Source organism: Eikenella longinqua, assembly GCF_001648355.1.
Taxonomy (GTDB): Bacteria; Pseudomonadota; Gammaproteobacteria; order Burkholderiales; family Neisseriaceae; genus Eikenella; species Eikenella longinqua.
Map to the genome: position 1 here is coordinate 56,399 of NZ_LXSL01000017.1, position 42,526 is coordinate 98,924.

The window sequence follows — 42,526 nt, forward strand, 5'->3', positions numbered from 1 at the left end:
GTCGTCTTTCTTTTGCCTACTTTTCTTTGATGAAGCAAAGAAAAGTAGGTGCCCGCGCCGGCATAAGGCGCAAGGGTGAACAGGATAGGAATGGCAAAAGGCTACCTGAAATTGGTAATTACGCCACTTCCCCGCAAAAGTTTTGCTGCCGACTTTATTAACTGCGTTGAAGCTACGTTTTCAGGTAGCCCTTCTCCCTTTGGCGCTATAATCCCACATCCCAACCCGATTCCCCCACACCATGAACCCAAGCTGGCAACAAGGCTGGTGGCAGGGCGCCGAACGCTGCCCCTCGCCCAACTTCTCCCCCCGCCCCCCAGGCGAAGCCGTTTCGCTGGTGGTGCTGCACAACATCTCCCTGCCGCCCTTCCAATACGGCAGCGGCGCCATCCGCGACCTGTTCGCCAACCGCATCAACCCGCAGGCACACCCCTTCTTCCCGCAGCTGGTGGATTTGCGCGTGTCCAGCCACTTCCTGATTGAGCGCAGCGGGCGCGTGGTGCAATTTGTGTCCGGCCACGACGCCGCCCACCACGCCGGCGTGTCAAGCTACCAAGGCCGCAGCGGCTGCAACGCCTTCTCCCTCGGCATCGAGCTGGAAGGCTGCGACTTTGAACCCTTCACCGAAGCCCAATACCAAGCCCTCATTCCCCTGCTGCACAGCATGACGGCAAACTACCCCATCGCCGCCATCACCGGCCACCAGCACATCGCCCCCGGCCGCAAAAGCGACCCCGGCCATTTCTTCGACTGGCCGCGCCTCGCCGCCGCCGGCCTGCCGCTGGCGGAAGAAGTGTTGGGCAACCCAGCAAACGGCGCGGCATAAGCCCGCAGCGTTTGCCCATTACGCACCAAAGGCTACCTGAAAATTAAGCGAAGCCAAAACGCCACGCAACGGCGTTTCTGCATAGCCAAATTTTTCAGGTAGCCTTTTGATGTGGTGGCTAGGAGCGTGGCAAGTGTTACTAAATAAAGAATCCCGCCTATTACAGCGGTTGCTTCACTGAATTATTGACTAGCTTCTCGCTCATACTGACGCAGCAGATATTGCAACTCATGCCGGTTCGGGTTGCCATAGGCTCTATTCGCGCCATCTGCCTTAAATTGGATTGCAGCCACTCTTTGCTTGTTAATCAATACCAAAATGAAATTATCGCCACAATTATGCGGCTCGCACAAAGAAGCCTGATAATACAAAGTGTGGTTTACCACCACTTGCTGAACCGGCGTTCCTGTCCCTCGTGCATCTTTCAGCCACCAGTTATCATCTGTATTTCTTACCGCATTACTGACAGCTTGTCGCCAAACCGTTTTATAAGGCTGTCGACTAACCAGATTCCATAAAAATACATCCCGCCCATGCGCAAGGGTAGGGAAGCCGAATATCAACAACAAGCTACACAAAAAAGATTTTTTCATCATTTACTCCTAATTACTTAAAAATATTGCCGCTCTGTTTCTTGGCAAACTACTCTATATGCTATTTCCCCAATGGTATCCGGGGTGATGGGATCGTATTTCAGGTATTGAGAAGACCCAGAAGCTATTGTTCTCCCTCTTAGATAAAAAACCCGTGATACCTCAGCCATCTGTCTAGTTGGGCAACTGATTGCAAACTGTGCTATAGATTCGTTAAATTTTTGTCCTGTCCTAATGTGTGGCAAATTCCGACTTGTATAGCGTATTTTAAACCAAACAGTGTTGTTGGTAATGGTCTGGCTATCGTAATAGATTACGCCACCACCTTCAGTGGTATTCCCAATTAACACCCACCTATCATCCATCCGCTCCGCATTCGCCGTCATCCCAGCCAACACCAGCAGCACCCCCAACAATACCTTTTTCATCTTTCTTCTCCTTAACACAATCCAACACTCCGCCATCATACCCCAAGCCAACAAAAAAGGCTGCCGGAGCTGCCAAGGTTTACTTCGTTGAACCCATCGCTTCAGCCCGACTCACACAGAAAAGGCTACCTGAAACCATATTTTGGTTTTTCAGGTAGCCTTTTGATTTATGCGCCGTGCAATGCGCCTATTTCACCACCGCCGTCAGCTTGATTTCCACCTTCCAGCCCGCATCGGCCAGCGCGGCCTGCACGCAGGCGCGGGCGGGGGCTTTGCCGGGCGCCACCCAAGCATCCCAGGCGCGGTTCATGTCCGCGTAGTCGGCCATATCGGGCAGGTAGATCACGGCTTCGCAGATGTGGGCTTTATCGGAGCCGCAGTCGGCCAGAATGCGGTCGATTTGTGCCAGCACATCGGCGGTTTGCGCTTCGATGCCGGCTTCGGGGTTGCCCGGCACTTGGCCGGAGAGGAAAACAAAGCCGTTGGCCACCACGGCTTCGGAATAGCGCGCGGCGGGGAGGTGATGGCGGATGGTCATGGCAAATCCTTTCTTTGGCAATGGGAAACGGGGGAAGGCTACCTGAAAATTTCAGGTAGCCTCTTCGGCAGGCTCTGCCAAGGCCGCGCACACGGCTTCGGTAATCCGCTCGCTGGCGCCTTGGTGGGCTTGGATAAAGCCGGCGGCCTGGGCAGAAAAACGTTCGCGTTCGGCGGGGTGCGCCAGCCAGCGCTGCACGGCGGCATACCATTCGGCGGGCGTGGCCACCTGAAGCGCGGCGCCGGCGGCCAATGCGCCCGCGCAGGCGGCGGCGAAATTGTAGGTGGAATAGCCAAACAGGGTGGGCTTGCCGCAGGCAATGGGCTCGATGATGTTTTGGCAGCCGGTGTCCACCAGGCTACCGCCCACGAAGGCCATATCGGCGGCCAGATAGTAGGCAAAGAGTTCGCCCATGCTGTCGCCCAGCCACACTTGGGTGCCAGGGTGCACCGGCTGCCCGTCGCTGCGGCGCTGCGTGCGCAGGCCGAGCGCGGCGGCGGCTTCGGCCACGGCGTCGAACCGCTCGGGATGGCGCGGCACGACCACCAAGAGCGCGTCGCCCCGATACTGCCGCCATTCTTGCAGCAGCAGCAGGGCTTCGTCTTGCTGGTTGTGGAAGCGGGTGCTGGCGCACACCACCACGGGGCGGCTGCCGATGCGCTGTTTAAACTCGGCGGCCAGGTGGCGCATAGCTTCGGGCGGGGCGATGTCGTATTTGGTGTTGCCGCACACCAGCACGTTTGCCGCGCCGATGCCGCGCAGGCGTTCTGCGTCGGCTTCGGTTTGGGCGAGCACGCGGCGGAAGCTTTGCAGGGCGGGGGCAAACAGGGAGGGCCAGCGGCGGTAGCCCTGCGCGGATTGCTCGGAGAGGCGGGCGTTGGCGAGGAACACGGGCAGGCGCGCGGCGCGGCAGGCGGCGAGCAGGTTTGGCCAGATTTCGGTTTCCATGATAATGCCGAAGCGCGGGCGGTGCTGGGCGAGGAAGGCGGCCGTCCAAGCCGGGTGGTCGTAGGGCAGGTAGCGGCATTGGGCATCGGGAAACAGGCTTTCGGCGGCGGCGCGGCCGGTGGGCGTCATTTGCGTGAGCAGCAGTGGGGCATCGGGAAAGCGGCGGCGCAAGGCCTGCACCAGCGGCACGGCGGCGCAGGTTTCGCCCACGGACACGGCGTGCACCCAGATGGCATCCTGCACGGGGTGCGGCGGCGGCTCGCCGAAGCGTTCGCCCTGGTGCAGCAGGTAGGCGGGGGCGCGGCGGCTGCGTTTGGCGAGCAGGTGGCGGCCGAGGAGGCGGCCGAGGAGGCGGGTGAGCAGGCGGTAGAGGGCTGGGAGCATGGGATGGGTGGGATTTTTCAGGTAGCCTTTGGATGGCGGAGAGGCTACCTGAAAAATGCCGTTTCGGCAAAGCCAGGTTTGAGTTGTATCGTTATGGGATTGCCTGTTTTTCAGGTAGCCTTATTGCGGGGAGGAGACTGCCTGAAAATCGGGCGCAGAGGTGTGGCGAGGCGGCGGTGTGAGGTCATTAGGTGTTTCCCGGTATCGGTAGCACTGCGGCTTGCTTTCATTTCCGTGCTGTTCGCAGAAACCGTATTTATTACACTCAACACCTAAGTTTTTTTCGCCATACAGCCAGCAATATAAATCGCATCCGGAAAGTGCGTGGATATTTATTCCTCGCCAAGAAAAATCATCTAGCGGTTTGCTCACTTCCGGGTGAGGTTCGCTGGAAATAAATTGTTTTTCGTCCACTCCTATAAATCTCGGCATATTCTCAAGCTGCGCATAAATATTTCCTTCCAAATTTGCCGGGCGACCATGCAAGGTTTTATCAAACTCTACCCGCTGCCAGCGGCCATTGATGGCCTGATATTGTCGATAGGCGAAAGTTTCGTTCCAGTCGTAACAAAGGCCTGGCCGAACAATGAGGTTCCATACACCTTGTTTATCCCGATCCAAAATTAACAGCTGCCATTTATCCGACTATTCCGGCGGAATATCCAGCCCTTTGGCATCAATCACGCGGATACTCTGCTTATTTAGACTTTCACGGTTTTCCCAATTGGCAGAACGTTCGGTAAGAATCACCGTACCGTCGCTCAGCCGCACTTCTTCCTGCCAAGTGCGTGGCGGATCCAGGCTGAAGAGGACGTATTTGGCGGCAAGGATAAACAGCCAGACGAAAAAGGGTGCGCCGATCAAGAAAAACAGTGCTTTCTTCATGATGTTCTCCATATTTGGGGAGAGAGGCTACCTGAAAAATGCAAACCTACGGGTTGCCACTACTTGTTTTCAGGTAGCCTTCCGCGCATTGGCAAAGGCTACCTGAAAAATCTTGAGACATACGCTAAACCCTTGCGGCGGCTTGGCCAAACGGCCGGCTAATCGAAGCGGATGCTGTAGCGCACTTCGCCGCTCACGGAATCGGTCCCCACGCGGCTGATGGCCTGCAGGGTGCTGTTGATCTGCCAAATCAGCTTCACGGCCTGGTTGGCGCTGGTGATGCTGTATTCGTAGCCCAGATAAAGCTCGTTGGTGATGCGTTTGCCGAAGGTGATGACTTGCTCGGCTGGGTTGAGCTCGCCGGTTTGGGTGTTGCGGGTGCGGCGGGTGGTCATGCCGAAGTCGTCAAGGAGGCCGATTTTGTCGTTGATGTTGCCGGCCAGGAAGGCGCCGGCGGCGGCGGCCACGGCGGCTTCGTCGCTTTCGTTGCCGCTGCTGGCACGGCCGAGGATGAGCCAGGAGAGCTTGTCTTTGTCGCTCATCGGCTCGCTGGCCACCAGGCTCACGCGCGGGTTATCCAAGCTGCCGAGCACTTCCACGCCGGCGCCCACGGGGGAATATTTGCGGGTGGCGCGCAGGTTGAGGTTGGGCGAGGCGAGGGGGCCCACGAAGGAAATCTGGCCTTTGTCGATCACGAGGTCTTGGCCGTAGGCTTTGTATTGGCCGCGCACGATGTTTACCGTGCCCACGGCGCGCACGTTTTCTTTGGGGCGGGCGCTAAGGTGGAGCTTGCCGCCGAGCAATACGTCGAGCCCTTGGCCGCTGAAGCGGAAGCTGTCGTTCAAGTCGAGGGAGAGGTCCATTTCCACCGGGGTGGTGGCGCCGGCGGCGGCAGGTTTTTCTTCGCCAAGCACCACCACGTCGTCGTCGAGCCCGGGCATGCTGGATTTTTGGAAGCCGAAGTGGCCGCTGTCTACTTTGAGCTCGCCGGTGAGCGCCATGCCGCGCCCGGGGTTGTAGAGCAGGCGGCTGCCGCCGCTGAGGGTGAGCTTGCGGTTGGGGGTATCGAGGATGGGGTAGCGGGCGAATTGGGCGGAAACGTCTACATCGGGCGTGGTGCCAGTGAGGTTGACGCGGCCTTTGAGCTCGACGTTGCCGTCTTTGCGGGTGAATTTGAGTGAATCCACCAGCCAGTCGCGGCCTTGGAAGCGGGAGGTGAGGCTGCCGTTATCCAGAATCACGCCGGTGTTGCGGTCGCGGTAATAAAGGTTTTTGCCGGTGGCGGTGCCGTTGAGGCGGGGCTCGCCCACGCTGCCGGACACGGTGGTGTCCACGGCCAGCTCGCCTTTGGCGCTCATGCCGCCGGGCAGGAGGTTGCGGATGGCGTCGAGGTCGGGGATGTTGAGTTTCAGGTAGCCGCTGATCGGGGCTTGGCTGATGGCGTTGCCAAACTGCTGGCTAACGGCCACGGAGGCGTCGAGCGTGCCGTAGCGGGTTTTGCCGGTGAGGCGGTTGTCGATGCGGCCGCTGTGGAAGCGGGTGTCGAGCACGAGCTTGTCTAAGCCGAGCGATTGCTGGCGGTAGGGGATGACGATGTCGCCGGATTGCTGGGAAAGTTTCAGGTAGCCTTGGGCGTCGCGGCTGTAGCGCAAGTCCCAATCGCCGGCAATCACGAGGGGGAATTGCACGGTTTTGTCGTTTCGGGCGAGGCCGAGCAGGTTGTCGAGCTCTTGCAGGTGCAAGCGGTCGGCGCTGCCTTTGCTGCTGATGCCGGTTTGCTTTTCCCACACGAAGTTTTGCAGGTTGAGGCTGCCGCCCATGGCGGCCCAGCGGGCGTTGTCGAGGCGCACGCGCTTGGCGCCGGCTTCAAGCTGGATGGGATTGAGTAGCTTGAGGTTGAAGGCGCCGCCGATGTCGAGCTGGCCGATGCGACCGTTCCATTGCTGCTCGTCGTTGAGCCCGCCGTTGGCGGCGAGGTTGAGGCGGAAGGGCTTGCCGCTGAGGCTGAGGCTGCTGCTGCCGTTGATGCTGTGGCTTTTGCCGCTGCCGTTGGCGCTGAGGTTGAGGCTGTCGATTTGGGTGCTACCGATGTGGATTTGCCGGCCGTCGAGCTTGATGTTGAGCGGCTGGCTGAGGTCGGGCGAGCCTTTGAGGTCGAAATCGAGGCGGGCGATGCGCACGGCGTTTTGCACGGCGAGGCTGTCGGCGTGGCCGTGCAGGTCGGCGGTGAGCTTGGCAGGCTCGCCGGCGAGGAAGCCTTGGGCTTTCAGGTAGCCGGTGAGGCCGAAGCCGAAGAGGTTGAGGTTGGGGGCGTCGATGTCGAGATTGAGGCGGTCGCCGGCTTTGCCGAAGCTGCCGTCGGCGCGGATGCGGTTGCGGCCGAGCAGGAGGTTGACATTGGCTTTGGGCAGGTGTTCTTGCTCGTAGCGCAAGTCGGCACGGCCGGAGAGGGGGGCGCCGGAGAGGTGGCTGTGCTGCCAATCGAGCAGGAGCTGGAGGCTGGGGCTGCTTGCCAGCGTGCCGTCGAGCTCGACGCTGCCGTTGATGCTGCCCTGCGGCAATTCGGCGAGCACGGCGGCGGGGTTGAAGCGCTCGGTGCGGATATGAGCGCTGAGTTTGCGCTCTTGAAACAGCTCGAGCGCGGCTTCGCCTTGGAGCTCGCCGCCGTTGGCGGGGCTGATTTTGACTTCGCGCAGGGAGAGGGTGCGCTGGCGGTTGGTTTTATCGGTGAGCAGCTGGAAGGTGCCGCTGGTGCCGGTTTGGCCGGCTTTGAGCTGCCAATCGGCCTGCGGGCTGCCGAGGCTACCTGAAAGTTTGATGTTGCCGTCTAGGCTGAGGGCGAGCTGCTGCTTGAGGATGTCTTGCAGTTTGAATTGCTGCACGGCGGCATCGACGGCCATGTTTTGTGTGGCGCTGTCGATGTTGCCGTTGAAGGTGAGGCGGCCGCCGGCGGCAAGCTCAGTGGCCATGTCTTCAAGGTGCAGCTTGCCGCCGGTATCTACGGTGAGCTTGCCTTTGAGCGCGGCCACGGGGATGCCGTCGGCGTTGATGGGGGCGGGGGCGTGGTTGCGCAGCTCGAGCTGGCCGTCGAGGGTGTCGGCCTGCTCGGCGGGGTTGAGCGCGAGGTTGAACACCAAGTCGGCAGCGGGCAGGGAGGCTTCAAACAGCGCGGGGTTGATCTGCCGGCCTTCGATGTTGAGGTGGGCGATTTTGCGGTTGAGCAGCGGCTCGAAGGGGCGCAGCCGGCCGGTGAGGCCGAAATGGATGTCTCCGCTGTCGAGCTGGGCTTGCAGATCGGGCTCTTGCAGGCTGCCGTTGACGGCGAAGGCGCTGTCGGCGGCTGTGCCGTCGAGCTCGCCGCTGCCGAGGATTTGGCCGCCGAGCTTAAACGGGGAGGCGGTGTCAAGGCTGAGGCTGCCTTGGAATTCGTGCCACGGCACGCGCAGGGAGGTGAGGTTCAGCTTGTGGCTTTGGTAGTCGAAGGTGTAGGCCAGCGCGGCGGATTCCACCACGGCATCGCCTTTCTGGCCAAGGCTGATGCGCCCCACTTCCAGGCGGTCGAGCTGCACGGCCAGCGGCAGATCCACGCTTTCAGGTAGCCTCATCGGAGGCCGGTCTTCTTTGGGTGGGGTGGGCTTGCTGATGATGCGGATGTCGCCGGCGGCCAGGCGGTTGACATGCAGGCGGCGCTGCCACAATTCTTTGGGCTGCCATTGCAGGCTGATGCTGCTGATGTCCACATCCGCGCCTTCGGAGGCTACCTGAATTTCTTCGCCCTGAAAGCCGCGCCACAGCGTGCCACGCAATGTTTTCACGCGGATGTCCACGCCAAACCAGGAGGGGATTTGCGTTACGCCGAAGCGCAGGCCGGATTCGGTGCCGGCCAGCCACAGCACGGAGAGCAGCAACAGCGTGAGCAGCAGCAGGAAGGCGGCCAGCAGCCGGCGCAGCCAACGGCGGCGGCGTTTGGGCGGCGGGGCGCTGCCGGCGGCGGGGTCTTCCGCCTGGGGCGGCAGCTCGTGCGAATCGATGGGGAGAGCGGTGTCGTTCATTTAGAATCGGGTTCCCAGGCTGATGTGCCAGCGCAGTTTGCGGTCGTGGTGGCCGTAGGCGAAATCGAAGGAGAAGGGGGCGATGGGGCTGAACCAGCGCACGCCCACGCCGCTGCCGTGCCGCCAGTTGATATCGGTGAAATTGTGGCTCACCGAGCCCATATCGTGAAACAGCGCCAGCGAGAAGTTTTTGCTCACCGGTTTTTGATATTCGAAGCTGGCCACGGCCAGGGTGCGGTTGGGCAGCACGGAGCCGTTGGGGCCGGGCAAGCCGATGCTGTCTTGCTCGTAGCCGCGTACGCTGTTGGCGCCGCCGCTGCGGAACAGCAGCACGGAGGGCACGTCCATATCCTGCTCGGAACGGGTGTAGCCCAGCTCGCCGCGCAGGATGAAGGTGCCGATGTTTTTGTGTTCTTCGGGCGTGAAATAGTAGCCGGCTCGGCCGTGTATGCGCTGCACGGAGGTGGAAGAGCCGAGCGTGCCGAGGGTGGCGCCCACTTTGCCTTCCAAATAGTAGCCGTTGGCCGGGCGCAGCAGGGTTTCGATGTTTTGGCGGCGCCAAGCGGCGGTGAGCATCAGCGCGTTGCTGCGGCCGAAATCGGGGCCGTCCACGATGTGGCGCGATTCGGTGATGTATTCCAGCCCGAAACGCGCTTCAATGCCGTCGCGGTCGCGCACGCGCCAGATGCCAGATTGGATGGTGTCTTTCACCAGCTTCTGCGTGGTAGAGCTGTCGTAGGCCAGGCTGCCGGTCCAATACCAGCCGTTGCGGTTGCGCGGCTGGCTCAAGCCCACGCTGGCGCTTTTTTCGTATTGGTTCACGTCCACCGCGCCGGCAAACACATAGCCTTTGTTGGCCACGTTGTAGTGCTCGTAGCCCAGGCGGATGCCAGGGCCGTCTTCCGAATCGTAGCGCAGGCCGATGTCGAACTTCTGGCGCGGCACTTCGCTCACAGACACCAAAAGCGGCACGCGGTCGTTCACCATTTTGGCGAAATCGGCCTCCACCTGGGCGCGGCTGTAGTGGCTGTCTTGCTCCAGCGCTTGCTGGTAGTCGAGGATTTTGTCGAAATCGTAGGGGTCGCCGGGCTGGAACTGCGCCATGCCGGTCACCACCGAGGCGGGGTAGCGCTCGGTGCCGCTCACTTCGATGTCGCCGAAATACACCGGCTGTTTGCTGTCCACGCTCACGGAGAGCACGGCCTGGCTGGTTTGCGGGTTGATGGTGGCGCTGCTGTCAGTGAGGGTGGCGAGCGGGTATTTGTAGCGGCGCACGGCGGAGAGCACGGCGTCTTTGCTGCTGCTCCATTCGCTGTTGATAAAGGGGTTGCCGATGGGCAGCGCCCAGTTGGCCATGGCGCGTTTGTAGTAGCCGCCCAGCTCGCCGTCTTCCAGCACTTTGCCCACAATGGACACGCCCACGTCGCTCACCTGCGTGCGCGGCCCGGGCTTCACGGTGATGCGCCAGCCGCGGCCGGCGGGGGCTACCTGAATATCGGCGCGGAAATAGCCCTGCGAACGCACGATTTGTTTGATTTCGTCGGGCGCTTCTTCGGCCAGAAACTGCATTTGCTCTTGGTCCACATCGGCATCGGGCTCGGTTTGGCGGTTGATGATGGAGAGGTGCTCGCGCAGCAGGGCGGCCAGCTCAGCGGGTGCGTTGATTGTTACGGGGAAGGGGAGTTTTTCCGGCTCGGCGTTGCTGCCTTGTTTCTCCGGCTGCTTGGCGGCGCCGTCCGGCTTGGCGGCAGCGGCCTTCTCCGGCGCGCCGTCGGCAAAGGCGGGCAGGCTCAGCAGCAGGGCGGAGGCGAGAGCGAGGGAGGGCAAACTTTTCTTCATGGGCGGCAATCAAGGAAAACTATGCGCCGACGGCGGCAAACGGCGGTCATATTAGCATTTTTGCCCTAGCTTTTGAAATGCCGGCAGGCTACCTGAAAGTGCTGCCTTGGCAAAGTTAAGGCCGGGTGTTTACGCTGCCGCCGCATAAGCGGCAAGGCCATGAAAACGAGGCGGGCGCAGAAAACCGCGCTCCCACAGCAGCCAAACCCATCAGGCTGCCGCGCATGAGGCTACCTGAAAAATCATCGTGCGCGGCAATATCCTCCCCCGCAGGTTTTCAGGTAGCCTGCCGGGCGCAATAAACGGCTGTTTGGCAAAGGCTAAGTAAATATTTGTGCCGATACGTTCGTTTCTGTTAGACTGGCTGCCTTTCTTTTTTCAAGCAATCACACAACACTACGCTTAAGGATTTGTTATGCAAGAGAATAATGCAAAGAAAGGGCCGCTGGCCGCGCTCATGCGCCTGGGGCTGGTTACGCAGATTGTCATCGGCATACTGCTCGGCATCCTGCTGGCGGCGGCGGTGCGCCACTCGTCGGCGGCCGGCCCGGTGGTGGAGCTGGGCGCGATTTTGGGCAGCCTGTTTGTGGGCGCGCTCAAGGCCGTGGCGCCGATTTTGGTGTTTGCGCTGGTGGTGGCCGCCATTTCGCAGCACCGCAGCGGCAACCCTACCAATATCCGCCCGATTTTGGTGCTGTATCTGGTTGGCACTTTTGCCGCCGCGCTGGTGGCGGTGAGCGCCAGCTTCCTGTTTCCCTCGCAGCTTCTGCTCAGCGGCGTGGAAGCGGCCAGCAATGAGGCGCCTGCCGGCATCGGCGAAGTGATGCGCCACCTGCTGATGAATTTGGTGTCGAACCCGATTCAGGCGCTGGCCAATGCCAACTACATCGGCATCCTGGCTTGGGCGCTGGTGTTGGGCACGGCCTTCCGCCACGCCAGCGAGCGCACGCGCGAAATGGTAAACGATGTGGCGCAGGCGCTGTCGCAGGTGGTGCGCTGGGTAATCCGCTTTGCGCCGGTGGGCATTTTCGGCCTGGTGCTGGTTACCATCATCAAAGAAGGTTTCGACAAGCTGGAGTTCTACCTGCACCTCTTGGCCGTGCTGCTGGGCTCGATGCTGTTTGTGGCGCTGGTAGTAAACCCGATTCTGGTGTTCATGCACACCCGCCGCAACCCGTTCCCGCTGGTGTTCACCTGCCTGCGCGAAAGCGGCGTTACCGCCTTCTTTACCCGCTCTTCCGCCGCCAATATCCCGGTAAACATGGCTTTGGCGAAGAAACTCGGCCTGCATGAAGACACTTATTCCGTATCCATCCCGCTGGGCGCCAGCATCAATATGGCCGGCGCGGCCATCACCATCACGGTGCTCACCATGGCGGCGGTGCACACGCTGGGCATTCCGGTGGATTTCTGGACGGCGCTGCTCTTGAGCGTGATCGCCTCCGTGGGTGCCTGCGGGGCTTCCGGCGTGGCCGGCGGCTCGCTGCTGCTGATTCCGATGGCATGCAGCCTGTTTAATATTTCCAACGACATCGCCATGCAGGTGGTGGGCGTGGGCTTCATCATCGGCGTGATCCAGGATTCGGCCGAAACCGCGCTCAATTCTTCCACCGACGTGCTGTTTACCGCTGCGGTGGACCAATCGCACAAACGCCCGGCAGATTGAAGCGGATAGTTTGATTTTGGTATAGCAACGCAACAGGCTACCTGAAAATTTTCAGGTAGCCTGTTTGATGATGGCTGTTTGTTGCCGGGGATGGCAGCGTTGGCCGCTTTGCCGTACTGCTTGTACTGTCTGCGGCTCACCGCCCTATCCCGATTCAAATTGAATCCGCTAAAAACCAAACCGAAAGGCTGCCGCGCCGCTTCATTTTTCAGGTAGCCCCACGGCCGGCAAAGGCTACCTGAAAATCAGGCTACCTGAAAAATCGGCAACGGATTTTTCAGGTAGCCTTTTCCTGCTTCACGCCCGCTTAGAATTTATAGGTGTATTGCAAACCCAAAATGTGCGAGCGGCTTTTGAATTTGGCCGAGCCGGTGGTGCGGCTGGACACGCAGGCCTGCGAGCCGGCGCCGGCAGCCGTGCCGCCGCACCAGCCGTTTACGTTGGCCGAGGTGTTTTTCACGTGCACATAGCTGTAAGCCAGGCTCACGCTGTGCTGCGGCGTGAGGTCGTATTTGCCGCCGAGCGAGAGCCAGATGCGGTCGGCGTCGGGCAGCGTGCTCATGCGCGTGTCGGCGCCGCGCGCCGGCGATTGGTCGTAGGCCACGCCGAAGCGCAGTTGCAACGGGTCGGTGATTTGGTAAGACGCGCCGAGCGACAGTTTATAGGTGTCGCGCCATTGCGGTGTGAGGATGGTTTGGTTGCTGCGGGCCGGCGCGGCGGGGTTTTGCGGGTTGGCTACCACTTTCTGGTTTTCAAAATTCAGCTCGGCGCGGTTGAAGCGCGAGTGGCGCGTCCAAGTGGCGTCGCCGTAGAGCGACCAGCGCGGCGAAAGCTTATACATGCCGTGCAGCGACAGCGATTCGGGGGTGATGATTTTCACGCTCGCCCCTTCGGAGGCAGCATAGCCGTTGGCGCGGATGGCGTTGGCCAGCGCGCCGCCCATCGGCGTTTGGAAGGCCGTGCCCACCAGTTTCCATTCGGCATCGCCGCTTAAAGTGTGATTCACTTTGGAGCGGTAGTTCACGCCCAGGCGCAGCGAATCGTTCACGTCCCACAGCCAGGCCAGGTTGTAGCCGAAGCCCCAATCGCTGCCTTCTACGCTGGCATAGCCGTCGGCAAAGCCGTTGCGGCGCAGCGGCGGGAACGCGCCGAAGTTGGCATATTGGCGCAGGTTGGCCGAGGTGTGCTGCGCCACCAAGCCCACGGCCACGGAATGCTGGTCGTTGATTTTATAGGCCACGGTGGGCTGCACGGCGAGGGTTTTCAGGCTCAGCTCGTTCAGGTTGTAGCGCAGCACGGAACCGTGCTGGTATTCGGTGCCCGAGCCGAAGGGCACATACACGCCCAAGCCCAGCGCCACGTCGTCGCTCAGGCGGTGCGACAGGTAGAAATGCGGCGCCAGCACCACATCCTGCGGGCGGATATTGCCGGAAGCGGCGCCCTGCACGCGCTCGGTGCCGCCGGGATAGTAGGCTTCGGCGTTTTCATATTTCACGCTCGGCGCCACGAGATTGACATTGATGCTGGCCTGCGTGCCTTCCAGCTTGGTGAGGCCGGCGGGGTTGTGGAACAGGGTGGAGGGGTCGATGGCTTCGGCGGAAGAGGAGTTGGCCGTGGCCTGGCTGCTCACCGACTGCGTGCCGAAATGGTAGCCGGAAGCCCAGGCGGGCAGGCTGAAGGAGGCGGCCACAAGCAGGGCGAGACGGGCGAGGCGGAGAGTGTTCATCATGATTCTGCAACCAAATAAAGCCGGTTTGGCAGCCGGCGCAATATTCAATCAAGGATTCGTAACGCTTGGCTTCGCGGAAGCTTGGTTTTTCAGGTAGCCTGCATTGAATATGCGGCAACAGGCTACCTGAAAAGTTACACCATAACGTTGAGCAGCTATTCTACCGGAAGATTTGTCTAAAAATGAACTTTGGCGGCGTTTGGGCAGCAGATTGCAATGTTAGGATTGGTAAATTTCCAACAGTTAGCCGGTTTGCGCGCGGCGATTGGCACAGTTTTGAAAGATTATGCCGATTTATTGCTGATTGAATATGTAAAGTTGCTTGGAAATAATTGCCGGTTTTCAGGTAGCCTGCGCCTGGGCAAAACTGCCGCCTGCCGCGCGAGCAGCCCGGCAAACCTGCGCGCCCTTGTGGCAAATGCAAACATCCCCTTGGCAAAACCAAGGGGATATTTAAATTTGGTTGCGGGGGCAGGATTTGAACCTACGACCTTCGGGTTATGAGCCCGACGAGCTACCATGCTGCTCCACCCCGCGTCAGGGAAGGCGGAATATACGCGCTTGGCGGAGGCTTGTCAAGTTTTCAGGTAGCCTGTTTGCATGGGGCTACCTGAAATTTTCTGCCAAAGCAAACGGTTGGCCGCAAAATTATTTGTCGTCTTTCTCGGGAATCGGCCGCCACAGCACCAGCTGCTTGCCGATGTGCTGCACCAATTCGGCGCCGGTGGCGGCGCACAGCGCTTCGGCGATGGCAATTCGCTCCTGCCTGTCGTCGCCGGCCACCTGCACTTTAATCAGCCCGCGCGCGGTGAGGCGGGTGTCGGTTTCTTTGATCACGGCTTCGGTCAGCCCTTGCTTGCCGATGAGGACGGTGGGGCGCAGTTGGTGTGCTTGTTGTTTGAAACGGCGGATATCTTCGGTGCTCAGTGATGAGGGCATGGTGTTTGTCTGTGTTGGGTTGTTGGATGGGGCGGAACAGGCTACCTGAAAACGATGTCTTGCGAAGCAAGGCTGAGTTTCTGCGAAGCTAAAGCGCAGCTTCAACGGAGTTAAACCGAGCGGAGCAAATTTTCAGGTAGCCTGTATGGAGAAACGCTTAACCGGCCACGCTGTCGAAACGGCGGGCGGCTTCGTCCCAGTTCACCACATGCCAGAAGGCTTTGATGTAGTCGGGGCGGCGGTTTTGGTATTTCAGGTAGTAGGCGTGTTCCCACACGTCCAGCCCGATAATCGGGAAGCCGGAGGCGCCGGCCACGGCCTGGCCCATCAACGGGGAATCTTGGTTGGCGGTGGACACGACTTTGAGTTTGCCGTTTTCATACACCAGCCAGGCCCAGCCTGAGCCGAAGCGGCTGGCGGCGGCTTTTTCAAACTCGGCCTGGAAGGCTTCCACGCTGCCGAAATCGCATTCGATGGCGGCTTTAAGCGGGCCTTGCAGGGTGGTGCCGGTTTTCAGGATTTGCCAAAACAGGCTGTGGTTGGCGTGGCCGCCGGCGTTGTTGCGCAGGGGAGTGCGCACGTTTTCGGGCAGCTCGGCGAGGCGTGCAATCAGCTCTTCGGCGGGAAGATTGGCCCACTCGGGCAGGTTGGCGAGCACGGCGTTGGCGTTGTTTACATAGGCCTGGTGGTGTTTGCTGTGGTGGATTTCCATGGTTTGCGCGTCGAAATGCGGCTCGAGCGCGTCGTAGGCATAAGGTAGGGCGGGCAGTTGGTAAGACATGATGGTTTCCTTTTTCAGATGTGGTTTTCGAGCGGGCAATGATAAGTTTTATCCATTGGCAATTCAAGGGGTTTTTTGCTATCGCTCCGGTTGGGATAATTTTGGCTGCGCCGTAGCCTGTGCTTTTTTCAGGTAGCCTTTGGGGCGCGGCCGGGCGGCCATATCGTCTCCCGCCCACTTCCTTGTATGGAAAAGAAATACCGTCGGCGTTATAATGCACGGTTTCCAAAATATTTTCCGCGCTCTGCGGCACAAACCGACATGAAACCTATCCGCAACATCGCCATCATCGCCCACGTGGACCACGGCAAAACCACACTCGTAGACCAACTCCTGCGCCAATCCGGCACCTTCCGCGCCAACCAGCATGTGGACGAGCGCGTGATGGACAGCAACGACCTCGAAAAAGAACGCGGCATCACCATCCTCGCCAAAAACACCGCCATCGAATATGAAGGCTTCCACATCAACATCGTGGACACCCCCGGCCATGCCGACTTCGGCGGCGAAGTGGAGCGCGTGCTCGGCATGGTGGACTGCGTGCTGCTTTTGGTGGACGCGCAGGAAGGCCCGATGCCGCAAACCCGCTTCGTCACCAAAAAAGCGCTGGCACTCGGCCTGAAGCCCATCGTGGTGATCAACAAAATCGACAAGCCCACCGCGCGCGCCAGCTGGGTGATCGACCAAACTTTTGATTTATTTGACAACCTCGGCGCCAACGAAGAGCAGCTCGATTTCCCCATCGTATATGCCTCCGGCCTCTCCGGATTCGCCAAGCTGCACGAAGAAGACGAAAGCAGCGATATGCGCCCGCTGTTTGAAACCATCCTCAAATACACCCCCGCGCCTTCAGGTAGCCCCGACGCGCCCCTGCAGCTGCAAATTTCCCAGCTCGACTACGACAACTACACCGGCCGGCTGGGCATCGGCCGCATCCTCAACGGCAAAATTCGCCCCGGCCAAACCGTGGCCGTGATGAACCACGACAAACAAATCGCCCAGGGCCGCATCAACCAGCTGCTCGGTTTCAGCGGGCTGGAGCGCGTGCCGCAGCAGGAAGCCGAAGCCGGCGACATCGTGCTGATTTCCGGCATCGACGAAATCGGCATCGGTGTCACCATCTGCGATAAAGACAACCCCGTCGGCCTGCCCATGCTCAGCGTGGACGAACCCACTCTGACGATGGACTTTATGGTGAACACCAGCCCGCTGGCCGGCACGGAAGGCAAATTCGTTACCAGCCGCCAAATCCGCGACCGCCTGCAACGCGAGCTGCTCACCAACGTTGCCCTCCGCGTGGAAGACACCGCCGATGCCGACGTGTTCCGCGTGTCCGGCCGCGGCGAGCTGCATCTCACCATTCTGTTGGAAAACATGCGCCGCGAAGGCTACGAGCTGGCCGTGGGCAAACCGCGCGTGGTGTACCGCGACATCAACGGCCAAAAATGCGAGCCGTATGAAAACCTCACCGTGGACGTGCCCGACGACAACCAAGGCGCGGTGATGGAAGAGCTTGGCCGCCGCCGCGGCGAGCTCACCAATATGGAAAGCGACGGCCACGGCCGCACCCGCCTCGAATACCACATCCCCGCCCGCGGCCTCATCGGCTTCCAAGGCGAATTCATGACCCTCACCCGCGGCGTCGGCCTGATGAGCCACGTGTTCGACGACTACGCCCCGGTGAAGCCCGATATGCCCGGCCGCCACAACGGCGTGCTCGTTTCCCAAGAGCAAGGCGAAGCCGTGGCTTATGCCCTGTGGAACTTGGAAGAACGCGGCCGCATGTTCGTGTCGCCCAACGACAAAATCTACGAAGGCATGATTATCGGCATCCACAGCCGCGACAACGATTTGGTGGTGAATCCGCTCAAAGGCAAAAAGCTCACCAACGTGCGCGCCAGCGGCACCGACGAAGCCGTGCGCCTCACCACGCCGATTAAGCTCACGCTGGAAAGCGCAGTGGAATTTATCGACGACGATGAGCTGGTGGAAATCACCCCCAAATCCATCCGCCTGCGCAAACGCTACCTGAGCGAACTGGAACGTCGCCGCCATTTTAAAAAGCTGGATTAAGGCCGATAAAAGCGGCTGCACACGCCAAGCCGGCAAAAGGCTACCTGAAAAAACCGCCGCATTATTTTTCAGGTAGCCTTTCCAATCGGCAGCCGGCAATCCCGCATATTTCCAACTAGCCCTTCTCCACGAAAGACGACAGCCCATGACCTTCGCCTACTGGACCATCCTCATCGCCGCCCTCATGCCCTTGTTCTGCGCCGCCTACGCCAAAAAAGCCGGCGGCTTCCACTTCGCCCGCGATAACGGCGACCCGCGCGCCTTCCTCGCCCACACCACCGGCCTGGCCGCCCGCGCCAATGCCGCCCAGCAAAACTGCTTCGAAGCCTTCGCCCCCTTTGCCGCCGCCGTAATCATTGCCCACGCCACCGGCAACGCCGCACAGGCCACCCTCAATTTCTGGGCCGCCGCCTTCATCCTCTGCCGCATCGCCTCCATTTATTGCTACCTCGCCAATAAAGCCCGCCAGCGCTCCCTGGCTTGGATGGGCGGCTTTGCCTGCATCCTCGCCCTGTTTATTGCTGCGGCGTGATTCCTGCTCCGCCATCCAATCCCACACAGGCTACCTGAAATCATCACACGATTTTCAGGTAGCCTTTCGCCATTCCTCCAAACCAAGCCTATGCCCGCCGCAGAATCGGCTATAATGCCGCCGTTTCCAACCCTACCCACAGGCGGGCATCATGAGCGATTTCCGGCAGGATTTCCTGCGTTTCGCGCTGGAGCAGGATGTGTTGCGCTTCGGCGAATTTGTTACCAAAGCGGGGCGGCTCTCGCCCTATTTCTTCAACGCCGGGCTGTTTAACGACGGCGCTTCCACCCTCGCGCTGGCGCGCTTCTATGCGCAGGCCATCATTGAGAGCGGCATCGAGTTTGACATGCTGTTCGGCCCAGCCTACAAAGGCATCGTGCTGGCTTCGGCCACCGCCATGATGCTGGCCGAACGCGGGCGCAACGTGCCCTTTGCCTATAACCGCAAAGAAGCCAAAGACCACGGCGAAGGCGGCACGCTGGTGGGCGCGCCGCTGGCCGGGCGGGTGTTGATTATCGACGACGTGATGTCGGCCGGTACTTCGGTGCGCGAGTCGCTGCGCCTGATTGAAGCGGCGGGCGCGGTGCCGGCCGGCGTGGCGATTGCGCTCGACCGCATGGAAAAAGGCACGGGCGAACTCTCTGCCGTGCAGGAAGTGCGCCAGCAATACGGCCTGCCGGTGGTGCCGATTGCCAGCCTGCGCGATTTGCTCGCGCTTTTGGCAGACGATGCGCAGTTTAGGCAGCATCTGGCGCCGGTGCAGGCTTATCGCGACCGCTACGGGGTGTCGGATTAAGCAAGGGCTACCTGAAAACGCAATCTTCAGCGTTGCCAAAATGATGTTTGGTGAAACTGAACCTCGGGCGCTTCCACTTTTCAGGTAGCCTCATCCCCAGCCCACTCACGCACAACAAACGCGCGGCAAAAAAGCAGGCTTTCCAGCCTGCTTTTATTGTGTCTTCCAGATTTGTGCCCCTCGGCTTGCGGCCGGGGAGGCTACCTGAAAACTATTCTTCCACGCTCAGCTTGCCGCTCGGTTCGGCGCGGTACTGGTGTTGCTGTTTTTTGCCTTTGTGTTTCAATACGGCGCGGTCGAGCTTGTCGGCCAAAAGGTCGATGGCGGCATACATGTCTTTGTCGGTTTGGTCGAGATGCAGGTCTTTGCCGGCCATGTGCCAATCCACTTCGGCTTTCTGCTCCAGTTTGTCTACCGAAAGGGTAACGGTGGCGGAAATCACATTGTCGCTGTGGCGCACGATGCGGTCGAGTTTGGTGCTGATGTAGTCTTTCAGGGCATCGGTAACTTCGATGTTGATTCCGTTGATTTTCAGGTTCATAACAAACTCCTTGCTAGGTGGGATTGGCCTGCTCAACGCGTTGCCGCTAACTGCCGGCTTTCTGCTTGCGTTGGTGGGCAGGCGGGAAATTGAGCTCTTCGCGGTATTTGGCCACGGTGCGCCTGGCCAGCACGATGCCTTGCAATGAGAGGCGGTCGGCCATGGCGCGGTCGGAGAGCGGTTTGGTCTTGTCTTCGGCCGCAATCAGGCTTTCGATCACCGCTTTTACCGCGCCGGGGCTGATGCCGTCGCTGTCTTCGCTGCCGCTATAAGCGGCGGCCTGGCTGAAAAAGTAGCGTAATGGAAATATGCCTTGCGGGCAAGCCAAATATTTTTGGTTCACGGCGCGCGACACGGTGCTTTCGGCTAGGCCGAGGTGGGCGGCGGTGTCTTTAATGGTGAGCGGCACGAGGCCGATGGCGCCGAAGGAGAAGAAATCGGCCTGTTTTTCCAAAATAATCTCGGCCAGCCGCAACACGGTGCTTTTGCGCTGCTCCAGCGAGCTGAGCAATACTTTAGCCTCACTGAGCTTTTGTTTCAACTCCGGCGCGTCGCCGCCGTATTCGGCCAGCAGGTCGCAATATTCCTGATTGAGCTGCACCTGCGGCCACGCCTGCCGGAACATGCCCACTTTCCATTCGCCGCTTTCTGGGTCGGGGCGGATCCACACGTCGGGGTCAACGTATTCGGTATGCCCCGAACCGGCATAGCCGTAGGCGGGGAAGGGGTTGAGCGAGGCCACCAGCGCCTGCGCGGCTTCAATGGTGGCCACGCTGTATTCGGGAAACTTTTTGCGCACCAGCGGCGAGAGGCTGTTTTTACCCACTTCGGGCAGGAAGTGCTTCACCAGCCGCACGGCGCAAAACACGGCTTCGTTCGGCTGCTGCCGCGCCAGCTGGAGCAAGAGCGATTCGCCCAAATCGCGCGCGCCCACCCCGGCGGGGTCGAACTGCTGCAAGTGGCGCAGGGCTTCGGCCAGCTCGTCTTCATCCAGCATCCATTCCAGCGGCGAGTTTTCCACGATGTCGGTGAGGCTGTCGTTCAGGTAGCCTTGGTCGTCGAGGTAATCGATGAGCAAGTGCACGCGGGCGGCTTGGTCTTTATCGAGCGGGTGTTCGCACACCTGCTCGTGCAGGCTGCCGCGGAAATCGGCTTCGTCGGCCACGGTTTCCCACACATCGCTCTCTTCCATGCTGTTGGTTTTGCGGGTAACGGGCAGGTCGGCGGAGTAATGCGGCTCGGGCGCGCTGTTGTCGAACGGGTCGGCCTCGGGGCGCTCCAGCATGGGGTTGTCGGCCAGCCAGCCCTCCACCTCTTCGGCCAATTCCAGCGAAGACATATGCAGAATGCGCAGCGATTGCTGCTGCTTCTGGTTGAGCTGCTGGGTTTGGCGCAGTTTGAGTTTGACGGATTGCTGGGTCATGGCAGGCTACCTGAAAAGCTCAGTAATCGAAGTTTTCGCCCAAATACACGGCGCGCACTTCTTCGTTGCCCACCAGTTCTGCGGGGCGGCCGCTGGCCAGCACGGCGCCGTTGTTGATGATGTAGGCGCGGTCGCAGATGCGCAGGGTTTCGCGCACGTTGTGGTCGGTAATCAGCACGCCGATACCGCGCTGCTTGAGGAAGCCGATGATGTTTTGGATGTCGATTACGGCAATCGGATCCACGCCGGCGAAGGGTTCGTCGAGCAGGATGAAGCGCGGGCTCATGGCCAGCACGCGGGCGATTTCCACGCGTCGGCGCTCGCCGCCGGAAAGGGCGGGGGCGGGGCTGTCTTTGAGGTGGGTGATGTTTAAGTCGTTGAGCAAATCGGCCAGGCGCGATTCGATTATCTGGCGGTCGGTTTCGTGCAGCTGCAGGATGGCGCGGACGTTTTCGGCCACGGTCATCTTGCGGAAAATCGAGGCTTCCTGCGGCAGGTAGCCCAGGCCGAGGCGGGCGCGCTGATACACGCTCATGTGGCGCAGCTGGTGGCCGTCGAGGCTGATTTCGCCGTGGTCGGCGGCCACCAGGCCGACAATCATATAGAAGCTGGTGGTTTTGCCGGCGCCGTTGGGGCCGAGCAGGCCGACCACTTCGCCGCTTTGGATGTCGAGCGAAAAATCCTGCACCACTTGGCGCTGTTTGAAGCTTTTGCGCAGCTGCCGCACGCTGAGTCGGCTGATGGCGGGCTCGGTCATAATTATTGTGTTCCTTCAATCTGGTTGGGTAGGGGCTACCTGAAATTCAAGCGGGCTATTTGTGCAGCTGTACGGTTTGGTCGCGCTGCACCCCCAGCACGCCTGGAATGCGCCGGAAGCGTTCCATGGCCTGCCGCATATCCTGCCGCGGCGGAATGCGCACGGCGAAACCGTGCAGGTTTTCATAGCGGTACACCACCTCGGCCTGCATTTCATGCACGGCTTGCAACACCTGCTGCGGGGCCTGGGCGGCGGAGGCGTCGTAGAAAATAATCAGCACGCGGTTGTCGGCAACGGTTTGGTTGGCAGGCAGTTCGCTTTGCTCGGCAGCCGGCGCGGGCTGTGGGCTGGTGCAGGCGGAGAGCATGGCCAGGCAGGCGAGGCTGAGGGTGCGGCGGATGGCGGTCATCTTGTGTGCTTTCGTTTGCGGTTTTCAGGTAGCCTTTTCGTTTGCCGTTTCTGGCTACCTGAAAGTGTTGGTTCAAATCAGCAAACTGCGTGGCTTACTGGCGCCTGCAATATTGTGTCTGCAATTTAAACAACGGTTTGCCGTTTTCATCTTGGCTTTTGATTTTCAGGTAGCCTTTCCGGCTTCTATTGAGGCTACCTGAAAAATGCCAACCCGGTTTCAGCTAGCCTGCTTTTTGCCCGGCAGCCTGCCTTGGGTGAGGCGGAAGCTGTCGTCGAGCAGCTGGCGGATAAGCGCTTCGTCGGCCTGCGCCAATTCGATGCTCAGCCAGTGCTCCTTGTTCATGTGGTAGGCGGGCAGGATGCCGGCTTGGGCGCGCATGGCGCCGATGTGTTCGGGGCGGCATTTCACGTTGAACAGGGGCACGCTGCGGCCGGGGCTGCGCCCGAGCTTTTCCGCCGGCACGGGCAGGTACACGCCAAACCATTTGCGGCTGCCCGGATGGCGGAAGGCGGCAAATTCGGGGAAGCGGGAAAAGGGGTAGTCCGGCGCGGCGCCGTAGCGCTCGGCGATTTCGGCAAACAGGGTTTCCGGCTTCATGGCGCCTCCCCGCTATTTCTGCTGCGGCTGGATGGTAATGCTCACGCGGCCTTTGTTGGCATTGCTGCGGCTGCCGCCCAGCACGGTATAGACTTCGGTGCGGGTGTTGTAGGTGATGGTGTCGCCGCTGGCGCGGTCGCCGCCGCGTTCGAGCTTGGCGCCGCCACTGAGCTTCACGATGCCGGTGGCGGATTGGTATTCCACGCGGGCGGCCTGGCCTTTCACCGTACCTTGGCGGTCGAGCTGCTGGCCAAAATGCACGGGGCTGCCGGAGGCGGTCATGGTTTGCGCGCCGTTTTCGGCTTTCACCACGCGCACTTTGGCGGCGCGGATATACATGGTGCCCTGCTGAATGACGACGTTGCCGGAAAATTCGGTGCTGCGGTTGCCTTGGTCGAGCGAGCCTTGGTCGGCTTCGATTTGAATGGGCTGGTTGCGGTCGGAAGTGAGTGCGAGGGCGGCGGGGCTGAGCAGGGCGGCGGCCAGGAAGGCGAAGAGGGGTTTATTGCTTCGGATCATAAATCACTGCCTTTATGCGGGAGGAGAGGTTGAGCAGGCCTTGTTTGTGGTTGTAGGTCATGCCTTGGGCGGTGCCGTGGGAGGCGCCGTATTGGTAGGTGACCAAATCTTGGGTGTGGGCGGTTTGGGTTTGGGTGTTCACGGTGAGGCTGTCGGTTTCGAGGCGGCCGGCGGGCTGGGCGGCGGTGGCGGGTTTTTCAAACACCACGTTTTTCTCAAACACCACTTGGTTTTCGCCGCCGATGTAGTGCGCCTGCTCGGCGCTAATCTGATACAGCATCTGCCCGCCTTGGGAAAATTGAATCTGCGGCTCGGCCAGATAGCCGTCTTTGCGGTTGGGAAACTGCCAGGCGCGGCTGGCGGCAAGCTGCTGGGCCACGCTGCCGTCGGCGGCGAAGCGGCGGCCTTGAATGCCGAAAATCTGGTATTGCGGCTCGCCCGGGTCGAGCGGGGTTTCTTCGGTTTCGAGCTGGCTGATGCGGTCGAGCCAGAAGCTGACGCCGCCGAGCGCCAGGGCGAGGGTGAGCGGAAACCACCAGCCGCCGAATCGTTTGATCATTGCGTGTATTGCTCCAGAGCGGTTTTCAGGTAGCCTTTGGCCTGCATGATGAGGTCGCACAATTCGCGCACGGCGCCGGCGCCGGCGGGTCGGCGGGTGATGTAGGCGGCGTGTTGCAGCACAAAGGGATGCGCTTCGGGCACGGCGGCGGGCAGCCCGCAGCGCACCATCACGGGCAGATCCACCACGTCGTCGCCGATGTAGGCGCATTCGTGTTCGGCCACGCCGGCGGCAGCGCGCAATTCGGCGTAGGCGACGCGCTTGTCGCTGATGCCTTTGAAATAATAATGAATGCCGAGCTGCTTGGCGCGCAGGGCGACGGAGGGGGCGTCGCGGCCGGTGATGATGGCGGTGCGCACGCCGCATTGGTGCAGCATTTTGATGCCGTGGCCGTCGAGCGTGTGGAAGGCTTTGATTTCTTCGCCGTTGTCGCGGATGAAGATGCGGCCGTCGGTGAGCACGCCGTCCACATCCATAATCAGCAATTTGATTTGGGCGGCGGCGCGGGCAAGCTCGGCAGGCGGCTCGGGCGGGTAGGGGCGCATGCGGTGTCCAAAGTGTCTAAATGGGAATATGCCTAATGATAACATGCGGCGGCGCGGGCACAAACCGTATCGGCACGGTTTTTGCTTGCGGCGGCGCGCTTCGGCGGCAAAAGGCTACCTGAAACTTCTCTGCTTTTCTCTGCATTATGTTTTCAGGTAGCCTTTTTTGCTTCCCAGCCCGCCTATTACTTGGCAACTGCCTTTACATATATTGACTTCTTCTGTGGTTTTCCCGTATAACCAAACCAAGCTGTTTGCTTTTAGCTGATACGCATTCTTTTTTTCCCACCCGGCGGCGGGGAGAAAGGAACGAGTCGGCTAAATGGCCGAAGCCCTTGATTCCTCATACCGCGTTTTCCAGCCTTGTGATGAAAAAGTGCTTCGGCCTTTGCTTTCAGCCGCACATCAAACCGCCCAAGCAGCGGCGATATACGACAACTATAGCGAATTAACACACTTTCGATACCAAGCGGCGAGCCAACGCCGTAGCGAAAGTTAAGTTAATTCACAATAAAAAGGAGCAGCTCATGAACCCGATGTACATCACCTTCGGCATCTATCTGGTTGCCGTTCTCTTAATCGGCCTCGCGGCCTACTTTTCCACCCGCAATTTCGACGACTACATCCTCGGCGGCCGCAGCCTGGGCCCGTTTGTTACCGCCATGTCGGCCGGGGCGTCGGATATGTCCGGCTGGCTCTTGATGGGCCTGCCCGGCGCGGTGTATTTGAGCGGGCTGAGCAAATCTTGGATTGCCATCGGCCTGGTGATCGGCGCCTACCTCAACTGGCGGCTGGTGGCCGGCCGCTTGCGCGTGCACACCGAATACAACAACAACGCGCTCACCCTGCCGGAATATTTCTACCACCGCTTCGGCGCGCAGGGCAAAACCATGAAAGTGGTGTCTGCCGCCATTATCCTGTTTTTCTTCACCATTTACTGCGCCAGCGGCATCGTGGCCGGCGCACGGCTGTTTCAGAGCCTGTTTGAAGGCATGAGCTACGGCACCGCCATCTGGCTGGGCGCAGGCGCCACCATCGCCTACACCTTCATCGGCGGCTTCCTCGCCGTGAGCTGGACGGACACCGTGCAGGCCACGCTGATGATTTTCGCGCTCATCCTCACGCCGGTGATGGTGTATCTGGGCGTGGGCGGGGCAGACGAAATGCGCGCCGCCATGCAGGCCGCAGCCGCTGCCAGCGGCAAGGAATACGGCAGCCTGCTGCACGGCACCACCTTCCTGGGCATCATTTCCACCGCCGCCTGGGGCCTGGGCTACTTCGGCCAGCCGCACATTTTGGCGCGCTTCATGGCTGCCGAAAGCGTGAAATCGCTGGTGTCTGCCCGCCGCATCGGCATGACTTGGATGATTCTGTGCCTGGGCGGCGCAGTGGCCGTGGGCTATTTCGGCATCGCCTATTTCGGCGCGCATCCGGAGCAAACCGCCGCCATGCAGGGCGACCACGAGCGCGTGTTCATCGCCCTTTCCACCCTGCTGTTCAACCCGTGGATTGCCGGCGTGATTTTGAGCGCGATTCTAGCGGCGGTGATGTCTACCCTTTCCTGCCAGCTTTTGGTGTGCTCCAGCGCGATTGCGGAGGATTTCTACAAAGGCTTCCTGCGCCCGAACGCGCCGCAGAAGGAATTGGTGTGGATCGGCCGCATTATGGTACTGGCCGTGGCCGTGATTGCCATCCTGATTGCCGCTGACCCCGAGAGCAAAGTGCTGCAACTGGTGGAATTCGCCTGGGCGGGCTTCGGTGCGGCCTTCGGCCCGGTGGTGATTTTGTCGGTATTGTGGAAACGCATCACCGCCAACGGCGCGCTGTGGGGCATGATTATCGGCGCGGCGGCCACGGTGCTGTGGGCGCAATATGCCAACCCGGCGCTGGCCGAGGCCGGCTTCGGCACGCTGTATGAAATCATCCCCGGCTTTATCGCCTGCACGCTGGCCGCTGTGGCCGTATCCCTCGCGGGCCAGGAGCCGGCCGAGGAAATCCGCCAGCGCTTCGAGCAGGCCGATGCGGATTACCGCGCGGCCAGATAAGCCGGCGTTGAGGCTGCCTGAAACAATGCCGCGCCATGATTTTCAGGTAGCCTTCCGCCACTGCAGGCTACCTGAAAATTTCACCGCACCTTCCTGCCAGCTTGGCACACTATTTCGGCCAAGTTGAAGCCAACGTTTTCAGGTAGCCTCCCGTTGCCATATAGCGGATTCAGTTTAAATCAGAACAAGGCAGCGAAGCCGCGACAGTACGGCAAGATAAAGCAGCCCTGGTTTAAAACGAAATCCGCTATAAACATTTTTTTACATCCGCCGCCCCAAATGCGGCAGATTGGTTTATGATTCCATTTTTCAAACATGAGCCGAACGGATGACTCAAGATAAAGGCAGGCTACCTGAAAAATTCAGCTAGCCTCCCGCCACACCAAACCACGGAGACCGATATGTTCCAATTCGCCCACCCCCAACAAACCGAACTTCGCCAAGCCATTACCCAAGCCTACCGCCGCGACGAAATCGAAGCCGTGCAAGACATGCTCGAGCGCGCGCAGATGAGCCAGGAAGAGCGCACCGCCGCCGACCGCCTCGCCCGCCAATTGGTAAAACAAGTGCGCGAAAACCGGCGCCGCGCCAGCGGGGTGGACGCCCTGATGCACGAATTCTCCCTCTCCAGCGAAGAAGGCATCGCCCTGATGTGTTTGGCCGAAGCCCTCCTGCGCATCCCCGACAAAGCCACCCGCAACAAGCTCATCCACGACAAAATCGCCGGCGGCGACTGGAAAAGCCACCTCGGCAACAGCCCCTCATTATTCGTAAACGCCGCCGCTTGGGGCCTCTTGGTTACCGGCAAGCTCACTTCCGCCCCCAACGGGCAAAACCTCGGCAACGCCCTCACCCGTATCGTGAGCAAAGGCGGCGAGCCCCTCATCCGCAAAGGCGTAGACTACGCCATGCGCATGCTCGGCAAACAATTCGTTACCGGCCAAACCATCGAAGAAGCCCTGAAAAACGGCAAAGAGCGCGAACAGCTGGGCTACCTGTATTCCTTCGACATGCTCGGTGAAGCCGCCATGACCGAAGCCGACGCCGACCGCTACTACCAAGACTACGTCAACGCCATCCACGCCATCGGCAAAGACGCCGCCGGCAAAGGCATCTACGACGGCAACGGCATTTCCGTGAAACTCTCCGCCATCCACCCGCGCTATTCCCGCGCCCAGCACGAACGCGTGATGAGCGAGCTCCTGCCGCGCCTGAAAGAATTGTTCCTGCTCGGCAAACAATACGACATCGGCATCAACATCGACGCCGAAGAAGCCAACCGCCTCGAACTTTCGCTGGATTTGATGGAAGCCCTCGTCTCCGACCCCGACCTCGCCGGCTACCACGGCATCGGCTTCGTGGTGCAGGCCTACCAGAAACGCTGCCCCTTCGTTATCGACTATCTCATCGACCTCGCCCGCCGCAATAATCAAAAACTGATGATCCGCCTGGTGAAAGGCGCCTATTGGGACAGCGAAATCAAATGGGCGCAGGTGGACGGCATGAACGGCTACCCCACCTACACCCGCAAAGTCCACACCGACATCTCCTACCTGGCCTGCGCGCGCAAACTGCTCGACGCACAAGACGCCGTGTTCCCGCAATTCGCCACCCACAACGCCTACACCCTGGCCGCCATCTACCAGATGGGCAAAGGCAAACAGTTCGAACACCAATGCCTGCACGGCATGGGCGAAACCCTCTACGACCAAGTGGTGGGCCCGCAGAATTTGGGGCGGCACGTGCGCGTGTATGCGCCGGTGGGCACGCATGAAACCCTGCTCGCCTACTTGGTGCGCCGCCTGCTGGAAAACGGCGCCAACACTTCTTTCGTAAACCAGATTGTGGACGAAAACATCAGCATCGACACGCTGATCCGCAGCCCCTTCGACACCCTCGCCGAACAAGGCATCCATCCGCACAGCGGCCTGCCGCTGCCGCGCCATCTGTATGGCGAAGAGCGCCTCAATTCGCAGGGCATCGACTTGAGCAACGAAATCGCGCTCCAACAATTGCAGGCCGATATGAACGCCGCCGTGCGCCCGTTGCAGGCCGAGCCGCTGCTGGCCGTGGCCGCCGACACCCAGGCACCGCATGAAGTGCGCAACCCCGCCGACCACAACGACGTGGTGGGCAGCGCCGCCTTCCTTCAGGTAGCCGCCGTGCCCGGCATCATTGCCGCCGCCAAAGCCGCCGAAGCAGGCTGGGCGGCCGTGAGCGCCGCCGAACGCGCCGAAATGCTGCGCCGCTGCGCCGACCTGCTGGAAACGCACATGCCCGAGCTGATGGCACTGGCCGTGCGCGAAGCGGGCAAAACGCTCAACAACGCCATCGCCGAAGTGCGCGAAGCCGTGGATTTCTGCCGCTACTACGCCGACGAAGCCGAACACACGCTACCTGAAAACAGCCAAGGCGTGGGCACCATCGTGGCCATCAGCCCGTGGAACTTCCCGCTGGCCATCTTCACCGGCGAAGTGGTGGCCGCGCTGGCCGCCGGCAACACCGTGATTGCCAAGCCCGCCGAGCAAACCAGCCTCATCGCCTACCGCGCCGTGCAGCTGATGCACGAAGCTGGCATCCCGCGTAACGTCCTCCAGCTCGCGCTCGGCGCCGGCGACGTGGGCGCCGCCCTCACGCAAAGCGAGCAAATCAACGGCGTGGTATTCACCGGCTCCACCGAAGTGGCCCGCCTCATCAACCAAACCCTGGCCAAACGCAGCGACAACCCCGTGCTGATTGCCGAAACCGGCGGCCAAAACGCCATGATTGTCGATAGCACCGCGCTGGCCGAGCAAGTATGCGCCGACGTATTGGTATCTGCTTTCGACAGCGCCGGCCAGCGCTGCTCCGCCCTGCGCATTTTGTGCGTGCAGGAAGACGTGGCCGACCGCATGGTAAACATGATTCGCGGCGCCATGAACGAGCTGCGCGTGGACAACCCCGCCGAGCTGAAAACCGACATCGGCCCGGTGATCGACGCCGAAGCCCAGGCCAACCTGCAAAGCCACATCGACCGCATGAAAGGCATCGCCCGCAGCAGCCACCAAATCAGGCTACCTGAAAACGCCGGCAACGCCACCTTCATCGCACCCACCCTGTTTGAGCTGAACAATTTGAACGACTTGCAGCGCGAAGTGTTCGGCCCCATCCTGCACGTGATCCGCTACCGTGCCGAAGAGCTGGACGACTTGATCGACCAAATCAACAGCAAAGGCTACGCCCTCACCGGCGGCATCCACAGCCGCATCGATGGCACGGTGGAACACATCCGCCGCCGCATCGAAGCCGGCAACGTGTATGTGAACCGCAATATCGTGGGCGCCGTGGTGGGCGTGCAGCCCTTCGGCGGCCACGGCCTCTCCGGCACCGGCCCCAAAGCCGGCGGCCCCTTCTACCTGCAACGCCTCAGCCGCCTTGCCACCTGGCGCGCCCCGCAAACCACCTGCAGCGGCCAGGCCGACGAAGCCGCGCTCAACCGCCTGCAAACTATCCTGCAAAGCCTGCCGCTCAGCCAAGAGCAGAAGCTGGATTTGGCCGGCAGCCTCGGTCGCGCCCGCGTGCACACCCTGCGAAGCGCCGAGCAAGTGCTGCGCGGCCCCACCGGCGAGCACAACGTATTGAGCTGGCAAGCCCCGCACCGCGTGTGGCTCTACGGCGGCAGCCTGCTCCAAGCCTTCGCTGCTTGGGTGGAGCTCGCCGGCTCCGGCATCCGCGCCGTGGTGAGCGAGCAGCACCCGCTGGCCGCCTACGCCGAGCAGGCGCCCGAGCTGCTGGAAGTGTCTGCCAACCCCGCCTCCGCCGACATCAGCCATGTGGCCGCACTCGAGCCGCTGAGCCCCGAGCTCAAACAGGCGCTGGCCGGCCGCGACGGCGCGCTGGTGCGCATCATTGATGCCGAACAAGGCGTGGACGTATTGCAGCTGTTTGCCGAAAGCTCCTGCAGCATCAACACCACCGCCGCCGGCGGTAACGCCCACCTGATGGCCGCAGGCGACAACTAATCGGCTTATCAGGCAAAACAGGCTACCTGAAAAATTTCAGGTAGCCTGTTTAAGTTTGGATACTGTCTTTGCCAGCAAACGAAGCAATCATCGCTTGGCATAACGATGCCGGCTAGAACTCGCTCTTTCGCCGGGCAAACATTTCCCTTCAGCGCAAAGCCTTATCCCCGATATCGCGGCGGTATTGCATGCCGGGGAAAGAAACCTCGGCCACGGCGCGGTAGGCCTGCTGTTTGGCAGCGGCCAAATCGTCGCCCAAGCCGACCACACACAGCACGCGGCCGCCGTTGGTAACGGTATGGCCGGCTTCCGTGGCCGTGCCGGCATGGAACACTTTGCCGATGCGGTTGGCGGCTTCGATGCCTTCAATCACGTCACCCTTACCCGAACGCTCGGGGTAGCCGGCGCTGGCAAGCACCACGCCCACGGCGCTTTGCGCTTTCCATTCGGCGCTGGCCGTATCCAATTTTCGGTTCAGCGCGGCTTGGATCAAATCGGCCAAATCGCTGTCCAAACGGCTCATGATGGGCTGGGTTTCCGGGTCGCCGAAGCGGCAGTTGAATTCCACAGTATAGGGCGCGCCATCGGCATCAATCATCAAGCCGGCATAAAGAAACCCAGTAAACTCAATCCCTTCCTCGCGTATCCCGCGCACGGTGGGCAAAATAATTTCTTCCATGGCACGGCGGTGTACTTCAGGCGTAACAATCGGCGCAGGGCTGTATGCGCCCATGCCGCCGGTGTTCGGGCCGAGGTCGCCGTCGAGCAGGCGTTTGTGGTCTTGGCTGGTGGCCATCGGCAGCACGTGTTCGCCGTCCACCATCACGATGAAGCTGGCTTCTTCGCCTTGCAAAAAGTCTTCAATCACCACGCGCGCGCCGGCATCGCCCATTTTGTTGCCCACCAGCATTTGCTCGATGGCCTGATGCGCCTGCTCTTCGGTTTGCGCCACCACCACGCCTTTGCCGGCTGCCAAGCCGTCGGCCTTAATCACAATCGGCGCGCCTTTGGCAGCCACATAATCGTGCGCGGCGGCGGCATCGGCGAAGGTTTGGTATTGCGCGGTGGGGATGCCGTGCCGCGCCATGAAGGCTTTGGCGAAATCTTTGGAGCTTTCCAGCTGCGCGGCGGCACGGGTGGGGCCGAAGATGGACAGGCCGACGGCGCGGAAATCGTCCACAATGCCGGCTGCCAACGGGGCTTCGGGGCCAACCACGGTGAAGGCAATCTGCTCGCGGCGGCAGAAATCCATCAATTCCTGGTGGTTTTTCAGCGGCAGGTTTTGCAGCTTGGGCTCCTGCGCGGTGCCGGCATTGCCCGGTGCCACGAATACGGTTTCCACTTTGGGCGACTGCGCTAGCTTCCACGCCAGCGCGTGTTCGCGCCCGCCGCTGCCAATCAGCAAGAGTTTCATGTGTTGTTTCCTTCCTGTTTAATCAATCGTTTAAATGCCATAAAGGCTACCTGAAAACCTGTTTGCGATTTTCAGGTAGCCTCTTCGTTTCCTGGCGGCGGCTCATCCAAGATTTCCACCGCACGCGTGTCCAGCCAAGCTTCCATGCAGGTCGCAAAACCGGCCAGCGGCACGGCAAAATGCAGCCGGCAATCCAGTTGCAAATCCTGCTGCAACACTTCCGCGCCATGCTGCTTGCCCAGCCGCAGCACTTCGCTCAAATGCGGATAATCGCAGCGCAACAAGACTTGTTTTTCAATGTTTTTCTCCACCTGCCCGGTTTGCTGCAACACCAGCTGGGTGGCAGTTTTGTAGGCATGAATCAGCCCGGGCACGCCCAGCAGCGTGCCGCCGAAATAACGCACCACCACCACCAGCACATCGGTCAGCTCCGCCGAATCGATCTGCCCCAAGATCGGCCGCCCGGCGCTGCCGGAGGGCTCGCCGTCGTCGTTGGCGCGAAACTGCAGGCCGTCTGTGCCCAAGCGGTAGGCGTAGCACCAATGGCGTGCTTTGTGGTGCTCCTGCCGTAGCGCATCCACATGGTTTTTCACTTCCGCCACCGTGCGCACAGGATAGGCAAAGGCGATAAAGCGGCTGCCTTTGTCTTTAAACTCGGCTTGGCCGGGCTCGGCCAGGGTGCGATAGGTGTAAACGGCGGGAGAAGTCATTTCGGATGAATGGCAAGCAAATGAATACGCGGATTATATAGGAAACAGGCTACCTGAAAAATTTGATTTTCAGGTAGCCTGCTGTGTTTCACGTGAAACAATCAATCGCCCAATGCGGCAGTCAGCTCCGGCACGGCTTCAAACAAATCAGCCACCAAACCGTAGTCGGCAATATTGAAGATGGCGGCTTCCGGATCTTTATTGATGGCCACAATCACTTTGCTGTCCTGCATACCGGCGGTGTGCTGGATGGCACCGGAAATGCCGATGGCGATATACAGCTCGGGCGCCACCACTTTGCCGGTCTGCCCCACTTGGTAGTCGTTCGGCGCATAGTCGGCATCCACTGCCGCACGGGAAGCACCGATGGCGGCGCCGAGCTTGTCGGCCAAAGGCAGCAACAAATCGTTGAACTGCTCCACGCTGCCCAAGGCGCGCCCGCCGGCCACCACCACTCGGGCTTGCGTCAGCTCCGGCCGGTCGGACTGCACCATCTCTCGGCTGATGAAGCGGCTCAAACCCTGTGCCGGCGTGCTTTCCACCTGCACCACTTCGGCCTGCCCGCCTTCGGCGGCGGCTTCGGCAAACGCAGTGGTGCGGAAGGTGAGCACCAGTTTGTCGGCATCGCTGCCCACAGTGGCAAAGGCATTGCCGGCGTAAATCGGGCGCACAAAGGTGTGGCCGTCCACGATTTCGGTTAAATCAGACACCTGCGGGCAATCCAGCAGGGCGGCCACACGCGGCAACAGGTTTTTGCCGAAGGTGCTGGCGGCGGCGGCGATGTAGCGGTAGTCTGCCGCCAGCTTCACCACCAACGGCGCCAATTCTTCGGCTAGGCCGTCGGCATAATGGGCGGCATCGGCCAGCCATACTTTGCTTACGCCGGCCACCTGTTTGGCCTGCTCGGCCACCGCGGCCGCGCCGCTGCCGGCCACCAATACATGCACTTTGCCCAGCTTGCTGCCGGCGCTCACGGCGTGCCGCGTGGCGGCAGCCAGGGTTTTGTTGTCGTGTTCGGCAATAATCAATACGGTCATGGCGCTCTCCTCAAATCACCTTGGCTTCGTTTTTCAATTTGGCCACCAGTTCGGCCACGCTTTCCACTTTCACGCCGCCGCTGCGCGGTTTGGGCTCGTCCACCCGGCGCTGCTGCAATTTGGGCGCAATATCCACACCCAACTCTTCCACCGTGAGCTTTTCCAGCGGCTTTTTCTTGGCCTGCATGATGTTGGGCAGCTTCACATAGCGCGGCTCATTCAGGCGCAAATCGGCGCTAACCACCGCCGGCAGCTTCAAAGCCACGGTTTCCAGGCCGCCGTCCACCTCGCGCACCACCACCACTTCGTTTTCGCCCAGCTCCACCTTGCTGGCAAAAGTGCCCTGCGGCGCATTGAGCAGGGCGGCCAGCATTTGCGCGGTTTGGTTGGCATCATCGTCGATGGCCTGTTTGCCCAGCAGGATCAGCTGCGGCTGTTCGCGCTCGGCAATCTGGCGCAGTAGTTTGGCCACGGCCAGCGGCTCCAGGTGCGCATCGGTTTGCACATGGATGGCGCGGTCGCCGCCCATTGCCAGCGCGGTGCGCAGCGTTTCCTCGCACTGCTTCACGCCCAGCGACACCACCACGATTTCGCTGATTTTGCCCGCCTCTTTCAGGCGCACGGCTTCTTCCACCGCGATTTCGTCAAACGGGTTCATCGACATTTTCACATTGCCGATGTCCACATCCGAGCCGTCGGCCTTCACCCGCACCTTCACGTTGTAATCCACCACCCGCTTCACAGCAACCAGTGCTTTCATGAAATTTCCTTTTCCTTCTACCTAGTTATTCAATACGGCAAATCAGGCGGATTGTGCCGATTTGCCGGCAATAATGCAAGCCGCCCCCCAAGAGGCTACCTGAAAAATATCTTGCGGCGCAAAGCCCGGGTTTCGGCGAAGCTAAAGCTAAGCTTCGGCGGCAGCCTGCTCCACCGAGCACACCCGATCCAATACCTCTTCCACCGCAGGCAAAGCGCCCACGCCGCCCACATTGCGCGCCCAAGCCGACGTTTGCACGCCGGTTTTCACCGGGTCGCTGTCGGTATAGATGCCCACCAGCGGCTTATCCAGCGCATTGGCCAGATGCAGCAGGCCCGTGTCCACGCCGATCACGCTGTGCGCCCCGCGCAAAACATAGGCCGCCTGCAACAGGCCGAGCCGCTCCGCCGGCACTTGCGCCCCGGCCACCTGCCCCGCCAAAGCCAGCGCACGCTGCCGCTCCGCCTCGTTGCCCCACGGCAGCCACACCGCCGCGCCGTCGGCCGCGTGCAAACGGTTCAGCAGCTCAACCCAATGCTGCTGCGGCCACAATTTGCTGTCGCGGCTGGTGGCATGCAGCGCCACGCGGTAGTTTTCAGGTAGCCCCTGCACCGCCGCCGCTTCCGGCACGCGCACGCCGAAATTCGGCGCCCCATCAAAACAATAGCCGAACACCTGCGCAAACAGTTCGCGGTTGCGCCACACCGCATCGCGCCCCTTGGCTACCTGAAAACGCTCGGCATAAAACGCCGCCGCCCAGCCCTCACGCGCGCTGTGTTTGTCCAAACCCTTCACCGGCGCGCCAGCCCAGCGCGCAAACCACGCGCTTTTTATCAGCCCCTGGCTGTCAAGCACGAAATCGTAGCCGCCGCCGGCCAATTCCTGCTTCAACGCGCGCATCTGCCGCCGCGTTTCCGCTGCAAACAGCCGCTTGCGCCACTGCCGCCAGCGCATCGGAATCACCTTGCGCACAAAAGGATGCAGCCGCGCAATATCGGCAAACCCGGCTTCGGCCAGCCAATGCAGCTCCACCTGCGGGCAATGCCGCGCCAAATCCTGCACCGCAGGCAGCGTGTGGATTAAATCGCCCATGCTGGAAAGGCGCACCAGTAAAATCTTCATTTGCAAATCCGAAGGCCGAGCCGTGTCAAAGCTGCGTATTATATAGCGAACCCGCAGGCTTTCGATACCAAGCCGCCACGCCCGAAGGCTACCTGAAAAATAGGCCAAGCATGCTCCCGCAAAACAGCAGCACGCCATAAACAAATTCAATCGCAAAAGCAGACGCCATCGCCAGATTCCCGTATCATACGGGCAAATCCGCCTGGAGTTTGCCATGAAACAACGCACCTTAGCCCAATCCGTGAGCGCCACCGGCGTCGGCCTGCATTCCGGCGAGCGGGTATTGCTCACCCTGCATCCGGCCGCAGAAAACAGCGGCATCGTGTTCCGCCGCACCGATTTGGCCGGCGAACAAAGCCGCCCCATCCCGCTCGTGCCCGGCCTCATCAACGACACCCGCCTCTCCTCCACCATCGTTACCGAAGACGGCGTGCGCGTGGGCACCATCGAGCATTTGATGTCTGCCCTTGCCGCCTACGGCATCGACAACGTGTTGATTGAATTAAATGCGCCCGAAATCCCGATTATGGACGGTTCCAGCCTGCCCTTCCTCTATCTGCTGCAAGACGCCGGCATTGTCGACCAACAGGCCGAGAAACGCTTTTTGCGCATTTTGAAGCCCATCGAAGTGCAAGAGCCCGGCAAATGGGTGCGCTTCACCCCCTACGAAGGCTTCAAAATCAGCCTCACCATCAACTTCGACCACCCCGTGTTCAACCGCAGCAACCCCACCTTCGAAATCGACTTCGCCGGCACCTCCTACGTAGAAGAAATCGCCCGCGCCCGCACCTTCGGCTTCATGCAGGAAGTGGAAATGATGCGCGCCCACGGCTTAGGCTTGGGCGGCAACTTAAGCAACGCCGTGGTGATCGACGACAACGACGTGCTCAACCCCGAAGGCCTGCGCTACCCCGACGAATTCGTGCGCCACAAAATCCTCGATGCCGTGGGCGATTTATACGTGATCGGCGCGCCCATCATCGGCGCCTTCGAAGGCTACAAATCCGGCCACGCCATCAACAACGCCCTCTTGCGCGCCATCCTCGCCGACCCCGCCAGCTACGAATGGGCCACCTTCCCCCACGATCAAAACCTGCCCGGCGCCTTCCACGCCCTGCCCGAAGCGGCATAGCGAAAAGCAAAAGAAAGGCTACCTGAAAATTTCAGGTAGCCTTTATTCCTGCCCGAAAGACTAGTTCGGAATATATTGCAGCGGATCAACCGGCTGGCCGTTTTTGCGCAGCTCGAAATGCAGCTGCACGCGGGAGCTGTCGCTGTTGCCCATGGTGGCGATGCTCTGGCCGCGGCGCACGGTTTGGCCTTCGCGCACCAAGAGGCGCTGGTTGTGGCCGTAGGCGGTGAGGTAGGTTTGGTTGTGCTGCACGATGATGAGGTTGCCATAGCCGCGCAGGCCGGAACCGCTGTACACCACTTTGCCGTCGGCGGCGGCCACCACGGGCTGGCCGGCATTGCCGCCGATGTTGATGCCTTTTTCACTGCCGCCGAAGCGGGTGAGGATGCTGCCGGCGGTGGGGCGCTGCCAGGTGATGCCAGCGGCGCTGCGGGTGGCGCCGGATACGGAAGGCGTGGCGGCAGGCGTGCTCGCGGTGTTGGCAGGCGGCGGGGTGGGAGTGGTGCGCGGCGGGGTGGTGGGCTGCTGGGTGGGCGCGGCAGCGGCGGGCGCGGTGTAGCCGGCGGGCTTCACACGCAGCACCTGGCCGACGCTGATGTTGTTGTCGACCAGATTATTCCAGGCGCGCAGGTTGTCCTGGCTGATGCGGTAGCGCAGGGCGATGTTATACACGGTGTCGCCGCGCACCACAGTATGCTGGGCGGCATTCACGTCCACCGGCGCGTAAGACGGGGTATAGCTGCCGGCGGGGGCGGCGCTTGGTGCGGGCGGAGTATAGGGAGCGGGGGCGGCTGCCGGCGGGGTGTAGGGCGTGGTCGCGGCGCTTTGGTTGGCGGCAGGCGGGCTATAGGGCTGGGCGCCGTAGGGGTTGTTGTCGGCAGCGGCAGTGTTGCCGCCGTAGTTGTTGCCGTAGCCGGCGCCGTTGCCGGACACCACGGGGGCGGGCGGCTGGGTGAGGGTGCAGGCGCCGAGCAAAACGGTGAGCGCGAGGGGGAGGGAGCGGAAGGTAAATAATTGATTCATGGAAATGCGGCTTTCTGTGCACGAAAACAGCGCAATCATAAGCAATCCGTGCGGTTTCACGCAAGGTTGGGCGGCGTATATCGCGGTTAAGTTCCGTTAATTAACGGTACAAAGCGGGCTTCGTGCACGCAGGTTTCCTGAAAGCCGTGGGCGGTTTTCTCGATCAGCCACAGATATTGTTGCCCGCCTTCGTCGAGTGGGATCACCAATCGCCCGCCCACGGCGAGCTGCTGCAACAGCGGCAGCGGCACTTCGGCCGGCGCGGCGGTAACCAAAATGCCGTTGAACGGGGCGACTTCAGGTAGCCCCAAATAGCCGTCGCCGCACACCAGCCGGGCGCCGCCGGGCAGGCGGGCGGCGCGCAGGTTGTGCTTGGCCTGCTCGTGCAGGGCGCGCAGGCGTTCCACCGAATAAATCTGCTTCAGCCCCACGGCTTGCAGCACGGCGGTTTGGTAGCCGCAGCCGGTGCCGATTTCCAGCACCGGGCCGAAGTTTTCCACCGCCCCGTTGCCGAGCATGAGCTGGGTCATCACCGCCACGGTGTAGGGCTGGGAGATGGTTTGCCCCAGCCCGAGCGGCAGCGACATATCGTCATAGGCGCGCGAACGCAGGGCTTCTTCCACAAACACGTGGCGCGGCACGCTGTCCATGGCGGCGAGCACCTCCCGGCGGGTGATGCCCATCCTGCCCAGGCGCTGCACCATATTGTGCCGCCGCCAGTTGAAACTGCCGCTTCCGTGTGCCACGTTCATAGCGCGATGCCCTGCCAGAAACGGGACACGCTGCCCAAGCCGGCATGGTCGGTGAGGTCCACGGAGAGCGGGGTGATGGTGATGAGGCCGGCTTCGCTTTGGGCGAAATCAATATCTTGCTCGCGGCTGGACACTTCACCGGCGGCGCCGATCCAATACACGGTTTCGCCGCGCGGGCTGCGGGCGGCTTCCACGCTTTGGTGGTGGTGGCGGCGGCCGAGGCGGGCGACGGCCATGCCTTGGATTTTATCCGGTGGCACGGCGGGGATGTTCACGTTCCACAACACGGGCGCGGCAGGCTTGGGCGCGGCAAAAAGATGGGTGAGCAGCCGCCACACGGCCTGTTCGGCGGTATCCCAATAGCGTCCGCTTTTGTCGTTGAGTGAGAAGGCGATGGCGGGGATGCCGAGCAGATAGGCTTCGGTGGCGGCGGCCACGGTGCCGGAATAGAGGGTGTCGTCGCCCATATTGGCGCCGTGGTTGATGCCGGAAAACACCCAGTCGGGCTGGAAATCGGGCAGGCTGTGCAGGGCGAGGTGGATGCAGTCGGTGGGCGTGCCGTCTACGAAATAGAAGCCGTTGGCGGCTTCCTGGATGCGCAGGGGGCGGTCGAGGGTGAGCGAATTGCTGGCGCCGCTGCGGTTGCGCTCGGGAGCGACCACGCGCACGTTGGCAAATTCGGCAGCCACGCGGGCGAGGATGGCGAGGCCTTCGGCTTGATAACCGTCGTCGTTGCTGATGAGGATGTTCATGGTGGCTAGTTAGGGGTTGGGGCTACCTGAAAAATGGTGGGATTAGATTTTCAGGTAGCCTGAAACAGGCAGGAAGGCTACCTGAAAATTATTGATGGCTTGGGCAAGATGTTTTCAGGTAGCCTCTGGCGTTTACAACACGGTGTTGGCGGGCTCGTAGTCGATCACTTCGCGGATTGTGTTTTGCCCGTCCACCAGCACCACTTTGGGCCGGTGTGCGGCAATTTCCGGCTCGGAGAGCAACACGTAAGACATGATGATCACCACGTCGCCCGGCTGCACCAGCCGCGCCGCCGCGCCGTTGAGGCACACTTCGCCGCTGCCGCGCTCGCCGGCGATGGCATAGGTTTCCAGCCGCTCGCCGTTGTTGTTGTTCACAATTTGCACTTTTTCGTTTACGCAGATGCCTGCCGCATCGAGCAGGTTTAAATCCACGGTGATGCTGCCCACGTAGTTTAAATCGGCGCGGGTAACGGTGGCGCGGTGGATTTTGCCGCCCAGCAAAGTTCGGAACATGGAATCGTCCTAGCAAAAAACCGGTATTCTACCGCAAACCGGCATGCTGTTCGCAAAGCTTGGATGGCGCTGCGGCACATTCGGGATTGCGGTTTTGTTTTGGCTTCGCGGAAACTCAGCTTCCTTCGGAAACTCCGTTTAGCTTCGCGGAAACTTGTTTTTCAGGTAGCCTCAAGCGCTGGGCGTAGGCAATTACTTGGCAAACGTGCCGCTTATTGCGCCGCACCATCCGTGCAGCCGCAAGAATTGCCGCCCGCTGCCTGCAGGCTGAGCTGTTTGCGCCGGAGGGCTTTTTCGTGGCGGCAGCGTTGGCGTTCGGTGCTGATTTGCAGCGGCGGCACGGGCACGGGCCGGCCGTTTTCCATGGCCACCATGGTGAAATAGCAGCTGTTGGTGTGGCGCACTTGGCCGGTGCGGATGTTTTGCGCTTCCACGCGGATGCCCACTTCCATCGAGGTGCGGCCGGTGTAGTTGATGCAGGCGTAAAACGTCACCAGCTCGCCCACGTGGATGGGCTCTTTAAATAAAACCTTGTCCACCGAAAGGGTAACGCAATAATGCCCGCTGTAGCGGCTGGCGCAGGAGTAGGCCACTTGGTCGAGCAGGCGGAGGAGCTCGCCGCCGTGCACGTTGCCGCTGAAATTGGCGCTGTTGGGCATCATCAGCTCCGACATAATGAGCTCGTGGGCGGGAAGCTGGCGGGTGTGTTCCATGATGGGTTCCTCGTGATTTGTGATGGGAGTTGCGGATTATTCTAAGCAATAAGGGATGGCAGTTTTATTAAATTTCTCTATTTGGCAGGCAGGTTTGCCGGCACGGGCGTTTTCAGGCGCAGCCAGCCGTTGACTAACAGCAGCAGCAAGCCTGCCCAAATCAGGCCGTAGGTGAGGTAGGCCGATTCTGCCACCGGCGTTTTCAACACCAGCACTGCGGCCACAAACAGCAGCGCCGGTTCCACATAGCTGAGCATGCCGAACAGGTTCACCGGCAGCATCTGCCCCGATTTCAGATTCAGCGACATCGACACCGCGCTGGCCAAGCCCAACAGCGGCAACAGCAGCCAATAGCGCGGCTCGCCCAACACCCATGCCAGCATATCCGAATGCCACAGCAAATAAGCCAGCGCAAAGGGCAGGATCAGCGTGAGATCCAGCGTGAGCCCTTGCAGCGCGGGGATTTTCATCTCGCGGCGGTAGAGGTAATACAGCGGATACACCAGGCACACCCATAATGTTGTCCACGAAAAAGTCTGCCGCGCCCACAATTCGTGCGCCACGCCCAGCCCGGCCAGGAGCAGCGCTGCCGTTTGCAGGCCGTTGAGCCGCTCCTTCAGCCAAAACCGCCCGGCCAGCACCATCACCACCGGAAACAGAAAATAGCCCATTGCCACGTTCACGCCCTCGTTGTTCACCGGCGCCCACATAAACAGCCAAAACTGGCTGGCCACATCCAGCGTGCCCAGCAGAAACAGCAGCCAGCGGCGGCGGCTGTTCAGATGGGTGCGCACAAAGCGCAGCATCGCCGGCAGGCCGATGAGGCGTAGCGTAATCAGCCACAGCCCCGCCGCCATCACCACCATGCGCAGCGCAAACACATCCGTGCCGCTGATGGGCTGCATCCAATGGCTGAACAAATACAGCACGCTAAACAGCAATTGCGACAGCAGGCACAGCAGCACGCCTTTGCCGAGGGAAGAAGAGGGCATGGAAACTCCGGGAAGCAGAAAGGGAAACGGCAGATTATAGCGTGTTCGGTTTCCGTTTGGCTTGGCGGAAAGCACGGCAGGGCAGATTTTTCGTTTTCAGGTAGCCTCCACCCACTTTGGCCACGCCCGCAAAGGCTACCTGAAAAATAAACCTTATTAAAACCAGCAATTCAGCCGAAAGATACGGCTACCTGAAAACCGCAAGCCAACGCATTCCAGCCGTATTGAAATCTATGTTTTCAGGTAGCCTCCAACGGCGCCACACAAAAAACGGAAGCCGCCCGCAGACAGCTTCCGTTGGTTTGGCACGGCTTGCCTTTAATCAATCCGGCCGAACTTGCCCTCGTTGAAATCGCGCACGGCCTGGCGGATTTCCTCGGCGGTGTTCATCACGAAATCGGCAGCGGTATTGTTGAACATGACGCAGCTAACCATGCGCCGCGCATTGAAGGAGCTGGAAGACGCAGAGTTTTTGACAGTAAGCAGGCAGGGCGGCAAGAACCAATGCAGCCTGTACGCCCTAACCTGCTTCCGCATCGACGACTGCGGCCACGACCTGCCGCCCACCAGCCGCGCCCCCGACGACTGGAAGCGTAGGCACTACGAGCTAAGCCCCATCCCGCCGCTGAAACCGAATTGAGGGAGAATAAGAGAGTAGCCGTCAAACTGAATATCAGGAGATAAACCGACAGAGAGGCTACCTGAAAACCCGACACCAGCCGCCGTGCTGGTGTTTTTGCATTCCTAGGTAGTTCGGATTTATTCCCGAGCTTCGATGTTAGGTTTTATTAGGTTTTGTCTGTGCTGCAATGATAAGTTTTGACAAGTTTTCAGCCATCTGTGCAGCGGCAAAATCCCCCGATTGTTACCCCCGAAAAGCAGAGGCGTTTGTGTGTTATACGGTAGCAAATTCATTCAAACAAAATTAATTTGTGAGAGTTAAAAAATAACGCTATTGATTTATGACAGCGTTAATTTTTAACCCACCCCCTGCTTAAAAAATATGCAATAGAGTTAATTTTTAACCCCCTTTATATATAAGCCATATATAGCCCCATTTTTCTTTCTCCCTCTTGCACAAAATATAGGCAGAAACACACGGGCGGCACACGGCGGCAAAATTGCAGGCCACCTGAAAACCGCATCGGGAGATTTCCGAACAGGCAGACACCCGGAAACGGCAAAGCGCACCCAA

General features: G+C 60.6%; 40 protein-coding genes and 1 tRNA gene. 9 read left to right on the forward strand and 32 right to left on the reverse strand.

Annotation, left to right across the window (positions count from 1 at the left end; translation table 11 throughout):
* Positions 1-241: 241 nt before the first annotated feature.
* Positions 242-826: a 1,6-anhydro-N-acetylmuramyl-L-alanine amidase AmpD gene (ampD, locus tag A7P95_RS04890; protein WP_067592050.1), complete on the forward strand. Its 585-nt coding sequence runs from the start codon at positions 242-244 to the stop codon at positions 824-826.
* Between the two features lie 182 nt (positions 827-1,008).
* Here ampD and A7P95_RS11100 read toward each other — a convergent pair whose 3' ends face one another.
* From A7P95_RS11100 to A7P95_RS04925, 8 genes are all read right to left on the reverse strand, one after another.
* Positions 1,009-1,422, reverse strand: a complete 414-nt coding sequence (locus A7P95_RS11100) for an Ivy family c-type lysozyme inhibitor (RefSeq protein WP_082890738.1) — start codon at positions 1,420-1,422, stop codon at positions 1,009-1,011.
* 14 nt (positions 1,423-1,436) lie between these two features.
* On the reverse strand, positions 1,437-1,847 hold the full coding sequence (locus tag A7P95_RS04895) for a surface-adhesin E family protein (RefSeq protein WP_067592053.1): 411 nt from the start codon (positions 1,845-1,847) through the stop codon (positions 1,437-1,439).
* Between the two features lie 187 nt (positions 1,848-2,034).
* Positions 2,035-2,385: a RidA family protein gene (locus A7P95_RS04900; RefSeq protein WP_067592056.1), complete on the reverse strand. Its 351-nt coding sequence runs from the start codon at positions 2,383-2,385 to the stop codon at positions 2,035-2,037.
* Between the two features lie 51 nt (positions 2,386-2,436).
* Positions 2,437-3,717, reverse strand: coding sequence for a lipid IV(A) 3-deoxy-D-manno-octulosonic acid transferase (waaA, locus tag A7P95_RS04905; RefSeq protein ID WP_067592059.1), 1,281 nt, complete (start codon positions 3,715-3,717; stop codon positions 2,437-2,439).
* Between the two features lie 120 nt (positions 3,718-3,837).
* The gene (locus tag A7P95_RS11575; RefSeq protein ID WP_156503505.1) at positions 3,838-4,338 is read right to left on the reverse strand and encodes a hypothetical protein; all 501 of its coding nucleotides are present in this window, start codon (positions 4,336-4,338) and stop codon (positions 3,838-3,840) included.
* 24 nt (positions 4,339-4,362) lie between these two features.
* Positions 4,363-4,602: a hypothetical protein gene (locus tag A7P95_RS04915; protein ID WP_156503506.1), complete on the reverse strand. Its 240-nt coding sequence runs from the start codon at positions 4,600-4,602 to the stop codon at positions 4,363-4,365.
* Between the two features lie 158 nt (positions 4,603-4,760).
* Positions 4,761-8,654, reverse strand: coding sequence for a translocation/assembly module TamB domain-containing protein (locus A7P95_RS04920; RefSeq protein ID WP_067592069.1), 3,894 nt, complete (start codon positions 8,652-8,654; stop codon positions 4,761-4,763).
* Positions 8,655-10,493: an autotransporter assembly complex protein TamA gene (locus tag A7P95_RS04925; protein ID WP_067592072.1), complete on the reverse strand. Its 1,839-nt coding sequence runs from the start codon at positions 10,491-10,493 to the stop codon at positions 8,655-8,657. It lies immediately after the preceding gene.
* A 415-nt stretch (positions 10,494-10,908) separates the two neighbouring features.
* Here A7P95_RS04925 and sstT point away from each other — a divergent pair, with 415 nt between their 5' ends.
* Positions 10,909-12,159 carry a serine/threonine transporter SstT gene (gene sstT / locus A7P95_RS04930; protein ID WP_067592075.1) on the forward strand — a complete coding sequence of 417 codons (1,251 nt, stop codon included), beginning with the start codon at positions 10,909-10,911 and terminating at the stop codon, positions 12,157-12,159.
* A gap of 307 nt (positions 12,160-12,466) precedes the next feature.
* On the opposite strand, the gene A7P95_RS04935 is transcribed toward sstT, so the two are convergent.
* The 4 genes from A7P95_RS04935 to sodA form a co-directional block, all read right to left on the reverse strand.
* On the reverse strand, positions 12,467-13,885 hold the full coding sequence (locus A7P95_RS04935) for an OmpP1/FadL family transporter (RefSeq protein WP_067592078.1): 1,419 nt from the start codon (positions 13,883-13,885) through the stop codon (positions 12,467-12,469).
* A 463-nt stretch (positions 13,886-14,348) separates the two neighbouring features.
* A tRNA-Met gene (locus A7P95_RS04940) sits at positions 14,349-14,425 on the reverse strand.
* A 111-nt stretch (positions 14,426-14,536) separates the two neighbouring features.
* Positions 14,537-14,827, reverse strand: a complete 291-nt coding sequence (gene yhbY, locus A7P95_RS04945) for a ribosome assembly RNA-binding protein YhbY (protein WP_067592082.1) — start codon at positions 14,825-14,827, stop codon at positions 14,537-14,539.
* Positions 14,828-14,984: 157 nt separating this feature from the next.
* Positions 14,985-15,608 carry a superoxide dismutase [Mn] gene (sodA, locus tag A7P95_RS04950; RefSeq protein WP_067592086.1) on the reverse strand — a complete coding sequence of 208 codons (624 nt, stop codon included), beginning with the start codon at positions 15,606-15,608 and terminating at the stop codon, positions 14,985-14,987.
* 261 nt (positions 15,609-15,869) lie between these two features.
* Between sodA and typA the strand changes: the two genes are divergently transcribed.
* From typA to pyrE, 3 genes are all read left to right on the forward strand, one after another.
* Complete coding sequence (gene typA, locus A7P95_RS04955) at positions 15,870-17,681, forward strand: translational GTPase TypA (protein WP_067592089.1); 1,812 nt, start codon at positions 15,870-15,872, stop codon at positions 17,679-17,681.
* Positions 17,682-17,826: 145 nt separating this feature from the next.
* Positions 17,827-18,213 carry an MAPEG family protein gene (locus A7P95_RS04960; RefSeq protein ID WP_067592092.1) on the forward strand — a complete coding sequence of 129 codons (387 nt, stop codon included), beginning with the start codon at positions 17,827-17,829 and terminating at the stop codon, positions 18,211-18,213.
* 151 nt (positions 18,214-18,364) lie between these two features.
* Positions 18,365-19,009 carry an orotate phosphoribosyltransferase gene (gene pyrE / locus A7P95_RS04965; RefSeq protein ID WP_067592095.1) on the forward strand — a complete coding sequence of 215 codons (645 nt, stop codon included), beginning with the start codon at positions 18,365-18,367 and terminating at the stop codon, positions 19,007-19,009.
* 211 nt (positions 19,010-19,220) lie between these two features.
* Here pyrE and hpf read toward each other — a convergent pair whose 3' ends face one another.
* The 8 genes from hpf to A7P95_RS05010 all read right to left on the reverse strand — a co-directional run bounded on the left by hpf (position 19,221) and on the right by A7P95_RS05010 (position 24,362).
* Entirely contained in the window at positions 19,221-19,550 is a 330-nt protein-coding gene (hpf, locus tag A7P95_RS04970; protein WP_067592098.1) for a ribosome hibernation-promoting factor, HPF/YfiA family, read from the reverse strand.
* 46 nt (positions 19,551-19,596) lie between these two features.
* Positions 19,597-20,973: an RNA polymerase factor sigma-54 gene (gene rpoN, locus A7P95_RS04975; protein WP_067592101.1), complete on the reverse strand. Its 1,377-nt coding sequence runs from the start codon at positions 20,971-20,973 to the stop codon at positions 19,597-19,599.
* 19 nt (positions 20,974-20,992) lie between these two features.
* Complete coding sequence (gene lptB, locus A7P95_RS04980; protein WP_067592104.1) at positions 20,993-21,730, reverse strand: LPS export ABC transporter ATP-binding protein; 738 nt, start codon at positions 21,728-21,730, stop codon at positions 20,993-20,995.
* A 55-nt stretch (positions 21,731-21,785) separates the two neighbouring features.
* Complete coding sequence (locus A7P95_RS04985) at positions 21,786-22,139, reverse strand: protease inhibitor I9 family protein (RefSeq protein WP_067592108.1); 354 nt, start codon at positions 22,137-22,139, stop codon at positions 21,786-21,788.
* 219 nt (positions 22,140-22,358) lie between these two features.
* Positions 22,359-22,739 (reverse strand): MmcQ/YjbR family DNA-binding protein, encoded by a 381-nt coding sequence (locus A7P95_RS04995; RefSeq protein ID WP_067592115.1) that lies wholly within the window; start codon positions 22,737-22,739, stop codon positions 22,359-22,361.
* Between the two features lie 12 nt (positions 22,740-22,751).
* Positions 22,752-23,258, reverse strand: coding sequence for a lipopolysaccharide transport periplasmic protein LptA (gene lptA / locus A7P95_RS05000; protein WP_067592117.1), 507 nt, complete (start codon positions 23,256-23,258; stop codon positions 22,752-22,754).
* On the reverse strand, positions 23,242-23,817 hold the full coding sequence (lptC, locus tag A7P95_RS05005; protein WP_067592120.1) for an LPS export ABC transporter periplasmic protein LptC: 576 nt from the start codon (positions 23,815-23,817) through the stop codon (positions 23,242-23,244). Before lptC ends, lptA begins: the two co-directional genes overlap by 17 nt.
* A complete protein-coding gene (locus A7P95_RS05010; RefSeq protein ID WP_067592122.1) occupies positions 23,814-24,362 on the reverse strand; it encodes a KdsC family phosphatase in 549 nt (182 codons plus the stop codon). Before A7P95_RS05010 ends, lptC begins: the two co-directional genes overlap by 4 nt.
* Before the next feature lie 527 nt (positions 24,363-24,889).
* Here A7P95_RS05010 and putP point away from each other — a divergent pair.
* Together putP and putA are read left to right on the forward strand one after the other, a co-directional pair.
* The gene (gene putP, locus A7P95_RS05015) at positions 24,890-26,407 is read left to right on the forward strand and encodes a sodium/proline symporter PutP (RefSeq protein WP_067592138.1); all 1,518 of its coding nucleotides are present in this window, start codon (positions 24,890-24,892) and stop codon (positions 26,405-26,407) included.
* Between the two features lie 401 nt (positions 26,408-26,808).
* Complete coding sequence (gene putA, locus A7P95_RS05020) at positions 26,809-30,408, forward strand: bifunctional proline dehydrogenase/L-glutamate gamma-semialdehyde dehydrogenase PutA (protein ID WP_067592141.1); 3,600 nt, start codon at positions 26,809-26,811, stop codon at positions 30,406-30,408.
* 148 nt (positions 30,409-30,556) lie between these two features.
* Here the strand turns inward: putA and purD are convergent, their stop codons facing one another.
* From purD to waaC, 5 genes are all read right to left on the reverse strand, one after another.
* On the reverse strand, positions 30,557-31,822 hold the full coding sequence (purD, locus tag A7P95_RS05025) for a phosphoribosylamine--glycine ligase (RefSeq protein ID WP_067592144.1): 1,266 nt from the start codon (positions 31,820-31,822) through the stop codon (positions 30,557-30,559).
* A gap of 71 nt (positions 31,823-31,893) precedes the next feature.
* The gene (locus A7P95_RS05030) at positions 31,894-32,532 is read right to left on the reverse strand and encodes an IMPACT family protein (protein WP_067592147.1); all 639 of its coding nucleotides are present in this window, start codon (positions 32,530-32,532) and stop codon (positions 31,894-31,896) included.
* Between the two features lie 101 nt (positions 32,533-32,633).
* Positions 32,634-33,569 (reverse strand): electron transfer flavoprotein subunit alpha/FixB family protein, encoded by a 936-nt coding sequence (locus tag A7P95_RS05035; RefSeq protein WP_067592150.1) that lies wholly within the window; start codon positions 33,567-33,569, stop codon positions 32,634-32,636.
* 10 nt (positions 33,570-33,579) lie between these two features.
* Complete coding sequence (locus A7P95_RS05040; protein WP_067592153.1) at positions 33,580-34,329, reverse strand: electron transfer flavoprotein subunit beta/FixA family protein; 750 nt, start codon at positions 34,327-34,329, stop codon at positions 33,580-33,582.
* A 147-nt stretch (positions 34,330-34,476) separates the two neighbouring features.
* Positions 34,477-35,451 carry a lipopolysaccharide heptosyltransferase I gene (waaC, locus tag A7P95_RS05045; RefSeq protein ID WP_067592156.1) on the reverse strand — a complete coding sequence of 325 codons (975 nt, stop codon included), beginning with the start codon at positions 35,449-35,451 and terminating at the stop codon, positions 34,477-34,479.
* A gap of 214 nt (positions 35,452-35,665) precedes the next feature.
* Here waaC and lpxC point away from each other — a divergent pair, with 214 nt between their 5' ends.
* Complete coding sequence (gene lpxC / locus A7P95_RS05050; RefSeq protein WP_067592160.1) at positions 35,666-36,583, forward strand: UDP-3-O-acyl-N-acetylglucosamine deacetylase; 918 nt, start codon at positions 35,666-35,668, stop codon at positions 36,581-36,583.
* Between the two features lie 60 nt (positions 36,584-36,643).
* Here lpxC and A7P95_RS05055 read toward each other — a convergent pair whose 3' ends face one another.
* The 7 genes from A7P95_RS05055 to A7P95_RS12345 all read right to left on the reverse strand — a co-directional run bounded on the left by A7P95_RS05055 (position 36,644) and on the right by A7P95_RS12345 (position 41,751).
* Positions 36,644-37,606 (reverse strand): peptidoglycan DD-metalloendopeptidase family protein, encoded by a 963-nt coding sequence (locus A7P95_RS05055; RefSeq protein ID WP_067592184.1) that lies wholly within the window; start codon positions 37,604-37,606, stop codon positions 36,644-36,646.
* 86 nt (positions 37,607-37,692) lie between these two features.
* Positions 37,693-38,358, reverse strand: a complete 666-nt coding sequence (locus A7P95_RS05060) for a protein-L-isoaspartate(D-aspartate) O-methyltransferase (RefSeq protein ID WP_067592162.1) — start codon at positions 38,356-38,358, stop codon at positions 37,693-37,695.
* Positions 38,355-39,110, reverse strand: coding sequence for a 5'/3'-nucleotidase SurE (surE, locus tag A7P95_RS05065; RefSeq protein ID WP_067592165.1), 756 nt, complete (start codon positions 39,108-39,110; stop codon positions 38,355-38,357). The genes A7P95_RS05060 and surE overlap by 4 nt, the downstream gene beginning before the upstream one ends.
* Positions 39,111-39,242: 132 nt before the next feature.
* On the reverse strand, positions 39,243-39,626 hold the full coding sequence (panD, locus tag A7P95_RS05070) for an aspartate 1-decarboxylase (protein ID WP_067592168.1): 384 nt from the start codon (positions 39,624-39,626) through the stop codon (positions 39,243-39,245).
* Positions 39,627-39,838: 212 nt separating this feature from the next.
* Positions 39,839-40,339 (reverse strand): acyl-CoA thioesterase, encoded by a 501-nt coding sequence (locus tag A7P95_RS05075; RefSeq protein ID WP_067592171.1) that lies wholly within the window; start codon positions 40,337-40,339, stop codon positions 39,839-39,841.
* A 77-nt stretch (positions 40,340-40,416) separates the two neighbouring features.
* Positions 40,417-41,331, reverse strand: a complete 915-nt coding sequence (gene rarD, locus A7P95_RS05080) for an EamA family transporter RarD (RefSeq protein WP_067592174.1) — start codon at positions 41,329-41,331, stop codon at positions 40,417-40,419.
* Between the two features lie 318 nt (positions 41,332-41,649).
* Positions 41,650-41,751 carry a pirin-like C-terminal cupin domain-containing protein gene (locus A7P95_RS12345; protein WP_281179405.1) on the reverse strand — a complete coding sequence of 34 codons (102 nt, stop codon included), beginning with the start codon at positions 41,749-41,751 and terminating at the stop codon, positions 41,650-41,652.
* Between the two features lie 13 nt (positions 41,752-41,764).
* Between A7P95_RS12345 and A7P95_RS11585 the strand changes: the two genes are divergently transcribed.
* Positions 41,765-41,971, forward strand: coding sequence for a hypothetical protein (locus tag A7P95_RS11585; RefSeq protein ID WP_179945899.1), 207 nt, complete (start codon positions 41,765-41,767; stop codon positions 41,969-41,971).
* Positions 41,972-42,526 lie beyond the last annotated feature (555 nt).

What these genes read in the sequence shown, in the direction of transcription:
- A7P95_RS04915 (WP_156503506.1), bottom strand. Translation starts at nt 4,602, where the DNA reads ATGAAGAAAGCACTGTTTTTCTTGATCGGCGCACCCTTTTTCGTCTGG.
- A7P95_RS04995 (WP_067592115.1), bottom strand. Translation starts at nt 22,739, where the DNA reads ATGAAGCCGGAAACCCTGTTTGCCGAAATCGCCGAGCGCTACGGCGCC.
- rpoN (WP_067592101.1), bottom strand. Translation starts at nt 20,973, where the DNA reads ATGACCCAGCAATCCGTCAAACTCAAACTGCGCCAAACCCAGCAGCTC.
- A7P95_RS04895 (WP_067592053.1), bottom strand. Translation starts at nt 1,847, where the DNA reads ATGAAAAAGGTATTGTTGGGGGTGCTGCTGGTGTTGGCTGGGATGACG.
- sstT (WP_067592075.1), top strand. Translation starts at nt 10,909, where the DNA reads ATGCAAGAGAATAATGCAAAGAAAGGGCCGCTGGCCGCGCTCATGCGC.
- A7P95_RS11585 (WP_179945899.1), top strand. Translation starts at nt 41,765, where the DNA reads ATGCGCCGCGCATTGAAGGAGCTGGAAGACGCAGAGTTTTTGACAGTA.
- waaA (WP_067592059.1), bottom strand. Translation starts at nt 3,717, where the DNA reads ATGCTCCCAGCCCTCTACCGCCTGCTCACCCGCCTCCTCGGCCGCCTC.
- A7P95_RS12345 (WP_281179405.1), bottom strand. Translation starts at nt 41,751, where the DNA reads ATGTTCAACAATACCGCTGCCGATTTCGTGATGAACACCGCCGAGGAA.
- waaC (WP_067592156.1), bottom strand. Translation starts at nt 35,451, where the DNA reads ATGAAGATTTTACTGGTGCGCCTTTCCAGCATGGGCGATTTAATCCAC.
- A7P95_RS04925 (WP_067592072.1), bottom strand. Translation starts at nt 10,493, where the DNA reads ATGAAGAAAAGTTTGCCCTCCCTCGCTCTCGCCTCCGCCCTGCTGCTG.
- lpxC (WP_067592160.1), top strand. Translation starts at nt 35,666, where the DNA reads ATGAAACAACGCACCTTAGCCCAATCCGTGAGCGCCACCGGCGTCGGC.
- purD (WP_067592144.1), bottom strand. Translation starts at nt 31,822, where the DNA reads ATGAAACTCTTGCTGATTGGCAGCGGCGGGCGCGAACACGCGCTGGCG.
- A7P95_RS04920 (WP_067592069.1), bottom strand. Translation starts at nt 8,654, where the DNA reads ATGAACGACACCGCTCTCCCCATCGATTCGCACGAGCTGCCGCCCCAG.
- A7P95_RS04900 (WP_067592056.1), bottom strand. Translation starts at nt 2,385, where the DNA reads ATGACCATCCGCCATCACCTCCCCGCCGCGCGCTATTCCGAAGCCGTG.
- A7P95_RS04960 (WP_067592092.1), top strand. Translation starts at nt 17,827, where the DNA reads ATGACCTTCGCCTACTGGACCATCCTCATCGCCGCCCTCATGCCCTTG.
- A7P95_RS05030 (WP_067592147.1), bottom strand. Translation starts at nt 32,532, where the DNA reads ATGACTTCTCCCGCCGTTTACACCTATCGCACCCTGGCCGAGCCCGGC.
- A7P95_RS05075 (WP_067592171.1), bottom strand. Translation starts at nt 40,339, where the DNA reads ATGGAACACACCCGCCAGCTTCCCGCCCACGAGCTCATTATGTCGGAG.
- lptB (WP_067592104.1), bottom strand. Translation starts at nt 21,730, where the DNA reads ATGACCGAGCCCGCCATCAGCCGACTCAGCGTGCGGCAGCTGCGCAAA.
- pyrE (WP_067592095.1), top strand. Translation starts at nt 18,365, where the DNA reads ATGAGCGATTTCCGGCAGGATTTCCTGCGTTTCGCGCTGGAGCAGGAT.
- A7P95_RS05060 (WP_067592162.1), bottom strand. Translation starts at nt 38,358, where the DNA reads ATGAACGTGGCACACGGAAGCGGCAGTTTCAACTGGCGGCGGCACAAT.
- A7P95_RS05035 (WP_067592150.1), bottom strand. Translation starts at nt 33,569, where the DNA reads ATGACCGTATTGATTATTGCCGAACACGACAACAAAACCCTGGCTGCC.
- A7P95_RS05010 (WP_067592122.1), bottom strand. Translation starts at nt 24,362, where the DNA reads ATGCGCCCCTACCCGCCCGAGCCGCCTGCCGAGCTTGCCCGCGCCGCC.
- A7P95_RS05055 (WP_067592184.1), bottom strand. Translation starts at nt 37,606, where the DNA reads ATGAATCAATTATTTACCTTCCGCTCCCTCCCCCTCGCGCTCACCGTT.
- sodA (WP_067592086.1), bottom strand. Translation starts at nt 15,608, where the DNA reads ATGTCTTACCAACTGCCCGCCCTACCTTATGCCTACGACGCGCTCGAG.
- A7P95_RS05040 (WP_067592153.1), bottom strand. Translation starts at nt 34,329, where the DNA reads ATGAAAGCACTGGTTGCTGTGAAGCGGGTGGTGGATTACAACGTGAAG.
- A7P95_RS04935 (WP_067592078.1), bottom strand. Translation starts at nt 13,885, where the DNA reads ATGAACACTCTCCGCCTCGCCCGTCTCGCCCTGCTTGTGGCCGCCTCC.
- rarD (WP_067592174.1), bottom strand. Translation starts at nt 41,331, where the DNA reads ATGCCCTCTTCTTCCCTCGGCAAAGGCGTGCTGCTGTGCCTGCTGTCG.
- surE (WP_067592165.1), bottom strand. Translation starts at nt 39,110, where the DNA reads ATGAACATCCTCATCAGCAACGACGACGGTTATCAAGCCGAAGGCCTC.
- A7P95_RS11100 (WP_082890738.1), bottom strand. Translation starts at nt 1,422, where the DNA reads ATGATGAAAAAATCTTTTTTGTGTAGCTTGTTGTTGATATTCGGCTTC.
- A7P95_RS04985 (WP_067592108.1), bottom strand. Translation starts at nt 22,139, where the DNA reads ATGACCGCCATCCGCCGCACCCTCAGCCTCGCCTGCCTGGCCATGCTC.
- typA (WP_067592089.1), top strand. Translation starts at nt 15,870, where the DNA reads ATGAAACCTATCCGCAACATCGCCATCATCGCCCACGTGGACCACGGC.
- lptA (WP_067592117.1), bottom strand. Translation starts at nt 23,258, where the DNA reads ATGATCCGAAGCAATAAACCCCTCTTCGCCTTCCTGGCCGCCGCCCTG.
- ampD (WP_067592050.1), top strand. Translation starts at nt 242, where the DNA reads ATGAACCCAAGCTGGCAACAAGGCTGGTGGCAGGGCGCCGAACGCTGC.
- hpf (WP_067592098.1), bottom strand. Translation starts at nt 19,550, where the DNA reads ATGAACCTGAAAATCAACGGAATCAACATCGAAGTTACCGATGCCCTG.
- panD (WP_067592168.1), bottom strand. Translation starts at nt 39,626, where the DNA reads ATGTTCCGAACTTTGCTGGGCGGCAAAATCCACCGCGCCACCGTTACC.
- putP (WP_067592138.1), top strand. Translation starts at nt 24,890, where the DNA reads ATGAACCCGATGTACATCACCTTCGGCATCTATCTGGTTGCCGTTCTC.
- lptC (WP_067592120.1), bottom strand. Translation starts at nt 23,817, where the DNA reads ATGATCAAACGATTCGGCGGCTGGTGGTTTCCGCTCACCCTCGCCCTG.
- yhbY (WP_067592082.1), bottom strand. Translation starts at nt 14,827, where the DNA reads ATGCCCTCATCACTGAGCACCGAAGATATCCGCCGTTTCAAACAACAA.
- putA (WP_067592141.1), top strand. Translation starts at nt 26,809, where the DNA reads ATGTTCCAATTCGCCCACCCCCAACAAACCGAACTTCGCCAAGCCATT.